The following is a 47,235-nucleotide window of genomic DNA, read 5'->3' as shown; positions in this document are numbered from 1 at the left end:
TCCTGTGGGAGCGAGCTTGCTCGCGATGGGGCCATCAGCCTCACTGAAAAATTCAGGTTTTAAACGGCATCCCGCGGCAGCATCAACCCCAATGGCAACCGCACCCGCGCTTCCAGCCCACCACCCGAGCGGTTACGCAGCTCAACGTTGCCACCATGCATCGAAGCAATCCGCTTCACGATTGCCAATCCCAACCCGGTGCCCTTGCCACCGCGGGCACGATCACCGCGGGTGAACGGGTTGAAGATGGCCTCAAGTTCCGAAGGATCGATCCCGGCGCCACGATCCATGACGCTCAGCACCACGTATGGCGCGGCAGTGTCACCAGAGACATAGGCCGCCACCTCCACACCGCTGCCGGCATGATGCAGCGCATTGCCGATCAGGTTGTTCAGCAGCCGCTTCATCGACACACGACGCAACGGAAACGGCTGGATCGGCTCCAGGCGCAGCCGCACTTTCTCTTCATTCTGGTTGTAGGGCGCAGCGACCTCACGGACCAGATCACTCAGGTCAACCTCTTCCACCGACTCGTCTCGCCCGTCGCGAATGAACGCCAGGAACTGATCGAGAATCGCATCCATGTCTTCGATGTCACGCACCATGTCGTCGGTCAGGTCGGTGCGATCGCCCATCAATTCCAGGGACAGACGCAAGCGGGTCAACGGCGTGCGCAAATCATGGGAAACACCGGCCAGCATCAGTTCGCGCTCGCGACCAGCCTGCTCGACGTCTTCTGCCATCTGGTTGAAGGCTCGGTAAACCTCGGTCATCTCACTCGGCGTATCGCTGATCGGCAGGCGCACGCTGCGACCCTGGCCGAGTTGCCGTGCGGCATACACAAGACGCTTCAAAGGTTGATTGAGCTGGCTGACGAAGATCCACGCAGACGCCGTGGACAGCAGACCGATAGCAAGGAACCAGCCGAGCACATTCCAGATTTTCTGACCACGCAACGGGTGCGGATACAACGGCACTTTCAGCCAACCTTCACCCAGGCTCGGAGCACGAACCCACAATGCCGGGGGAGAATGCATGCGTAGTCGCACTTCGGTGTCCGGCCCCAACTCGGTCTGCATCTGTCGCTGGTAAATCTCACTGTATGGCCAATGTTGCTCGCCTTCCGGGACACCGGCACCCACTACCCGAATCAGGGGTGCACTATCGGCAATCTTTGCTCGGTTCTCTTCATCAGCCGCCCAGTAGGCACGCAGCACCAGGGCGACACCGTGGCTGTATTGGCGGTCCACCAGCACGTCTTCGTTCATCAGCAGATAAACCAGGGTCAGCGCCTTGGAGAAGAGAACGACGATGAGCACCAGCCAAAGGGTGCGAGAGAAGAAGCTCTGGGGAAACCAAACGGGGGTTTTCATGGATAGCCGTTAAACACTTGCAGGAGCGAGCAATGCTCGCATATTGCGGATCGCGAGTCTGCGGACAGGATCGATTGATCCGTTATCCGCATGACCCGCTCCTACAAATCGCCAATCACTTGGTGGCGGTACCATCCGGAACAAACACATAACCCACACCCCAGACGGTCTGGATGTAACGCGGTTTGGAGGGGTCGGGTTCGATCATCCGGCGCAGACGGGAAATCTGCACATCGATGGAACGCTCCAGGGCATCCCACTCGCGGCCACGGGCCAGGTTCATCAATTTGTCGCGGGTCAGCGGTTGACGTGCATTCATCACCAGGGCCTTGAGCACAGCGAATTCACCGGTGGTGAGCATGTGCACTTCTTCGCCGCGCTTGAGCTCGCGGGTGGCCAGGGACAACTCGTAGTCACCGAAGGTCACGCTTTCGTCTTCGCTGCCCGGAGCGCCAGGCACCGGAGCCGACTGGCGACGCAATACCGCCTTGACGCGAGCCATCAGCTCATCGGGGTTGAACGGCTTGGCCAGGTAATCGTCGGCGCCCAGTTCCAGGCCCTTGATGCGGCTCAGCTCGTCGCCCTTGGCGGTGAGCATGATGATCGGAATCTGGTTGTTCGCGTTGCGCAGACGGCGGCAGGCGGTCAAGCCGTCTTCGCCGGGCAACATCAGGTCGAGGACGACCAGGTTGAATACTTCGCGCGCCAGCAGGCGATCCATCTGCTCAGTGTTCGGTACGGCGCGGGCGCGGTAGCCCTTGCTGACGAAAAAACGCTCCAGCAGGCTGCTCAGCCCCGGATCGTCGTCAACGATAAGAATTTTTTCGCCTTCAGCAGTTTGTGCAGTGCTGCTCATTGGATGCTCCCTTTGATCTCGGCGCGCATTATGGCGTAGCTGCCGTTATACGCACCGTGTGCATTGTTAGCAGATTTTTCCTATACCGCCAGAAAACCGGCCATTGCACCGGCAACCCGCGATGCCCCCGAATGCCGTAACGCTGGTTATAATGCCCGGCCTTTTGTGTCAGGCAACATCAGACAGGTACTACAGACGGACGCGATTTATTTTTATCGCGTCAGCAGTAATTGTTCGATTTCACGGGTCAACGCAATGCCTGTTGACCCAGGCAGCGGCGCTGGCCAGGCCGCTCAACCAGACTCGCGAAGGCCCTATTTCCGCGCCTGCGAGCCTGCTTTCACAATTTGTCAGGTGGTTTTATGGACAGCATCAACAGCCGCATCGCCGAGGAACTCGGTGTACGCCCACAACAGGTCGAAGCGGCCGTCGCGCTACTCGATGAAGGTTCTACCGTTCCCTTCATCGCCCGTTACCGGAAAGAAGTGACCGGCAGCCTCGACGATACGCAATTGCGTCATCTGGAAGAGCGCCTGCGCTACCTGCGAGAACTCGACGAACGGCGTATCAGCATCCTCGCCAGCATCCAGGAGCAGGGCAAGCTGACCCCGCAACTGGAACGCGATATCAAGCTCGCCGATACCAAGACCCGTCTCGAAGACTTGTACCTGCCGTACAAGCAGAAGCGCCGCACCAAGGGTCAGATCGCCCTGGAAGCCGGCCTCGGCGACTTGGCGGACGGTCTGTTCAACGATCCGTCCCTGAGCCCGGAAACCGAAGCCGCACGCTTCATCGACGCGGAAAAAGGCGTGGCCGATGTGAAGGCAGCCCTCGAAGGCGCCAAATACATCCTGATGGAGCGCTTCGCCGAAGATGCCAGCCTGCTGGAGAAGCTGCGCAACTACCTCAAGCAGGAAGCCACCCTCAGTGCCCGCGTGATCGCCGGCAAGGAAGAGGAAGGCGCCAAGTTCCGCGATTACTTCGAACACGACGAACCGCTCAAAAGCATGCCGTCGCACCGCGCGCTGGCGATTTTCCGTGGCCGCAACGAAGGCATCCTCAGCTCCGCGCTGAAAGTCGGCGACGAACTGCCGGGCAGCATGCACCCGTGCGAAGGCATGATCGGCCAGCAATTCGGCATCCAGAACCAGAACCGCGCCGCCGACAAATGGCTGGGCGAAGTGGTGCGCTGGACCTGGAAGGTCAAGCTCTACACCCACCTGGAGACCGACCTGCTGGGCGAGCTGCGCGATGGCGCGGAAACCGAAGCGATCAACGTCTTCGCCCACAACCTGCACGACCTGCTGCTGTCGGCCCCGGCCGGCCCGCGCGCCACTCTGGGCCTGGACCCGGGCCTGCGCACCGGTTGCAAGGTCGCCGTGGTTGACTCCACCGGCAAACTGCTGGATCACGCCACGGTTTACCCGCACGTGCCGCACAACAAGTGGGACCAGACCCTCGCCGTGCTCGCCGCCCTGTGCGCCAAGCACTCGGTGGACTTGATCGCCATCGGCAACGGCACCGCCAGCCGCGAGACCGACAAGCTGGCCGCCGAGCTGATCAAAAAATACCCGGCCATGAAGATGACCAAGGTCATGGTTTCCGAGGCCGGCGCATCGGTTTACTCGGCATCGGAACTGGCTTCCAAGGAATTCCCGGATCTGGACGTGTCGATCCGTGGCGCGGTGTCGATTGCCCGTCGCCTGCAAGATCCGCTGGCGGAGCTTGTGAAGATCGATCCGAAATCCATCGGCGTCGGCCAATACCAGCACGACGTGTCGCAGCTGAAACTGGCCCGTGGCCTGGATGCGGTGGTCGAGGACTGCGTTAACGCCGTTGGCGTGGACGTGAACACCGCTTCCGTGGCGCTGCTGGCACGGATCTCCGGCCTCAACGCGACCCTGGCACAGAACATCGTCAGCCACCGCGACGAGCACGGCGCGTTCAAGACCCGCGCCGCGCTGAAGAAAGTCGCTCGCCTGGGTGAAAAAACCTTCGAACAGGCCGCCGGATTCCTGCGCGTCATGAACGGTGAAAACCCACTGGACTCGTCGGCGGTTCACCCGGAAGCCTATCCGCTGGTTCAGCGCATCGCCGCCGAAACCGACCGTGACATCCGCTCGCTGATTGGCGATGCCACGTTCCTCAAGCGTCTCGATCCGAAGAAGTACACCGATGAAACCTTCGGTCTGCCGACCGTGACCGACATCCTCCAGGAGCTTGAAAAACCAGGGCGCGACCCGCGTCCCGAGTTCAAGACTGCCGAGTTCCAGGAAGGCGTCGAAGACCTCAAGGACCTACAACCGGGCATGATCCTCGAAGGCGTGGTGACCAACGTGACCAACTTCGGTGCCTTCGTCGATATCGGCGTGCATCAGGACGGTTTGGTGCATATCTCCGCGCTTTCGGAGAAGTTCATCAAGGATCCACGGGAAGCGGTGAAGGCCGGTGACGTGGTGAAAGTGAAGGTCATGGAAGTGGACATCCCGCGCAAACGCGTAGGCCTGTCGATGCGCATGAGCGACACCCCGGGCGAGAAAATCGACGGCGCTCGCGGCGCACGTCCGGGTTCGGCGCCACGCCAGTCCCAGAACACCGCACCGCGCAAGGAAACCACGGCGGCAGCACCGGGCAACAATGCCATGGCTTCGCTGTTCGCCAATGCCAAGCAGTTGAAGAAACGCTGATGGACATTCCCGCCGGGCTGACCGAAAGCGCGTTTTTCAAGCTGCTGGGCTGCCGCTTGCACAGTCTGGAAACCGGGGTAGCGCAAGTCGCCCTGGCGCTGGAACCCGAGCTGCGCAATCGCGGCGGCAAGCTGCACGGCGGGGCCTTGTTCAGCCTGGTGGACATTGCCATGGGGCTGGCCTGTTCCAGCACCCACGGCTTTGACCAGCAGAGCGCGACCATCGAGTGCAAGATCAACTACATCCGTGCCGTCTCAGACGGCGAGGTGATGTGCACGGCGCGGGTGATCCACCCGGGTCGCCGCACATTGGTGGTCGAGGCCGATGTGATGCAGTGCGACAAACTGGTCGCAAAAGCACAAGGCACGTTCGCTGTCCTGTAGCTACCGGTCATCGATTTGAGTTAATTTCGGCGCAATGAAACTTGTGGGAGCGAGCTTGCTCGCGATGGCGGTGTGTCAGACGACAATAATGTTGACTGATAAACCCTCATCGCGAGCAAGCTCGCTCCCACAGGGATTGTGCAGTTACTGACTGACCGGCACATGGCCTGTGCGGCTCGAAAAACCAGGCGAAAACGCCAGTTTTAACTTCACCCTTGTAGACCGTCTTGCCCACCCCCATATTGGGGCGACTGACGCGTGAAGGAATCCAACTTGAGCGAACTTCTCAACCGCCGCCTGGCTCTGCTCGGCGAGCGCGCTAACCTCTCTCTGCTCGAACAGTGCCTTCACGGCATCGAACGTGAATGCCTGCGCGTGACCGATGAAGGTCGCCTGGCGCAAACGCCGCACCCGGAAAGCCTGGGTTCCGCGCTGACCAATGAACAGATCACCACCGACTATTCCGAGTCGCTGCTGGAGTTCATCACCCCGGCCCTGCCCGATCCTGCCGATACGCTGGCGAGCCTGGACAGCATTCACCGTTTTGCCTACAGCAAGCTCGGCAACGAGTACCTGTGGAGTCCGTCGATGCCTTGCCCGTTGCCGGCCGAGGAAGACATCCCGATCGCCTACTACGGCACGTCCAACATCGGGCAGCTCAAGTACGTGTACCGCAAGGGCCTGGCCCTGCGTTACGGCAAGACCATGCAGTGCATTGCCGGCATCCACTACAACTTTTCCCTGCCGGAAAAGCTCTGGCCGCTGCTCAAGCAGGCCGAAGGTTTTGTCGGCACCGACCGCGATTTCCAGTCGTCGTCCTACATCGCGCTGATCCGCAACTTCCGCCGCTACAGTTGGCTGCTGATGTACCTGTTCGGCGCGTCGCCAGCACTGGACGCCGGTTTCCTGCGCGGTCGTTCGCACCAGTTGGAACAACTGGACCCGCAGACCTTGTACCTGCCGTACGCCACCAGCCTGCGCATGAGCGACCTGGGTTACCAGAGCAACGCCCAGGCCGGCCTGACGCCGTGCTACAACGATCTGAACAGCTACACCGACAGCCTGCGCAAAGCGGTGGCCACGCCGTATGCACCGTACGTCGAAGTCGGCACCCACCAGGATGGCGAGTGGGTACAGCTCAACACCAACATCCTGCAGATCGAAAACGAGTACTACTCCAACATCCGCCCGAAACGCGTGACCTATACCGGTGAACGCCCTATCCAGGCACTGATGGCCCGGGGTATCCAGTACGTTGAAGTGCGCTGCCTGGACATCAACCCGTTCCTGCCGATGGGCATCGACCTCACCGAGTCGCGTTTCCTCGATGCGTTCCTGCTGTACTGCGCATTGAACGACAGCCCGCTGCTGACCAATACCAGCTGCGGCAACGCGACCTCGAACTTCCTCAGCGTGGTCAAGGAAGGTCGTCGTCCGGGCCTGCAACTGCAACGGGATGGCCAACCGGTTGACCTCAAGGAATGGGCCGGCGAGTTGCTGGAGAAAATTGCTCCTCTGGCGGCGATGCTCGACCAGAGCCATGGCGGCGATGCCCACAGCAAGGCGCTGGACGCCCAGATGGCCAAGGTCCAGGACCCGTCCCTGACGCCGTCGGCCCAGGTATTGGTGGCCATGGCCGAGCACAAGGAGAGCTTCGCCCAGTTCTCCCTGCGCCAGAGCCAGGCCCATGCCGAGTTCTTCCGCAGCGAGCCGTTGGCGGCTGAGGAACAGGCGAAGTTTGAAGAGCGGGCGCGTTCGTCGCTGGCTCAACAGGCTGAGCTGGAACAGAACGAAGTCGGTGATTTCGATGTGTTCGTCGGAGCGTACCAGGCGAGCATTCTGGCGATCAGCAACTGAGCGTCGAAGGTCCTGCGGACCTTATCGTCGGAACGCCGCCCGGAGCAAGCTCGCTCCCACAGGAACTGCGCAAATCCTGTGGGAGCGAGCTTGCTCGCGATAGACCGCGCAGCGGTCTCTCTGAGAATTTTCCCCTCATAAGCTAATTCTAAAAAGTTATTTATTTTAGAATTCTTAGATCATTTAGTCTCTTTCTCACGCCGACACTCGGTCGCCTGACAAGGAGCTTTCTGATGAAACTGACTTTCCCTCTACGCTTGCTGGCGGCCGCTTCCTTGGCTACCGCAAGTTTTTTTGCCCAGGCGGCCGACTTCACCGTCGCCTACCAGACCACCGTTGACCCGGCGAAAGTCGCCCAGGCCGACGGCGCCTACGAAAAGGCCACCCAGGCCGATATCAGCTGGCGCAAATTCGACAACGGTGCCGATATCATCGCTGCCATCGCCTCCGGCGACGTGCAGATCGGCTACCTCGGCTCCAGCCCTCTGACCGCCGCCATCACTCGCAAAGTCCCGGTAGAAACCTTCCTCATCGCCACCCAGATCGGCGCCGCCGAAGCCCTGGTCGCCCGCGACGGTTCCGGGATCAAGACCCCGCAAGACCTGATCGGCAAGAAAATCGCCGTGCCATTTGTGTCCACCGGTCACTACAGCCTGCTCGCTGCGCTCAAGCACTGGAACATCGACCCATCGAAAGTCACCGTTCTCAACCTGGCTCCACCCGCGATCATTGCCGCCTGGAAACGCGGTGACATCGATGCCACTTACGTGTGGGACCCGGCCCTCGGTGTCGCCAAGGAAAACGGCAAGGTACTGATCACCTCCGGCGAGCTGGCCAAGTTCGGCGCACCGACCTTCGATGCCTGGATCGTGCGCAAGGATTTCGCCGAGAAGCATCCGGAAATCGTCACTACGTTCGCCAAAGTGACTCTGGACGCCTACGCCGATTACCGCAAAGACCCGCAAGCCTGGCTCGCCAACCAAGGCAACGTCGACAAACTGGTGAAGCTCTCCGGCGCCAAGGCCAGCGACATTCCATTGCTGCTGCAAGGCAACGTCTACCCGCTGGCAGCTGACCAGGTGCTCACCCTCGGCGCACCGACTACCAAAGCCATCACCGACACCGCGGCGTTCCTCAAGGAGCAAGGCAAGGTCGAGGCCGTGCTGCCGGACTACGCGCCCTACGTCAGCGCCAAGTTCATCACCAACTGATCGGGAGTCAACGCGATGGCCTTGCTACAGCTGGAGCGCATCAGCGCACAGTACCCCGGCAACCCGGAACCGGTGTTGGCGGATATCTCCCTGAGCCTGGGCCCCCGGCAATTGCTGGTCGCCCTTGGCCCGTCCGGCAGTGGCAAGACTTCGCTGTTGAACCTGATTGCCGGTTTCGTCGAGCCCAGCGCCGGGCGCATCACCCTCGACGGCGTGCCAGTCCAAGGCCCGAGTGCCGAGCGTGGCGTGGTGTTCCAGGACGACGCGTTGCTGCCGTGGCAAGACGTACTGGCCAATGTCGGGTTCGGTCTTGAACTGGCCGGCATCGCCCGGGACAAACGCGAAGCTCGTGCCAGGGAAATGCTCGCCCTGGTCGACCTTTCCGGTTTTGAATTGCGCCGCATCTGGCAGCTTTCCGGCGGCCAGAAGCAGCGTGTCGGCCTGGCCCGCGCCCTCGCCGCCGACCCGCGTGTGTTACTGATGGACGAACCTTTCGGCGCCCTCGACGCCTTCACCCGCGAGCAGATGCAGGAACTGTTGCTGCAAGTCTGGCAACGCACCGCCAAACCGGTGTTCCTGATTACCCACGACATCGAAGAAGCCGTGTTCCTCGCCACCGACCTGATTCTGTTGGCGCCCAACCCTGGGCAAATCGTCGAGCGCCTGAGCCTCGATTTCGGTCAGCGTTATGCCGCCGGCGAGTCGGCTCGCTCGATCAAGTCCGACCCGCGTTTTATCGAAACCCGCGAACACGTACTCGCCAAAGTGTTCTCCCAACGCAGCGCCGCCCAGCGGCAGGAGCGCGCATGAGCAGCTACGAAATTCCCGTCGCGGCGATAACGCCAGGCACCACCGTGATTCCGGCAAGTCGCCGTTTGAGCACTCGCTGGATCAGTGTGCTGACACTGGTCGCTCTCCTTGTTATTTGGTGGGCCGTAACCGCGACCGGTTTGATCGAACCGCTATTCCTGCCGCCACCTTCCGCCGTACTGCAAAAAGGTTGGCTGCTGGCGACTTCGGGTTACATGGATTCAACCCTGTGGCAGCACCTGGGCGCGAGTCTGGGCCGCATCGGCCTGGGCCTCGGTTTTGCGATTCTCACCGCCGTGCCAGTGGGAATCGCCATCGGCGCCAACCGTATCGCCCGTGGCGTGCTCGACCCGCTGATCGAGTTCTACCGGCCGATTCCGCCGCTGGCTTATCTGCCACTGATCGTGATCTGGTGCGGCATCGGTGAATTGTCGAAAGTGCTGCTGATCTACCTGGCGATCTTCGCCCCGATTGCCATCGCCACCGCCACCGGTGTGCGCACGGTCGACCCGGCCAAATTGCGTGCCGCGCAGTCGCTGGGTGCGACCCGCGCGCAGTTGATTCGCCACGTCATTTTGCCCAGTGCCTTGCCGGATATCTTGACCGGTGTGCGCATTGGCCTCGGCGTGGGTTGGTCGACGCTGGTCGCCGCCGAATTGATCGCCGCCACCAGCGGTCTGGGCTTCATGGTGCAATCGGCTGCGCAGTTTTTGGTCACCGATGTGGTGCTGCTGGGGATTCTGGTGATCGCGCTGATTGCCTTTGCCATGGAGTTGGGCCTGCGTGCCCTGCAACGCAAACTGGTGCCGTGGCACGGCCAAAATCACTGACAGTATTCATGTGGGAGCGAGCTTGCTCGCGATGACGGTTGCACATTCAACACCTGTGTCGCCTGACAATCCGCTATCGCGAGCAAGCTCGCTCCCACAAAAAGCTCGGCACACCGGATTGAAGAGAACCACCATGAGCCAACTGACCATCGTTCCTCTAAGCTCCGCCCTCGGCGCGCAAATCAGTGGCATCGACATCAGCCAGCCGCTGAACCTGGAGCAGCGCGATGCCATCGAGCAGGCCCTGCTCAAGCATCAAGTCCTGTTCTTCCGCGACCAGCCAATCACACCACAGCAACAGGCGCGGTTCGCCGCGAGTTTCGGCGACCTGCACATTCACCCGATCTACCCCAACGTGCCGGAACAACCGCAAGTACTGATCCTCGACACCGCCGTCACCGACGTGCGCGATAATGCGATCTGGCACACCGACGTGACCTTTTTGCCGACCCCGGCCATGGGCGCCGTGCTCAGCGCCAAGTTGCTGCCGGCGTTTGGCGGCGACACGTTGTGGGCCAGCGGGATTGCGGCGTATGAAGCCCTGTCGGCGCCGATGAAAACCTTGCTCGAAGGGCTGACCGCCACCCACGATTTCACCCGTTCATTCCCGCTGGAGCGCTATGGCAACACGCCCGAGGCGCTGGTCCAGTGGGAAGAGGCACGACGCAAGAATCCGCCGCTGTCGCACCCGGTGATCCGCACGCACCCGGTCAGCGGGCGCCGCTCGCTGTTCGTCAACGAAGGCTTCACCTCGAAGATCAACGAACTGTCGGAAACCGAAAGCGGGGCGATTCTGAAGTTCCTGTTTGCCCATTCAACGCGGCCGGAGTTCACCATTCGCTGGCGCTGGCAGCAGGACGACATTGCGTTCTGGGACAACCGCGTGACTCAGCATTACGCGGCGGATGATTACCGCCCGGAGCGGCGGGTGATGCAGCGGGCGACTGTGTTGGGGGATGTGCCTTTCTTTCGCTGACCCCTGAAATCTTTGCTGTCAGGACTGGCCTCATCGCGAGCAAGCTCGCTCCCACAGGTTCGGCGGTATTCACAGGATTTGTGTACGACAAGGACACTGTGGGAGCGAGCTTGCTCCGGGCGGCGTTCCGACGATGGCGATCTGAAAGGCGCCGAATAGTCCGGCACCCACTACTTACTCAGCAGTAGAAGGCTTCTCCCAAAGATTGATCCCACCCTCCTGGGCAAATCGGTCAATCTCCGCCAGTTCCTCTGCACTGAAGCTCAAATTCTTCAACGCCCCGACGTTCTCGATGATCTGCTCCGGCCGGCTCGCACCAATCAATGCCGACGTGACCCGTGGATCGCGCAGGGTCCAGGCCAGCGCCAGTTGCGCCAGACTCTGGCCACGACGCTTGGCGATTTCATTGAGTGCCCGCACCTGGGCGATGTTGGCCTCGGACAAATGCGACGCCTGCAACGAACCACCGCCCGGACGATTGACCCGTGCATCCGCCGGCACACCGTTGAGGTATTTGTCGGTCAACAAGCCCTGAGCCAGCGGGGTGAAGGCAATCACGCCAGTGCCAAGTTCGTCAGTGGTGTCCAGCAGGTCTTTTTCCACCCAGCGGTTGAGCAGGTTGTACGCCGGTTGATGGATCAGCAACGGGACTTTCCATTCCTTGAGCAACTGGGCCATTTCACGGGTTTTCACCCCGGAATAGGACGAGATGCCGATATACAAAGCCTTGCCCTGTTGCACCGCTGCGGCGAGTGCACTGGCGGTTTCTTCCAGCGGYGTATCCGGATCAAAACGGTGGGAGTAGAAGATGTCGACGTAATCCACGCCCAAGCGTTGCAGACTCTGGTCGAGGCTGGCCAGCACGTACTTGCGTGAACCGCCGCCCTGACCGTAAGGGCCGGGCCACATATCCCAACCAGCCTTGCTGGAAATGATCAGTTCGTCGCGGTACTGCTTGAAGTCTTCGCGCAGCAAACGGCCGAAGTTGATCTCGGCGCTGCCGTACGGAGGGCCGTAGTTGTTGGCCAGGTCGAAGTGGTTGATGCCCAGGTCGAATGCCGTGCGCAACAAGGCGCGCTGGGTATCGATCGGCGTGCTGTCGCCGAAGTTGTGCCACAGGCCCAACGACAGCGCCGGCAGCACCAGGCCGCTGCGGCCCACGCGGCGGTAAGGGATGGAGTCGTAGCGGTTTTCGGCAGCGGTGTAAGTCATCGAATCCTCTCTTGTCGGTCTTGAATCTGGTCTCGACTGCTTCGCCAGTCGCCCAGCATACGCCCGCACGGACGCCAAAAAACCTGGGACTCGACTAAATGCTGAAACGTTTCACAGAAATTCAATCTGCCCGGAGACATGAACAAAACAGCGACAGGCTTGCGCGATCTGGGCCGACAGGAACAAAGTCGCCAAAGCAACGAAGACGCGATAGCTATCGCAAGGATGGAAGAAACCATGCACACCACGATCATCATCATCACCTTCGGCCTGGTCCTGCTCGCGATGATGCTGTTCATCGGCGAGAAACTCGGCTTCAGCCGTCAGACACTCACCTACAGTTTCGTGATCCTGTGGCTGGCGTTGACAGTGATCAACGGCGCCATCGGCGTGGTGACCGCCGGCCAGGCATTGAGTACGGAACTGGGGATCGGCACGATGGTGTTCAGCATTCCGGTGGCGGCGCTGGTGTTGTTCATGGTGCTGAGCGCCGAGAGCTGAAAAGCCCCGGCGCCCTGCCCGCGATCAACGCACCAGATGCAGGAACTGCATGTGCCGTTCGTACTGGTCGAGGATGTCGTTGATGATCTGCTCCTTGGTGTAGCCCACCAGATCGTAGTTTTGGCTGCCCTCGCTCAAATGCACTTCGGCGCGGTAGTAACGACGGTTGTTGAGCTCCTTGGAACCCATGCCACCCCGGGCAAACGACGGCGTAAAGTAGCCGCGCATTTGCACCTGGTAGATAAATGGATGTTCGTCACCGTGACCGATTTCCAGGCTGACGCTGTCGTTGACCGGTTCTGGATGCGTGATGACCTTGAGGCCCTTCTCGATGAATACCGCCGAGACCTCTTCAATCGCCGGGCGCACCGTCGTATCGAGGAAGCGATAAACCTCATCCCGCGACGGGAAATGCACGGCCTGGCTCAAACGCTGACGCCACCCGCCCCGCCGTGATCCGGACACCGGTGCCAGTGAATGCATCTGCGCAATCTGCTTCTGCGACTCCAGATAAAACGCCTTGTGCAGCCCCCACATCATCAACAGCAGAATCAATGAGAACGGCAGCGAGGTCAGGACCACCGCCGACTTCAACGCATCGATGCTGCCGGAGAACAGCAATGCACTGGTCACCAGCGCAGTCATCGCGCCCCAGAACACCCGCAGCCATTTCGGCCCGTCTTCATCGGGATTGCCGCCCTTGGCGGACAGCGTCGACAGCACCACGGTGCCGGAGTCGGCGGAGGTGACAAAGAACACGAAGCTGATGAACACCGTGACCGCGATGACGGTTTTGCTCCACGGGTAGGTTTCCAGCAGCAGGTAGAGCGCCATCGACGGATTGTCGATGGCCGACATGCCGAGCGCGCTCATGCCGTGGTTGAGCACTTGATCGATGGCGCTGTTACCGAAAATCGACATCCACGCCAGGGTGAAGCCGAGCGGGATCAGCAGCACGCCGAAAACGAATTCGCGAATCGTCCGGCCACGGGAAATCCGTGCGATGAACAGGCCCACGAACGGCGACCATGCAATCCACCAGGCCCAGTAGAACACCGTCCAGCCGCCGAGCCAGTCGCTGGGTTTGCCGTAGGCGTACAGATCAAAACTCTTCATTGGCAAGGCGCCGAGATAGTCGCCGACGTTCTGGATCAGCGTGTTGAGCAAGTGCTGCGTGGGGCCGGCGAACAACACGAACAGCAACAGCGCACAGGCCAGCAGCATGTTGATATCGGACATGACCCGCACACCCTTGTCGACGCCGGATACGGCAACGATGATCGCCGCGCCCATCATCAAGGTGATCAGGCCGACCTGAATCCATTGGGTATGGGCGATGCCAAACAGGTAGTCGAGACCCGAGTTGAGGTGCAACACGCCGAAGCCCATGTCGGCGCCGAGGCCGAACACCGTGGCGATGATGCCGAAGCCGTCCACCGCGTAACCGATCGGGCCGTTGATGCGCTTGCCGATCAGCGGATACAGCGCCGAACGCAGGGCCAGTGGCAGGTTATGCCGGTAGGCGAAGTAGGCCAGCGCCATGCCGACAAAGGCGAACACACCCCAGCCGTGAAGGCCCCAGTGCAGAAACAGAATCTGCATCGCCTGGCGCGCCGCATCTGCCGTACCAGCCTCACCTTGGGGCGGTTGCAGCATATGGGTCAGCGGCTCGGACACACAGAAGAAAAACAGAGTGATGCTGATCCCCGCGGCGAACAGCATGCCGGCCCAGGACAGGTAACTGAATTCGGGTTCGTCGTGGTCGGCACCGAGCTTGATCTTGCCATAGCCGGACAAGGCGGTGACCACCACGAAGACCAGATAGAGGGTCATCGCCAGCAGGTAATACCAGCCGACCGTGTCGGCCGCCCAGTTTTGCGCCGCCAGCAACCAGGCACCGGCCTGCTCCGGCATGGCGATGACAACGACACCAAACAACAGGATGAAACTCGCCGAGAACCAGAACACCGGCGGATTCATGCGGATCAGACCGTTTGGAGGGATGGACGATGCACTCATGTTCGGTGCACCTCGGAGGGGTAAAACGTGGCTGTAGAAATCGGACTCAGCAAAGGCAAGCCTCCGGTTGTGAGCGGGCAGCGAACCGCCGGTTTAACTTGAATGAACGTTCAAGTTAAACATGGATAGGGGGCTAAGGACTAATCGCAGGGCTCGGCGGTACTGGTTGTACGCTAGCTCAAGGGAGGGTTCGACGCAGGATTAGATCAGGGCCACTGGCTCGATTCGGTTTGAAATCCAATCGCGRGCAAGCYCGCTCCCACAGGGGGTCCGGGTTGAACACAAAAGCTGTGAACACCAGGAAACCCTGTGGGAGCGGGCTTGCCCGCGAAGAGGCCAGAACAGTCAGCGAAGATTCAGGAGACTACTTCTGCGCCCCATCATCATGCTGCAGATTCGCCTGGGTCAGGTTGCTCCCCGCCGGCACGCTACGGGTCAGCCAGACATTGCCACCGATGGTCGAACCCTGACCGATGGTGATCCGGCCAAGAATCGTCGCCCCGGCATAAATCACCACGTCATCCTCGACAATCGGATGCCGTGGCTGGCCCTTCTGCAACTGACCGTCTTCGTCCGCCGGGAAGCGCTTGGCGCCCAAAGTCACCGCCTGATAAATCCGCACGCGCTCGCCGATGATCGCGGTTTCGCCGATCACCACGCCGGTACCGTGGTCGATAAAGAAACTGCGGCCGATCTGCGCGCCGGGGTGAATGTCGATGCCGGTTGCCGAGTGGGCGATTTCCGCACTGATCCGTGCCAGCAGCGGTAAACCGGCGCGGTACAAATGGTGGGCCAGCCGATGGTGAATCACCGCCAGAATCCCCGGGTAGCACAACAGCACTTCATCGACACTGCGCGCCGCCGGGTCACCGTGATAGGCCGCCAGTACGTCTGTGTCCAACAGGCTGCGCAACCCAGGCAAGGCGAGGGCGAAGTCTTGAATGATCTGGATGGTTCTGGCTTCGACTTCGGTATCGGCCTGGGCACTGTGGCGCGCGGCGTAGCGCAATTCGAGTCGCGCCTGGGCCAACAGCGCATTCAGCGCCACATCCAGCGTATGACCGACGTAGAAGTCTTCACTCTCCTCACGCAAGTCCACCGGCCCCAGGCGCATCGGGAACAACGCGCCGCACAGGGCTTCGAGAATGTCCGCCATGGCTGCGCGGGACGGCAATTCGCGACCGCCCTGCTCGCCGCTGGCCCGGCCGTTTTGAGCACGCCACTGTTCACGTGCCGTGCGCAGCTGGCTGACGATGGTCTGCAATTGCCAATGGCTGGAACGCTCACTCACGGTAAAAACTCCTCACGGGCGGCCGGACTGTCTGGCCGCACTGACGGCGATTACTTTACGGCAAGGGTCGCGAGGCAAATTAAGAACCAATAGTGCTGTGCTCAGATCGATTGGCTATAAGCGATTGAAGGTTGCCCAGGCTTTTGGGCGTGCCTATAGTCCTGAAATCCTCCACGGCCAGTACGGACTCATGATCAAACAACAGCTCGCCCGCTTTAACCGCCTCGACCTGCTCGGTCAACCCACCGCCCTGGAAAAACTCGAACGCCTGTCGACATGGTTGGGCCGCGAGGTGTACGTCAAGCGCGATGACCTGACGCCGCTGGCGATGGGCGGCAACAAGCTGCGCAAACTCGAGTATCTGGCCGCCGATGCCTTGGCCCAGGGTGCCGACACCTTGATCACCGCCGGCGCGTTGCAATCGAACCATGTACGCCAGACGGCCGCCATTGCCGCCAAGTTGGGTCTGGGCTGCGTAGCCCTTCTGGAAAACCCTCTCGGCACTGACGACAGCAATTACACCGGCAACGGCAATCGGCTGCTGCTCGACCTGTTCGATACCAAGGTCGAACTGGTGGAAAACCTCGACAACGCCGACGAACAACTGCAAGCCCTGGCTGGCCGACTGCGCAGCAACGGCAAGAAGCCCTATCTGGTACCGATCGGTGGTTCAAATGCCCTGGGTGCTCTGGGCTACGTGCGCGCCGGGCTGGAACTGGCCGAACAGATCAAGGACACGGGCCTGAAGTTCGCCGCCGTGGTCCTGGCCTCGGGCAGCGCCGGCACTCACAGCGGACTGGCGCTGGCCTTGAGTGAAGCACTGCCGGATCTGCCAGTGATCGGCGTGACGGTCTCGCGCAGCGATGAAGATCAGCGGCCAAAGGTTCAAGGCTTGGCCGAACGCACCGCCGAGCTGCTGGGTGTGAACCTGCCGGACGCTTTCAAAGTCGAGTTGTGGGATGAGTATTTCGCCCCCCGTTATGGCGAACCGAACGCCGGGACACTGGCGGCGGTGAAGCTGCTGGCGGGTCAGGAAGGCTTGCTGCTGGACCCGGTCTACACTGGCAAGGCCATGGCGGGCTTGCTGGACGGGATCGGGCGTCAGCGTTTCGACGAAGGCCCGATTATCTTCCTGCACACCGGTGGGGCACCGGCGTTGTTTGCCTACAAAGACTTTCTCTGACTGACCGTTCCCGCGCTCGCGTGGGAACGTATTTGAATTAATATTCAAATAAAGAATAACAAATAGAATATTTATTATTTTCCTATCTAACGGCGTCATCTTATAGTCACGCCGCAGGCGAATTTGTAACGAGACGCATACGCTGCTTTAGGGCAGGATATCGCAGTCGTCAAAATCCCGAATTTGCCAACTTTCCTTAAGCGTCTTCCATAAGAAAACACAGGGGCTTGTCATGAATTTTTCCGCACTACGTCGCAATCTGCTGGTGGGCTCGCTGGGCCTGGCACTGAGCGCCGGCCTGATTGGCCAGGCGGTTGCCGGTGAGCAACTGCAACAAATCAAGGACAAAGGCGTGATCAACGTCGGCCTGGAAGGCACCTACCCACCGTTCAGTTTCGTCGACGCCGACGGCAAACTGGCCGGCTTCGAAGTCGAGTTCTCCGAAGCCCTGGCCAAAGAGCTGGGCGTGAAGGTCAAGCTGCAGCCGACCAAATGGGAAGGCATCCTCGCCGCCCTGGAATCCAAGCGTCTGGACGCAGTGATCAATCAGGTGACCATCACCGAAGAGCGCAAGAAGAAGTATGACTTCTCCGAGCCCTACACCGTTTCCGGGATTCAGGCACTGGTGCTGACGAAGAAGGCCGCCGAGCTGAACATCAAGTCCGCCGCCGACCTGTCTGGCAAGAAAGTCGGCGTAGGCCTGGGCACCAACTACGAAGAGTGGGTCAAAACCAATGTTCCTAAGGCTGACATCCGCACCTACGAAGATGATCCGACCAAGTTCCAGGACCTGCGTGTCGGCCGTATCGACGCCATTCTGATCGACCGCCTGGCCGCGCTGGAATATGCCAAGAAGGCCAAGGACACCACCGCCGCCGGTGATGCGTTCTCCCGACAGGAGGCCGGCATTGCCCTGCGCAAAGGCGAGCCTGAACTGCTGGCCGCGGTGAACAAGGCCATCGATAAGCTGCGTGCCGACGGTACGCTGAAAAAGCTGTCGGAAAAATACTTCAGCGCTGATGTCACTCAATAATGGGAGAAGCTTTCCAACTCGCACTGGACTCCGTGCCCTTTCTGCTCAAGGGCGCGTACTACACGGTGATCCTCAGCCTGGGCGGGATGTTCTTCGGTCTGGTGATGGGGTTCGGCCTGGCGCTGATGCGCCTGTCGCGCTTCAAACTGGTCAGCTGGATCGCCCGCATGTACGTGTCGTTCTTTCGCGGCACGCCGTTGCTGGTGCAACTGTTTGTAATCTATTACGGCTTGCCGCAATTGGGTCTGGAACTCGATCCGCTGCCGGCGGCCCTGATCGGCTTCTCGCTGAACATGGCCGCCTACGCCTGTGAAATCCTGCGTGCCGCGATCAGCTCCATCGAGCGCGGCCAGTGGGAGGCGGCTGCCAGTATCGGCATGACCCGCGCGCAGACCCTGCGCCGGGCCATCCTGCCGCAGGCGATGCGCACCGCATTGCCGCCGCTGGGCAACAGCTTCATTTCGCTGGTCAAGGACACCGCGCTGGCCGCCACCATCCAGGTGCCGGAACTGTTCCGTCAGGCGCAGCTGATCACCGCTCGCACCTTCGAAATCTTCACCATGTATCTTGCCGCCGCACTGATCTACTGGGTCCTGGCCACGGTGCTTTCGCACCTGCAGAACCAGTTGGAAGCGCGGGTCAATCGGCACGACCAGGAGTCCTGACCCAATGATTGTCGTGGAAAAACTGACAAAGCAGTTCAAGGGTCAAGTCGTGCTCAACGGCATCGATCTTGAGGTCAGGGAAGGCGAGGTGGTGGCAATCATCGGCCCGAGTGGTTCGGGCAAGACCACCTTCCTGCGCTGCCTGAATTTTCTGGAAGAACCCACCAGCGGCCGGATCAAGGTCGGCGATATCGAAGTCGATACCAGCCGTCCCCTGAACCAGCAGCAGAGCCTKGTGCGGCGTTTGCGCCAGCACGTAGGTTTCGTGTTCCAGAACTTCAACCTGTTCCCCCATCGCACGGCGCTGGAAAACGTCATCGAAGGCCCGATCGTGGTCAAGAAGACCCCGCACGCCGACGCCGTTGCCCTGGGTAAAAAACTGTTGGCAAAGGTCGGTCTGGCGGGCAAGGAAGACGCTTACCCGCGTCGTCTCTCCGGTGGCCAGCAACAGCGCGTGGCGATCGCCCGGGCACTGGCGATGGAACCGGAAGTGATCCTGTTCGATGAGCCGACCTCGGCTCTCGACCCGGAACTGGTGGGCGAGGTGCTGGCGACCATCCGCGGCCTGGCCGAAGAGAAGCGCACCATGGTGATCGTTACACACGAAATGGGCTTTGCCCGGGACGTGGCCAACCGTGTGGTGTTTTTCGACAAGGGCGTGATCGTCGAGCAAGGCGAAGCCAAGGCGTTGTTTGCCAACCCGAAAGAAGAGCGAACCAAGCAGTTCCTGAGCAAGTTTTTGAATAACGCTCACAACTAACAAACCTGCGCAGCAACGGTAAACTTCCATGGATGGAAGTGACACCCTCTGAAAAAAACACCTCAGCAATATCAAACTAAACTTATATATTCGACACGCCTGCTTTGTAAGCGCGTGCGGTACATATATAAGCTTCGCAATAATTAAATCGCGTTATTTCGTTCGGTCGCCTGTCGCATGGAATGACCGACCATTTGCCACGACACGACCCCATAGCGCGGCTTTAAGCGGATAAAGTCGACTCGGCGACATGGTTTACTTACTTGTCACCGTAGGAACTTTCTGAATAGCATCAAACACCACCCACAACTAACAAATCTCATTGACACTGGTTATAAAGAACTCTTATCTAGTCTCCAATCAGCGACACTCGTCACGCTCAATCATTATTTCAATTCAAAGTAATGAACGGTTTTGCTGTTCGATATTTAGTTTTTGATTTTCCAGAAACGGACATCGTTGCAAGACTTCAAGGAGACTTTATGAAAAGCACCTCGAACAAATCCGGGCTTGTAGCCCCGACCCTGGCGCAATCCAACAAGACCGGCATCAACGTCACTTGCGCGGCTCACCTGCTGATCGAGGTAGCGCCCTACCCCGCCATGGACGAAGGCGACCTGATCGAACTGTTCTGGGACAACTGCTACGTGGCCTCCTGCGTGCTGACGGCCAGCGATGTCGGCCAACCGGTGCAGTTGCGGGTGCCTGAAAGTTTTGTCACCAACGGTACCTCCCGCATTCACTACCGGGTCATGCAAGTTGGCCGTGGTCCGGCGGTATCGGCCAGCCGAAACGTGCAGATCAAACTCGACTGCCCAGGCGGCCAACCCTCCGCGCTGTGCGGCGATGAAAACCAGTGCCTGGCACCAGTGAGCATTCCCGAGGCAATTCGCCGCCAAGGGGTCAACCCGAATCAGATCAAACGCGGTGTGCCGTTGACCATCGAGCCGTACCTGAACATGGCTGTCGACGACGAGATCACCCTGCGCTGGGGCGATGTGCGCATGGACCTGCCACGGCTCAAGTCCGCTGATGTGGGTCAGCCGATTCAGGTCTGGATACCTGCAGCCATCATCCTCGAAGCCGGTGAAGACCTGCGGCTGGAAGTGACTTACTGCATCCTGGACCGGGTAGGCAACAACTCCCGCTGGGCACCGGCACGGACGCTGAAGATCGGTTGCGCCAATCCTTATCTGAAAGTCCCGAAGAAACAGCACCTCAAGGCCGCTGAACCCTGCAGACAGTGACGGCAGTGACTGTGCCCACCATATTTTTGTGGCGTGGGGGCTTGTCGGACCGCCCCCTCGCCACAGGGATTGCGTTCTACCCCGAGAACGCCCTTCTATGCATATTCCTAAAAGTTAGTTCATAAAATATTTATACACGTTTAGGGTATATAAACCGGACCACCGGACATTCTTGTTTTCATGCGCGGCCACAAGCGGCGCTTCCATAAGATGTGAGGTAGGTATGGTCCGGAACACAATCACCCCAGTGCAGACCGCCAGGGCATTGCGTGCAGCCAAGGAGTGGCACTGATGTCCAGTCTGGCAGATGCAATCGTCCAGAGTGATGTGGACGTCGCCCCATTGTTGTTGCCCGCGCAAGTCTTGCGCAACGATGCTCAAGCCCTGAGCGCCGCCCACGAGCTGGCGCAAGTCGCCCGCCTGCAAGCGGCCAGACGCGACCAGCAGCGCAAGTTGCCATGGTCGGAAATCGAATTGTTCACCCGCAGCGGCCTGGGCAGCATTTCCATCCCCCGCGAGTACGGTGGCCCGCAGGTTTCGTTTGTCACCCTGGCCGAGGTCTTCGCGATCATTTCCGCGGCCGACCCGGCACTCGGACAAATCCCGCAAAACCAGTTCGGCATTCTTAATCTGGTGCTCGGCAGCGCCACCGAAGTGCAGAAAAAACAGCTGTTCAAAAGCGTCCTCGAGGGCTGGCGCATCGGTAATGCCGGGCCTGAACGCGGCACCAGAAACACCCTGGAACTGAAGGCGCGCATCACCGCTGACGGCATCCTCAATGGCCAGAAGTTCTATTCCACTGGTGCACTGTTCGCCCATTGGGTCGCGGTCAAAGCGTTGAACGATGACGGCAAGCAAGTGCTGGCGTTCATCCGTCGCGGCACACCGGGATTGCGCATCGTCGATGACTGGTCCGGTTTTGGTCAGCGCACCACCGCCAGCGGCACGATTTTGCTTAACAACGTGCAGGTCGATCCCGAACTGGTGGTGGATAACTGGCGGATCAACGACACGCCGAACATCCAGGGTGCCGTCTCGCAACTGATTCAAGCGGCCATCGACGCCGGTATCGCCCGAGGCGCCATCGACGACGCCATCGACTTCGTGAAAACCCGCGCCCGGCCATGGATCGACGCCAAGGTCGAACGGGCCAGCGATGACCTTTACGTGATCGCCGATATCGGCAGGTTGAAAATCGAATTGCACGCCGCCGAAGCGCTGCTGCGCAAGGCCGGGCAAGTGCTCGATGACGTCAGCGCCGCACCATTCACCGCCGAGTCCGCCGCTCGCGCCTCGATTGCCGTGGCCGAAGCCAAAGTGCTGACCACCGAGATTTCGTTGCTGGCCAGCGAAAAGCTGCTCGAACTGGCCGGCAGCCGCGCGACCCTCGCCGAATTCAACCTCGACCGCCACTGGCGCAACGCCCGGGTGCACACGCTGCACGATCCGGTGCGCTGGAAGTACCACGCCATCGGTGCCTATCGCCTCAACGGCACGCTGCCTAATCGCCATTCCTGGATCTGACGACCAGAACACTTTTTACCAGAGCTCTGGAGAAACACATGACAAGTTCTCACCACATCGCGGTCATCACCAGCGATGAGCAAGCCCTGATCGTCGCCAGCGACCTTGCCGAAGACTTCAAACGCGACAGCGCCACACGCGACCGCGAACGCCGCTTGCCACACCCGGAACTGGAAGTGTTTTCCCGCTCGGGCCTGTGGGGCATCAGCGTGCCGAAGGAATACGGTGGCGCCGGTGTTTCCAACGTCACCCTGGCCAAGGTCATCGCCTTGATTGCCCGGGCCGACGGTTCCCTGGGGCAGATCCCGCAGAATCATTTCTATGCCCTCGAAGTACTGCGGGTGAACGGCAGCCACGAGCAGAAGCAACGCCTGTACGCCGAAGTATTGGCCGGTCAGCGCTTCGGCAATGCGTTGGCCGAACTCGGCACCAAAACCGCACACGATCGCGTCACCAGCCTGACTCGCGACGCCAGCGGCTATCGCATCAATGGTCGCAAGTTCTACGCCACCGGCGCGATCTACGCCCAGCGCATTCCCACCTCGGTGGTGGATGAAAACGGCGTGCAACAACTGGCGTTCGTCCCGCACAACAGCAAGGGCCTCACCGTAATTGACGATTGGAGCGGCTTCGGCCAGCGCACCACCGGCAGCGGCTCAGTAGTGTTCGAAGACGTCTACGTCGCGGCCGAAGATGTAATCCCGTTTCAAAGTGCCTTCGAGCGTCCGACCCCGGTCGGCCCGCTGGCGCAGATTCTCCACGCCGCCATCGACACCGGCATCGCCCGCGCCGCCTATGAAGATGCGCTGCACTTCGTGCGCACCAAAACCCGGCCGTGGATCGACGCCACTCACGAAAAAGCCACGGACGATCCGCTGACCCTCAAGAGCTTCGGCCACTTGAGCATTCGCCTGCACGCTGCCGAGGCACTGCTGGAACGTGCCGGTGAATTCCTCGACAAGGCCCAGGCCGACACGCATGCCGAGACCGTCGCGGCCGCGTCGATTGCCGTCGCCGAAGCCCGTGCCCTCAGCACCGAAATCTCCCTGGCCGCCGGCAGCACACTGTTCGAACTGGCCGGCAGCCAGGCGACCCTGATCGAACACGGCCTCGACCGCCACTGGCGCAACGCCCGGGTGCATACCCTGCACGATCCGGTGCGCTGGAAGTACCACGCCGTCGGCAATTACTACCTCAATGATGAAAACCCGCCGCTGCGGGGGACCATTTGATGACCGCCGCGAAAAAGAAAATCCTGCTCAACGCGTTCAACATGAACTGCATCGGGCACATCAACCATGGCCTGTGGACGCATCCGCGTGACACGTCCACCCGCTACAACACGATCGAATACTGGACCGAACTGGCGCAACTGCTGGAGCGCGGGCTGTTCGACGGCCTGTTCATCGCCGACATCGTCGGGGTCTACGACGTCTATCAGCATTCGGTGGATGTGCCGTTGAAAGAGTCGATCCAGTTGCCGGTCAACGACCCGCTGTTGCTCGTGTCGGCCATGGCCGCGGTGACGAAAAACCTCGGTTTCGGCCTGACCGCCAACCTCACCTACGAAGCGCCGTACCTGTTCGCTCGACGCCTGTCGACGCTGGATCACCTGAGCCGTGGGCGGGTTGGCTGGAACATCGTCACCGGCTATCTCGACAGCGCTGCCAAGGCCATGGGCCTGAGCGAACAGGTCGAGCATGACCGCCGTTATGACCAGGCCGATGAGTACCTGGAGGTGCTCTACAAACTCCTGGAAGGCAGTTGGGAGAACGGCGCGGTGCTCAACGATCCGCAGCAGCGGATCTACGCGCAGCCGGAGAAAGTGCACAAGGTCGAGCACAAGGGCGAGTTCTATCAGGTCGAGGGTTATCACCTCTGTGAACCCTCGCCACAGCGCACACCGGTGCTGTTCCAGGCCGGCAGTTCGGATCGTGGTTTGCTGTTCGCCGGGCGACATGCCGAGTGCGTGTTCATCAGTGGACAGACCAAGGCATCGACCAAGAAGCAGGTGGACAAGGTGCGCGCCAGCGCCGCCTCCGCCGGGCGCAATCCCGAGGACATCAAGGTGTTCATGGGCCTGAACGTGATCGTCGGTGCCACCGAGGAGCTGGCCTGGGCCAAGCACGCCGAATACCTGAGCTACGCCAGTGCCGAGGCCGGTGTGGCGCACTTTTCGGCGTCCACCGGGATCGATTTTTCCCAATATGAAATCGACGAGCCGATCCAGTACGTGAAAAGCAACGCGATCCAGTCCGCCACCAAACACTTGCAAAACAACGACTGGACCCGACGCAAACTGCTGGAGCAACACGCCCTCGGCGGTCGCTACATCACCGTGGTCGGCTCACCGCAGCAAGTGGCGGATGAGCTCGAATCCTGGATCGCCGAAACCGGGCTGGATGGCTTCAACCTGACCCGCATCGTCACGCCGGAAAGCTATGAGGATTTCATCGAACTGGTGATTCCCGAGTTGCAACGGCGAGGCTCGTACAAGACGGCTTATGACAATGGCACCTTGCGCGAAAAGCTGTTTAAGCGGGAGGCGCATCTGCCTCAGCAGCACACCGGCTCGGCTTTCCGACGCTAAAAGCATCGCGAGCAAGCTCGCTCCCACAGGGGGTTTGTGAACACCCGAGATCCACTGTGGGAGCGAGCTTGCTCGCGATGAGGCCCGACCAGACACTAAAAAATCAATGCACTGACTGGATAACTCATCATGAAAAAGCACTACCTCTCCCACCCAGTCAAAGCACTGGCCCTGGCCCTCGGCCTGTTCAGCTCGGTGACCTTCGCCGCCGACGCGCCGCTGAAAATCGGCACCACCGCTGCATTCGCCATTCCCCTTGAAGCCGCCGTCGAAGAAGCCGGCAAACAAGGCCTGAAAGTCGAGCTGGTGGAGTTCAGCGACTGGATCGCGCCGAACGTCAGCCTCGCCGCTGGCGACATCGACGTGAACTACTTCCAGCACATCCCGTTCCTGGAAAACGCCAAGGCCGCCTCGGGTTTCGACCTGGTGCCGTTCGCGCCGGGCATCATCAACAACGTCGGCCTCTACTCGAAGAAATACAAAAGCTTCGACGAACTGCCCCAAGGCGCCAGCGTGGCAATCGCCAATGACCCGATCAACAGTGGTCGTGGCTTGCAGCTGCTGGCCAAGGCAGGTCTGATCACCCTCAAGCCCGGCGTCGGCTACAAGGCCACCGAAGAAGACATCATCGCCAACCCGAAGCACATCAAGATTCTCCAGGTCGAAGCCGTGCAACTGGTACGCGCCTATGACGATGCCGATCTGGTACAGGGCTACCCGGCCTACATTCGCTTGTCGAAAACCTTCGATGCGGGCTCCGCGCTGCTGTTCGACGGCCTTGATCACAAGGAGTACGTGATTCAGTTCGTGATCCAGCCCAAGAGCAAAACCGACCCGCGCCTGATCAAGTTCGTCGACATCTACCAACACTCACCCGCTGTGCGCGCCGCGCTGGATAAAGCTCACGGCAAGCTCTATCAAGCCGGTTGGGAAAGCTGAACATGACCGCCGCCATCCAACGGCGACTGGAGATTCCAGAGCCGCAAAGCGCCGAGCGCACTGAGCTGCATCCCGAACTCAACCATGCCCACGTCCGCTTCATCGGCCTGGGTAAAACCTACAACGGCCAGCAAGGCCCGGTGGCCGCCCTGCACGGCATCGACCTGGCAATCCAGCGTGGCGAAGTGTTCGGCATCATCGGTCGCAGCGGCGCCGGCAAGTCGTCATTGATCCGCACCATCAATCGCCTGGAACAGCCGAGCAGCGGCCGGGTGCTGATCGATCAAGTGGACATCGGCGAGTTCGACGAAGACCGCCTGGTGACGCTACGTCGGCGCATCGGCATGATCTTCCAGCACTTCAATCTGATGTCGGCCAAGACCGTTTGGCAAAACGTCGAACTGCCATTGAAAGTCGCTGGTGTGCCGAAGGAAAAACGCGAACAGAAAGTCCGTGAACTGCTGGAACTGGTGGGCTTGCAGGCCAAATACAAGGCTTACCCGGCGCAGTTGTCCGGCGGGCAGAAACAGCGTGTAGGCATTGCCCGGGCGCTGGTGCATGACCCGGAAATTCTGCTGTGCGACGAAGCCACCTCGGCACTGGATCCGGAGACCACGCAATCGATTCTCGGCCTGCTGCGCGAGATCAATCAACGCCTGGGCCTGACCATTGTGCTGATCACCCACGAGATGGCGGTGATCCGTGAGATCTGTGATCGGGTCGTGGTGCTGGAACACGGGCGCATCGTCGAACAAGGGCCGGTGTGGGAAGTCTTCGGCAATCCACAGCATGAGGTCAGCAAGACGCTGCTGGCGCCGTTGCAATACGCATTGCCGGAAGAGCTGCAAAGCCGTTTGCAGGCGCAGCCAAACTCTTCGGACGCCGCCGTGGTCCTGCGCTTGCAGTTCACCGGCAGCCAACGCGACGAACCGGACCTGGCGGCACTGTTCAGCGCCCTCGGAGGCCGTGTGCGATTGCTGCAGGGTGGCGTGGAACGGATTCAGGGTCATGCGCTTGGGCAACTGCTGTTGGCAGTGACAGGCTCATCTCTCGGTGCCGAGCAATTGCGTCAACGCGCCGGCCATTGGGCGCAACAGGTGGAGGTACTGGGCTATGTGGTTTGATCGCTTGCTGCAGGGTTTCATCGACACGTTTTTGATGGTCGGCGTGTCGTCGCTGATCGCACTGTTGGCGGGTATTCCGCTGGCCGTGATATTGGTCACCAGCTCCAGGGGCGGCATCTACGAAGCCCCGGCGCTGAACCGTGCACTGGGTGCGTTCGTGAACCTGTTCCGCTCGGTTCCTTTCTTGATTTTGATGGTGGCATTGATTCCGTTCACGCGCTTGATCGTCGGCACCACTTACGGCGTCTGGGCTGCCGTGGTGCCACTGACCATCGCGGCTACGCCGTTCTTTGCGCGCATTGCCGAGGTCAGCTTGCGCGAGGTCGACCACGGTTTGATCGAAGCAGCGCAAGCCATGGGCTGCCGGCGCTGGCACATCGTCTGGCATGTGTTGTTGCCGGAAGCACTGCCGGGGATTGTCGGCGGGTTCACCATTACCCTGGTGACGATGATCAACTCGTCGGCCATGGCCGGGGCGATTGGCGCGGGTGGGTTGGGGGACATTGCCTATCGGTATGGGTATCAGCGGTTTGATAGCCAGATCATGTTGACAGTGATTGTGTTGCTGGTGGCGCTGGTGGCGGTGATTCAGTTGGGCGGGGATCGGTTGGCGCGGGGGTTGAACAAGCGGTAAGTGAAGATCCTGTCGATATTTCGCACAGGAAAATCAGCGATTCCGAAGGCCTGTTCCCTTTCCTTTGCAGGACGTTTCCTAGATCATTTCGCTCGCTTGCGCCTGCCAAATCCGGTGGCTAGTCTCGGTCCGTCACTGCTCATCAGTGATCGGGTTTAGTCGCCCGGATCCGCGTCGGGCGCACAGCGTCACCTTTTGTCAGGTGTTTTTTATTGCCTGAATTTTATGGTGGCTGTGCGCAGGGCACCCTCGTGGTGCGCCGGTTTTGCCTGGCGGCCGGTCGACTAACCTGTGTGCAGCCGCCACCCCCTGTTCGTTTAGTCGCGATATCGGTTGGCTCCAATTTATGCTCAGGAGTTTTACCAATGAAGAAATCCGTTCCCGATCCACCTTCCGAAAATCCCACCAACGAAACTGCCACTGAAGACCCTCTCAAAGATCGTTCAGCGCTCTACCGTGCAATCGATTTCTACCTCACCGGCAAGCAACCCGCACCAACCGATGAAATGCGCTTCTACAACGTCAGCAAAGACGTGAGCTTTGAAGACACCCAGCTCTATGTCGCCGACCTGCTGCGCTGCGCTTCGGTCACGGCGTATCAGTGTGGCGATCAACTCAAGGGCGCCGACCGGGCGATGGTGTACTCGATCTGGCATTTGCTGGAGATTGCCAAGGCGATGGTGGATCACTCCATTGAATGTCTGGGGATGAAAAAGGGCTAAGCCATCTGTTGTCAGTGCCACCGCCATCGCGAGCAAGCTCGCTCCCACAGTTGACCGCGGATACCTGTAGGAGCGAGCCTGCTCGCGATGGGCTGCGCAGCAGCCCCCGGCGCCATGGCGTATATTCGGTGAATCCAAATTGCCTGCGCAGCCGACCATGAAGCAAACACCCGACGACCTTGAACAGATCACCTCCACGACCCTCGGCCATTACAACGCGGTCGCCGAGGACTTTCGTGAAGGCACGCGCGATCACGACGTCAGCCAGAACATCGATGCCCTGCTGCGGCACATTCAGGGCGAGGCGCCTTTCGACATTCTCGATTTTGGCTGCGGGCCTGGTCGGGATTTGCAAACCTTCACCCGCATGGGCCACAAGGCGATCGGCCTGGACGGTTCGGAAAAACTCGCGCAGATGGCCCGTGAGGACAGCGGGTGCGAGGTGTGGCAGCAGGATTTCCTGAAGCTTGATCTGCCGGCCGAGCGTTTCGACGGGATCTTTGCCAACGCAGTGCTGTTTCATGTCCCGCGTCAGGAATTACCACGGGTGTTGAAACAATTGTGGGGAGCGCTGAAACCGGGTGGGGTGTTGTTCAGTTCCAATCCCCGTGGCGAGAATCAGGAAGGCTGGAACGGGGCGCGTTATGGGTCGTATCACGACCTGGCGGCCTGGCAGCATTTGTTGATCGAGGCGGGGTTTGTCGAGCTGGAGCATTACTACCGGCCGGCCGGACTGCCGCGGGAGCAGCAGCCTTGGTTGGCGAGTGTCTGGCGTAAGGCGTAAAGCCCGCAAATGTGCGGTGGTTGTACTGACGTCTTCGCGGGCAAGCCCGCTCCCACAGGGTTCAGCGCAATCCCTGTGGGAGCGAGCTTGCTCGCGATGAGCGCGAAGCGCTCGCCTTTTAAACAGCCTCCTTCTTCGGCTCGCGAATCTTGTACCAAGCCACATACAGCGCCGGCAAAAACAGCAGCGTCAGCAAGGTGGCGATGACAATCCCGCCGATCATCGCGTAAGCCATCGGCCCCCAGAACACTTCCCGCGCAATCGGAATCATCCCCAGGCTCGCGGCGGCTGCCGTCAGCAGGATCGGCCGGCGTCGGTGTTCAGTGGCCTCGACCACCGCGTCCCACGGCTCATAGCCTTTATTCTCGTACTCATCGATCTGGGTCACCAGAATCACCGTGTTACGGATGATGATACCGATCAGCGCCAGAATCCCCAGGATCGCCACGAAGCCCATTGGCGTTCCGGTTGGCACCAACGCCAGCACCACGCCGATCAAGCCCAGTGGCGCGACGCTGGCGACCAGGAACATCTTCTGCACGCTGTGCAACTGGATCATCAGGAATGTGGCCATCAAGAACAGCATCAACGGCACAACCTTGGCAATCGGCCCTTGGGCCTTGCCGCTCTCCTCCACTGTACCGCCGGTGGCGACCTTGTACCCGGGCGGCAGCTTGGCGGCAAAGGCATCGATGGACGGCTTGAGGATTTTCACCAGGTCCGTCGGCTGGATCTCGTCGCGTATCGCCGCCTTGATGGTGATAGTCGGCAGGCGATCGCGACGCCACACCAGCGGCTGCTCCAGTTCGTAGCGCACGGTGGCGAACGCCAGCAGCGGAATCGAGGTGCCGCTCGGCGTGACGATCTGCAAGTTCTGCAGGGTTTCCGGCGTACCACGTTCGGAGTCCACTGCACGACCGACTACGTTGATCAGATAGATGTCGTCGTCGACCTGGGTCACCGCCTGGCCACTGACGATGCCGTTCATCAGGTTAGCCACATCCTCGGAAGACAACCCCAACTGCCGCGCCTTGTCCTGGGCGATGTCGATGCGCAGGACTTTGCCCGGTTCATTCCAGTCGTAGATGATCTCACCAACGTGCGGGTTCTTGTCCAGCTCCGTGGCCAGGTCGATGGCATGCCGGCGCACCTGGTCGACGTCTTTGCCGCTGACCCGGTACTGGATCGGACGCCCCACCGGTGGGCCCATTTCCAGTGCCTGGACATAACTGCCGATGCCGACGAAGTCGTTGCGCAAGCGCTCGCGAAGCTTCTGCATCATGGCCTCGCGGGTATGGCCTTTGCTGACGATCACCAACTGCGCGTAGAACGGGTTTTGCAGTTGCTGGTCCAGTGGCAGATAGAAGCGGATGGCACCCTGACCGACGTAGGTGCTCCAGCGCACGATGTCCGGATCGTCCTTGAGCGTGGCCTCGAGTCTATCGACCGCCCGGCGGGTTTCGTCGAGCGAGGCGTTTTGCGGCAGGTTCAGGTCCACCAGGATTTCTGGTCGATCCGAAGACGGGAAGAACTGGTTCTGCACATAGCGCATGCTGAACACCGCCAGTACAAAGCACAGCACGGTGATGCCAATGGCCCACCAGCGATTGCGCATGCACCATAGCAGCCCGCCGTTGAACGCCTTGCCGATGCGCCCGGGTTCGCCTTCGTGGGGTTTCACGTTGGTGCTGAGGATGTGCACGCCAATCACCGGCGCAAACAGCACCGCCACCACCCATGACACCAGCATCGCACAGGCAATCACCGCAAACAGGGTGTAGGTGTATTCACCGGCGGAGCTGGCGTTCAAGCCGATCGGCACGAAGCCCGCCACCGTCACCAGTGTACCGGTAAGCATCGGGAACGCCGTGGAGGTGTAGGCGAAGGTCGCCGCCTGCTCCTTGGTCTCGCCCAACTCCAGACGGGTAACCATCATTTCCACGGTGATCATCGCGTCGTCCACCATCAGGCCGAGGGAAATGATCAGTGCGCCAAGGGAGATCCGCTGCATGGTAATGCCGCTGAACTCCATGAACACGAAGACCAACGCCAGCACCAACGGGATCGAGCACGCCACCACCAGCCCGGCACGCACACCGAGGCTGATGAAGCTAACCACCAGCACGATGATCACCGCTTCGAACAGCGCACGGGTAAAGCCGCCGACGGCCTCTTCCACCACCACGGCCTGATCCGAGACGTTGTAGATGCCAACACCCACCGGCAGGTCGGCGGTCAGTTGTTCGATACGCTCGTGCAAAGCCTTGCCGAACGCCTGGACGTTGCCACCCTTCTGCATGGCAATCGCCAGGCCGATGGCCTGTTTACCGTTGTAGCGAAATTCCGGCGAGGCCGGATCGACATAGCCGCGACTGATTTCGGCAATGTCGGCCAGACGATAGTAGCGGTCGTTGAGCTTGAGGTTGACCTCGGCCAGGTCTTTCTCCGAAGCGAACTTCCCTGAAGTGCGCACCGAAATCCGCTCCGGCCCGGCCTCGATGACACCTGCCGGGGTCACGGCGTTCTGGGTTTGCAGGCTCTGCACCACCTGACGCTGATCGATGCCCAGCGCTGCGAGTTTGCGCGTGGAGAAGTTCAGGTACAGCACCTCGTCCTGCTGGCCGACCATCTCGATCTTGCCCAGCCCCGGCACGCCGCGAATTTCCATGCGCGCCTGTTCCACGTAGTCGCGCAACTGACGCAAGGTCAGGCCGTCGGCGGTAAAGGCGTAGATCGACCCGAAGACGTCACCGAACTCGTCGTTGAACGACGGCCCCTGTATACCCTGCGGGAACTGGTATTTGATGTCGTTGATCTTCTTGCGCACCTGGTACCAGATTTCCGGAATGTCCTTGGCACTGGTGGTGTCGCGCAGGTACACGTACACCGTCGACTCACCGGGGCGCGTGTAGCTTTTCACGTAGTCGAGGGAGTCGAGCTCTTCGAGCTTTTTCTCGATCCGGTCAGTGATCTGCTTGAGGGTTTCCTCCTGGGTCGCCCCCGGCCATTTGCTCTGGATCACCATGGTTTTGATGGTGAACGAAGGGTCTTCTTCGCGCCCCAGGTTGAAGTACGAGAACACACCCATCAGCAACGCAACGAACATCAGATACCAGATGAACGACTGATGCTTGAGGGCCCATTCCGAGAGGTTGAAAGGCCCTTTCATTGACTGTCCTCGTCGAATTTCACTTGTTGCCCCGGTTTGAGGCTGTTCACACCGGCACTGACCACCCGCTCGCCGTTCTTCACGCCGTCGGCCAGCACCACGGTGCTTTCGGTGCGGCTGATCACGGTGACGTCACGGGGGGAGACGGTTTTACTCTGTGCATCGATCACCCAGATGCGTGGTTTGCCATCGACCTCCTGCAGCGCGGTGACAGGCAACTCGATGCGCGGCTTGATCGCCGAGCTCAGGGTGACGCTGATGGCCGTACCCAAGCGGAAGCCCTGTGGCGTTTCGGCCAGGGTCAGGCGGGCGCGACGGGTGCGCGTGGCGCTTTGGGCCTGAGGTTCGATTTCACGGATGATGGCGGTGGTGTTGATGCTCGGATTAAGTTGCGCGGCGACCAGGAACACCACATCGCTGGGCAGTTGATCGACCAGGGTATCCGGCAGGTCGATCACCGCTTCCTTGATGTCCGGTTGCGCCAGGGTCACCACTTGCTGACCGGCCGTCACCACTTGCCCGGCCTCGGCGCTCCACGCGGTGACTACGGCTTTATGGTCGACGCGCAACTCGGTGTAGCCCAGTTGGTCCTTGCTCTGGTTGACGGCTGCCCGGGCCTGATCGAGGGAGGCCTGGGTGGTTTTCAGGTCCGTGTTGGCCTCGTCGAGTTGCGCTTGCGCGCCGACCCCGCGGTCAAACAACGCTTGCTGACGCTGGGCAGTGGCCTTGGCGTTGATCAGTTGCGCCTGGATTTTCGCCAGATCGCCCTGGGCCGAGCGCAATTGGTTCTGTTGATCTGAAGGATCGAGGGTGGCGAGCAATGTGCCCTTCTCGACCTCGGTGCCGACATCGACGTTACGACTGGCGATTCGCCCGCCCACGCGAAACCCGGTATTGCTTTCAAAGCGTGCCTGGATACTGCCGGCGAAGCGGCCCAGGTCCTCTTCGCTCAAGGCCTGGACCTTGATCGACAGCACTGGCCGTACCGGCGCCGGCGGTGGTTCGCTCTTGGAACAGGCGCTCAGCACCAGCCCGATGGACAACGCCCATAAAGGCTTCATGGCTTTGCTCCCCACGTCAGATCCTTGTAAGTGTTTTCGGCAATCTCGACTTCCATGTCCGGGTGCAAGAGTTGTCCGCCCGCGATGATGACTTTGTCCCCGTCCTTCAACCCGTCGCTGATGATGACCTTGCCGGTCAGGTAGCGGCTGACCGTCACCGAATGCAATTGCGCCTTGCCCTTGTCGTCGACAATCCAGACAGCAGGACTGCTGATGTTTTTGGTCAGCGCCGACCACGGCAACTCGATGACCGATTTGCCCGATCCCCTGGCCGTGGCACTCACCACCGAACCCAACTGCATGCCGTCGGGCAGTTTGTCGAGGCCGACCTTGACCTGCACGGTTCCGGATTGCGCCGACACCGACGGGGTGATTTCGCGTACGGTGCCGGTGGTTTTGATCGCAGGGTTGTCGAGCAAGCTGAGGACAATGGTGTGATCTCGCGGCTTCTCGGCCAGCAGCGATTCATAGACATTGAACACCGCATCCCGGTCGCCGTCCCGGGCCAGGCTGAAGATCGGCATCGTCGCCTGCACCACCTGGCCGACTTCCGCCTGACGCTCGGTAATGATCCCCGGCGCATCGGCAATCAGCGCCGTATAGCTCAACTGATCCCTGGCATTGGCCAACTGCGCCTGAGCAGCGCTCAGGGCGCTCTGGCTGCTGTGCAAGGCGGCCTCGGCCGAGTCATATTCGCTCTGGCTGGTGTAGCCCTTGGGCAAGAGTTTTTGCTGACGTACGAACGCCAGCGCGCTCTGCTTCACCCGCGCCTGTTCGGCGACCACTTGTGCCTGGGCCGAGTCGACATTGGTCTGCAGATCCTTGGGGTCGAGCCGGGCGAGCACTTGCTTGGCGGTCACGCGATCACCGACGTCAACCGAGCGCTGGATGATCTTGCCACCGACGCGGAAAGACAGCTCCGTCTGTACCCGCGCCTGGATATCACCGGTGAGGGTGACCGAGGCCGCGTAATCCGCTGGCTTGACGACCTGCACGAACACCCGTGGCAGGTATTCCTGCACGGGTTTTTTCTCCTCGCAGGCCGTTAGCAGGGTGACGACACTCAAGGCCATGACTACTTTCAATCCGGGAACCGCCATGCAATCTCCTTGGCCTTTTTTATGGACAACTCGACAGAGAGCTTAGAACAGGATTTCAACTGCGCACGCTCCCTTTATGAAGAAACAATTCATAACGTTTTCCCCCAAAAACACGTGTCATAGACGCCTGCACGTACCTGAAAATGAGCCCGCTCGATCTCGCCCCAGGAACCCATATGCTCAAGACCCTTGCGGTGGCCAATTACCGCTCGATCAACAAATTGGTGATCCCGCTGGGCCGGCTGAATCTGATTACCGGCCCTAATGGCAGCGGTAAATCCAACCTTTACCGTGCACTGCGCCTGCTGGCGGAAACCGCTCAGGGCGGCGTGGTCAATGCGCTGGCCCGTGAAGGTGGGCTGAATTCGACCTTCTGGGCGGGCCCGGAAACCATCACCCGGCGTATGCGCAACGGCGAAGTGCCCGTCGAGGCCACGGTGCGCCAGGGCGTCAAACGCCTGCGGCTGGGGTTTGCCGGGGAAGATTTTGGCTACTCGATCAGCCTGGGGTTACCCGACTCCAACGGTCATTTCATGTTACCCGAGCACTCGTTACCCATACCTTCACGCTTCGGCCTCGACCCGCAGATCAAACGGGAATGCCTCTGGGCTGGAGCGTTCTATCGTCCGGCCAGTCTGCTGGTCGATCGTGACGGCCCAATGATCCGTGCCCGCGCCGATCGCAAGTGGGATGTGCTGGCGCAGCACACGCCGATGTTCGACAGTCTGTTCGATCAGGTCGGCAGCCTGCGCGGTTCGCCAGAAGTGCTGGAGATGCGCGAGTTCATCCGCCGCTGGCGCTTTTACGATCACTTTCGCAGCGATGCCGACGCCCCGGTACGCCAGCCGCAACTGGGCACCCGCACGCCGGTGCTGCACCACGACGGACGCGACCTGGCGGCGGCCTTGCAGACGATCATCGAAATCGGCGATCCCGAGGCATTGCGAGCCGCGATCAGCGACGCGTTTCCCGGCGCCAGGCTGGCCATCGAACCGCTGCCGGGCGGGCGCTTCACCATCGAATTCTTTCAGGAGGGTTTGTTGCGGCCGTTGTCCGCCGCCGAGTTGTCGGACGGAACACTGCGCTATTTGCTGCTGGTCGCCGCGCTGCTGACGCCACGGCCGCCGACGCTGATGGTGCTGAACGAACCGGAAACCAGTCTGCATCCGGATCTGCTGCCGGCGTTGGCGCGCTTGATTATCCGCGCTTCAGAACATTGCCAGGTGTGGGTGGTGTCCCATGCCCGGCGGTTGATTTCGGCGTTGCAGCAGGACCCGGATTGCAATTGCATCGTTCTGGAGAAAAACCTTGGGCAAACCGGGATTGTCGGGCAGCGGATGCTGGATGAGCCGGCGTGGTATTGGCCGGATTGAGGTCAGGTAAACTGTGACGCATGTTCATGGCGCTAAAGGATTACGAATAATGCTCATGGAGTTACGAGGCGACGTACCTCCCAGTCTGTTCAATGCAGCATCGATTTCTGGTGTCATCCAGTCAAAAGGTGTTTCATCAATGGCCCTAAGTGGCGGTGCAGAAGGCACTTGGGCCAGCGTCGAACCGCTCAAAGACGCGATGGAAGGCCGGGGTGTAGCAGGTGGTGTCGCAACGACTGGTTGCCCCTTGTTCTTCACAAAACGCATCAAGGCAGCTTCAGTTCCAGGCTTGCTCGCGGCCCAGTAAGTACCCCCTCTCGATGCAATCGCCAACCCCGTCAGTCCTAAAGCGACGTACCCCAGTATTTTGGCTGTCTCAGGTTCATCGACAAGCGTTGCAACGGCACTGGCAACCCCAACCAGACCTGTGGTGAGTATCGTACCGCTGGCAACTACTGTGCTGACTGCCGTAGCGGACTGTCTGAACGGCAACTTCGTCACAGCCCCCAACCTCAAGGCGTCCTTGGCCAAATTATAGGAGGGGATGACACGGGACATGCCCAGTCCTGTGTTCGTCACGCTCAACAGACTTGTGATTAACCGGGCAATGTCGGCAAACCGCCCCGTCGGATCACTGAAATTCACAGGGTCCCCCAGGCAATACGCATACGCATTCAACCCACCCCGCCCAAACGGGCTCAACCTGTCAGGACTGTTGAAGCGCATCAGTACCGGATTGAACGCCCGATGCCCGTTACCCAGCAGATAATGACCGGTGGCCGGATCGACTGCTTCACCGGTGAATCCCAGCAAACTGCCGGGACCACTTTCGACCCGCCGATGACCGTAGGGCGCGTAGACCTGCCGCACAACTCCGCCAGGACCGTCCATGCGCAACACCGAACGTTGCTGATTGGTGACCAGCAACTGGCTGTTGCACTCGGCGCCGTCAAACGATTGCACTGCCAGCAGTTGCCTGTCGTGTTGAAGCACGCAGTGCCCCCCCTGACCTTTCAGTTGCGTCACCAGATGTTCGCCGCAGTAGAACCGGGTCAGTTTTTCCAGCTCCGACAGCTCCAGCTCTACCAGCCGGTCCAGGGCATCATAGCGGTAGCGATTGAGGTGACGAGTCAATGCGCTCATGAGGGTCGACTCCCGGCGAAGGAAGCAGTTTGCACCTGCTTGAATGCGTCGGCACCTAGCAGAACTGTTAGTGCCGGGAAAAAACTGACGCCCAGGTTTGCCCAGACAAGAGAGGACAGCTACTTCCCATTGCGCCGTAGGAAAAATCTTTTTTTCGAAACGCTGCTCCAGGGACGAACCACTTTTGGCCAGACTTCCGGCCAAACCTCACAAGGACGAGAAAATGGCAGACGTACAACCGCCGCAACGGCTGGATCCGCAGGACATTCTGAAACTCTTGATGGCGTTGCGCAGGGCCCTGGAGTCCAGGCCGGCCTGAGCAATCCATTGTCCAATAAAAAACGCCGACGCTAAATCAGCCGTCGGCGTTTGAAACCTCTAAGGGGCTTGCTTCGCGAATCAGAACGCCGGCAGTACCGCGCCGCTGTACTTCTTCTCGATGAATGCTTTCACTTCCGGGCTGGTCAGGGCTTTGGCCAGTTTCTGGATGGCAACGCTGTCCTTGTTGTCCGGACGGGCCACCAGGTAGTTCACGTAAGGCGAATCAGCACCTTCAATGATCAGCGCGTCTTTCGCCGGGTTCAGGCCCGCTTCCAGCGCGTAGTTGGTGTTGATCATATCCAGGTCGACCTGATCCAGCACACGCGGCAACATCGCGGACTCAAGCTCTTTGAACTTGAAGTTGTGCGGGTTACTGGCAATGTCTTTCGGGGTCGACACGGCGTTTTTCGGGTCTTTCAACTCGATCAGGCCAGCCTTCTGCAGCAGGATCAGGGCACGGCCGCTGTTGCTGCCTTCGTTCGGGATGGCGATGGTCGCGCCATCCTTGAGCTCAGCCAGGGTTTTGACTTTCTTCGAGTAACCGCCGAAAGGTTCAACGTGCACGCCAATCACGGTTTCCAGGTGAGTGCCTTTACCTTCGTTGAAGCTCTTCAGGTACGGCAGGGTCTGGAAGTAGTTGGCGTCCAGACGCTTCTGGTCGACCTGCACGTTCGGCTGAACATAGTCGGTGAAGACTTTGATTTCCAGGTCCACGCCTTCTTTGGCGAGGGTTGGCTTGATCAGCTCGAGAATCTCGGCGTGTGGGACCGGGGTCGCGGCAACCACCAGTTTCTCGCCAGCCTGGGCCAGGCCCGCGGTCAGGGCAGCCGCCAGTGCGGTGAACAACAGAACCTTTTTCATGCAGTGTCCTTATCGAAAATCACAGTCGCTTGTGGCGACGGCTTGAAAACGCGAGTGCCAGTGAAGTGCTATCGCTGGCGTGATGCGGACAATACCGGGATTTTTTATTCCCGAACAATAACTTTTATTCAAGTTGATATTCCATTTTGAAAGCATCCAAATCTCTGGTCATCATTGCTCAAATGCCACGCAGCGTGTCGATCTGCTCGCCAATCTCATGGGTGAATGACTCCAGAGCGTCCACCACATCGCTTCGAAACTTCTGAGCACTGAAATCCTCGACCAGTGATGGCCAGTAATCTTGAAGAAACGCGTCGGCTTTGGCCGCGTACTTTTCCGAATTCGCGACCACGAATGCTGTTTTGGCAGCGATACCCGCCCCACTGATTACCGATTTCGCCGTCAACACGTTGTTGAGCCGGCTCTGCAATTTGACTGTACTTCTCAATGCCTCATTTGCCGTGGAAACAGCGCCGTATAGACGCCGCCCCACCGTCACGCGCGCGACTCCCGCCTGTGCAGTCACCACGTCCGCCAGGGAGTTCACACTTTTCGTCAACGCAAAGCCAATGCCTTTACTGGCAATTTTTGCAACCGCGGTGGCTCCGAGCGACACCACTCCCAGCGCTATCGACGAGTAGGTCAATACCTGAGCGCCAAAGGTATCCGGGGCCAGTTCATCGACAACCGCCGAGGCAACTGAAACTGTCGCGGAAATGGCCTCCAGTGTTAACAAGGCGACGGCGTTAGCCGAGATCGATACGAGTGGTGCGGTTGCGCCCAAGGTAACGGCTGTCAGGGCAACCGCAGCGGCGGCCAGGGCGGTGGTCACACCGATTTTCACCCACCCCAAGGTCGAGATATGCCCGGTGGGATCCTTGAGATTGACCGGATCTCCCAGACAATAGGCATAGGCATTGATGCCGCCATCCTCAAAGGGGCTCCAACTGTCGGGGCTGTGAAATCGCATCAATCGGGGGTTGTAGGCCCGATAACCCCTGCCGAGCAGATAGCACCCGGTTGACGGGTCCAGTCGCTCGCCCTGAAACCCCAGCAGGGCACCAAGTCCGCTCGATGCGGGGCGATCACCATAGGGAAGACAAGACAAAACAGATTCGTCTTGAGATCCAAGGCGCGCAAGGGCCGTGCCCTGACCATCCGTGACAAACAAGACAACGTCGTCACCTTGCTGCTCGGCCAAGGACATGCCGTCGCCTGACAACAGACTGCGTCGGTGGTTACCCGCCACTTCGCTGCACAGCGCATGCTCGCTATAGAAAAACCTGATCAGCTCTCCGGATTCGGCAGCCACCGCATGCAATTGATCTTCGCCGTCGAATTGATAATGCGCACGACCGCCAGCGCTGGCCACACTTTCGAGCCGGCTCAGAGTGTCATACCTGAACGTGCGCCCTTGGTTATCGTTGAGCAGATTACCGTTGGCATCGTATTCGAAGCTCACTTGCCCGGGCTGATAGTGCGCGTGACTGTGAGTCAGTGAACTCAACTGGGTTTTGTCAGGACGATCGTAAAAAAACCTGCACAGGTTCTCCTCCCCATCGAAACCCGTACGCACCGTCAACAGGTTATCGAGGTAGTCGTAGGTAAATTCCTGAAAATCAATGCGTTTTCCCCAGGCATCGATCGGTGCCTGCGTGCCCTCACAGTCATAGCGCTTCAGGCGCCCGCGCCTGTCGTAGGCGAAGGTTTCTGTACGTGACTGCGCACCGGACACCAGCGATCGTTGCTGAAGTTTGTCATCGGCCCCAAACTCTTGAAGGACCTCCAGGCGAGATCCGTCGCCGAACTGTGAAATACGCTGAATCTCACGACCGAACTCATCGTGAACCAAGGTGGTCGTCAGCGAACGTTTCGAGGCGGTGTCCTCGACACTCAATGTCAGCAACTGGCCCTGGGCACCGTAGGCGTACTTCGCCAGAACCGGTCTCTGCTGAATTTCTATGGGTCGCGCCGCAGCGTCATGGATATAAGTAGTTTCTACACCATTAACATCGGTAAAGCTGATGGGCAGCCCATTCAATGAACGGGTAGTGGCAGTACCGAAGCGGCCTTCGCTGGAGATCCACTCCCGGGACTTCTCTTTGCCCGACCCGGAGTACTCAAACCGGCGCTGAATGGCAGGGCTGGAGGTTTCGACGAGTTGCCCGGTCAATGGATCAAATCGATATCTGGCTGATTGAGCATGACTGCCCATCCGCTCGGTCACTGCCCCGTTGAGCATGGGATCAAGGGTGAACCTGAAAATATCGCCCGCCGCCGTCACTTGCTGCAAAGGTTGAGCACCACCGCCCTCATAGGTCCTTGTTTCGGTTCTGCCGCCGACGGTCGTACGGGTGACACGTAACAAACCGTCATAAGTCCGGGTGCCCAACACGTAGTCATCGGCACTGATTTCGATCGGATGATCACCCGTGCTCAGAGGGTCATACTTTTTTTTTATCGAAGTACCATCCGGCAGAGTCGTCTCGATCAGACGACCGAAAAGGTCATATCGGAAGCTCGTTTCGAATCCTGCCTCGTTGGTTTGCGTCAGGCAACGCCCAAGTCCGTCATAGGAAAAAGTCGCGGTAATAGTGACCACACCTTCGGAATCGATGCGTTCTTCCCGATCTGGCTTACCGAACACGTTCAATACAGAACGGGTTTTTCCAGCGCCGTCGCACCAGCATGTTCGAGTCAATGAAACCGGGTCAAACACATCGTTCACCGCGACACCATCAGGACCTACCGTTCTGCATACGCGCCCCCAGCCGTCGTGGCTGTAGGTCGTGGTTGACGCAGTGGCCTTGTCATCGAACCAGTCCTGGCTGACTTCGCTCACCAGTCGACCAAAATTGTCGTAGTGGGCCTCATAGGTCAGACGTAATGGTCTGTCGGGTGAATCGACATCCTGAACTTTGACTTTGGTCGTGCGCCCGACCCCGTCGAGCCAAATCTTGCTCAGCACACCCCGTATGCTGGTGATGCCGACGGTTGCGCCGTCCTCTGGCTGGCTTTCACCGTAGAATTCGGTGATGCGTGACGCGATGTCCGTTCCATCGAATGCCGCTGTCTCGCGAACAACACGGTTCAGATTGTCGTACTTCTTCAACAACTCATTACCGGCCCCATCCCGAGCCTTGACTTCCTGTCCGATAAATCGGTCATGCCAGACTTTGCGATCATGCCTTTCGCTACCCACGTACAATTGTTGAAGGGTTTCTACCCGATCTCCATCAATTGAATATTTGAATTCGAGACGGCGGTTGCCGTTGTGCCCGGCTTGCGAGCGACTCTTGAGGCGTCCGTAAAACGCATCACTGGCATCATCGATGTACTCGAATCGAGTATCCACGCATGGCTTTTCATTCCCTCCTTCAAACAGCCTTTCGCTTTGAGGCAACAAAAACCGATGACCGTCTTCGCGCATGGAGGGCAAGTCAATGTAGGAAAAACGGACAATGACCGTCGGCGCCGGGGCAAAATCAGGGGAAGGCGTGACCGATCGCTCCTTCAATGCCGTAATGAAACCCAGTGGGTTGGGGGGGCAACCCTCGGCACCTTCTGCCGGGTAATAGACGTAATCCTCCCGGGCTCCGCTCGGATTTATCTGCGTTAGCAGATTGCCGGATTCATCATAGGTCGTATGCGTGGTTTCGGTTCGGGGCGCGGCGTTCGTAGAAGTATCGACATAACTGACGACAGAAGTTTTCTGCAGTTGAAAATGGGCGGGCTGATCGGAGAAGTCCAGACCGTCAACATCGTGATAGGTAATCGTTCTTTGCTGCACCTTCCCGTTGGAAGCGCACTTTTCCGAGATCATCAGGTGGAAGCGGTTGTAGGTTCTTTCGATGCGACTCAGTTCAACTGTCTTGTCGCCCACACCCGTAACCAGGCGTTCGGTACAGGAGTAGGTGTAAGGCCCTTTGTGCCCATGCAGATGGTCCCCGTCCTGCTCCCAACGAAGTCCCGATTGATAGCCGAGGAAATTTTTGTCGGAGTATTCATAGACACGGGTGATCGTCGGCAACCCTGAACCCGGCACCAGAACACTGCGCCGCACCGCCGGCAAAGCATTGATGGGTGCCCCGAGCGGTAACCGATGCTTCTGAGGAGCGTACTCAATACTCTCGACACTGCCACCCGGTGCGCGGATATCCGTCATGACCAGAAAGCCATTGAGTAATTGGTAATCGAATGACCATGCAAGGTGCTCGGCGGGACCGTGATCAAGGGTAATCTGCCGGAGCCATCCATCGCGAACCTGCAAAACAAACTTCAAGCGTCTTTGCGGATGATCAGGCCATACGGTAATGCTGGCGGGTTGATCTTTCGTTTCATAACTCAGGGCCACGACGCGGTGTTGCTGATCGTGAATTTCGTGCAGGACACGGCGGCCCCGTACCAACATGTATTTCAGACTGATCGAGCGCCCTTCGTTGGAGTAAACATGTTCAGGCAGCCATTCGTCATACGTTTCATCTGGCCTGACCAACCTCTCGATCAGACCGTTTTTATGGCTGACAACCAGATTGTCGCCGTCGAGCGTGACCCGGGTGTCTTGAAGCTTTTTATCCTTGACGACGAGCCGCCCTCGGCTGATGTAGACACGATAAGAAACTCCGCTTGCAAGGGTCAGTTTACGGGTCTTCCGATTGTAGGAGCTCAAACCCAATGACCAGCCGCGTCCCCAACCGAGATCTGTTGTGCGGAAACTATCGAATGAAATACTAAAGGATATCTGTGGACCGTTGATATTGTTAGCTACCCACCCCGCGAGATTAAGGCTGGTACTATAAGATCCGGTACGGACATCAACTCCAGACTGGATAAATTCAGAAAAATTGAATGCGTTGGATTCCACTTCTGGCACTGCTGTACTCATCATCATTCCTTGACTTTGCAGACACAGTAAAATTAAACAACTTCGATCATCGAAGGGTTTCGGGTGTTCATTGCGACGTCGACTTCATGCCTGTTCCCATACATATCCCGAACCAACATCTTCACCGATAAACGATCATGTCGAACCTGGGACGTTCCGCCCTTTCTGGCAAAGTGCATCAAAAAAGTGACTTTGCCTTTTTCTTCGTGGTGGGCCGCAAGTTGATCGGCTGTTTCCCACAACACCTCCGTGCCATGATTAGCCTTGAGCCCTTTAAAATAGCCAACGGCGTAATACCCGAGATAGTCGGGATGCTCACTGCATGCCTGCAACACGCCGGTAATCGAACAATTGACGAGTTTTATATGGTGCTGATCCACTAACAGGTCCAGAACATATCGATCGACCTTGGCAACGTTCTCTGTCGGTTCCCAGTGGCCGGATAGGTGTTTGACCCTGAACTGTTCTTTTCGATAGATCGGCGGTGGAACGGTCCTCAGGTTTATTACACCGAATTCCGAGGCTTCTTCCGAATAGAACGCCTCCCCGTCCGAACGGGTAATGGCTGCAATCAGCTTGATGGGCTCGGGAGAGTTGCTGCTGACGTAGAACTCCTTGAGAAAGATGGCTTTCCCCCGCACAACCGGGCCATGCAGTTCACCCGTGTGAGGAAACGGCTCGTAGGGTAAGCGTCGTTCCAGCGTGCACTTCCATGCCGGTTCCTCGCCGTCTCGAATGCTGTCTATCGGCAGGGCTTTGTTGGAATAGGCATCCAGCAGTTGAATGCTGTCGAACTCGCGTTGGGATATTCCTACTACCTTTTGCCCATCGTCTACAGCTTGCACAACTACCATCAATTTCAACTGCTGATACCCATTGGCGTAAATTGTATTTCCGCCCGAAGTCGAGAAGACTTGAAATCGTTTGAGGCCTATCCACTCAGGAGAATCAGCCTCTTGAAAAGACAGGGGTGCCATTCCCGGATCAGCAGGCATATAACCCTCGACAATGGGATTGATATCTTCCAACTCACCGTCGGCACCCGGGGCTATCGCAGCATTATTTTCAACAAGACTCACAGAAAAATCCTTTTTCATATGATATTTAACAATGACGGATATCAATGTATCCAAGAGAAATTAAAAGATATATCAACCCCCATCGACCTGCAAAACGCAAAATTGTCACAACCACACTGCAAATATTACAAAATATAAAACAAGGATCAGCGCCCACAAAAAAACCAGACAACAATCAATTGCCTGGTTTAGTTATAAAAATAATCAATGGGATTATACAATGATGCTTGTGAAATATTTTTTCAGCGCCCGGACTTCAGCGACATCTCCTTGTTGAACAAGTTGATCTATCCATCCTTGTATAAGAACCGCAGATGGCCGGACAGCCGACAGATTCAAATGCTCCGGCAAGATTTCGTCACCCGTACTGACCAGCAATGCAAAGTGAATGACGTTCTCCAGCTCCCTGGTATTGCCCGGCCAACTGTGCCGTTCCAACACTTGTTGCGCCTCCTCGCTGATCAGCGGTACCGGCAGGTCCAGGCGTTGGCTGTAGATGCCGAGGAAGTACTCCGCCAGCGAGAGGATATCCCCCACCCTCTCACGCAACGCCGGCAGTTCGAGCGGGCCTTCACAGAGGTAGTGATAGAGCCGCTCATGGAATTTTCCGGCGGCAACCGCCTGGGCCAGATCGATGCTGGTGGCCGCCACCAGCCGCACATCCACCGGGCTCGGCTGCTGGGCACCGACGCGGGTGACTTCGTGGTTTTCCAGCGCGGCGAGCAGTTTGGTCTGGATCGGCAGCGGCAGGTCGCCGATTTCGTCCAGGTACAGCGTGCCGCCGTTGGCCGAACCGAACCACCCGGCACGACTGCTCGCCGAGCCGCTGTAGCTGCCCGCCGCATAGCCGAACAACTCGGCGTCGGCGTAGGTCGGGCTGATGGCACCGCAGTTGACCGATACGAACAACCCGCCGCGATCACTGGCGCGGTGGATATGGCGGGCCAGCAATTCCTTGCCGGTGCCGGTTTCGCCACGGATCAGCACTGACACTGAACGCGTGGCCAGTTGCTCCAGGTCTTCACGTAATTGCCGCGAACGCGGATCGACAAACACCAGCGCCTTGGCGCGAATGCTCAGGGGACTTTTTTCGGCATCGGGAAAGGTCAGCAGCGGCTGACCGAAGGCTTCAAAGCTCATGACAGACTCCCGCCCAAAACCGCCGGGAGACGGGGGCGTTAAATAAAGAAAGTGTTCAAGCGCGACGCAGGGCGTGGTGTTCCATGCGGTTCTGCAAGCGATAGAGATAGGCAAAACCCTGCTCCCAGCGCTGGTGACCGGACTTGACGTTGATATGCCCCGCCCCCGCCAGAATCCCCGCCTCGGCCCCCCAATGGCGCGCCAGTTCCAGGGCACGCGGTGCACTGACGGCGCTGTCGTTGTCGGAACTGACGACCTGGCTCGGGAATGGCAGCAGGTCCGTCGGAATCGGCGCGAAGTTACGCAAGGCCGGCACGCAGGCCGGGCGTTCGACGTCTGCTGGCGCGACGAGCAAGGCGCCGCGCACTTGACGCAAAAACTGCACGGGGGCGCTCGCCGCCCAATGGGCGACGGTGATGCAACCCAGGCTGTGGGCAATGATAATCACCGGCGTGCTGTCGGCGGCAATCGCCTCGGCCAGCGCCGCGACCCAGTCCTCGCGACGTGGCGTCAGCCAGTCAGCCTGTTCCACCCGTGCGCTGTTCGGCAGGCTGTTCTGCCAGTGGCTTTGCCAATGATCTTCTGGCGATCCTTGCCAGCCCGGCACAATCAGGTAGCGAATTGATTCGTTGCGCATGGGGGAGCTCTCCTGCTGCGTGTCTGTTCCCGGTCGAGTATAGGCAGGTGAGATATATTCGTTAAGGAATAAGAAGCTATTTATTAAGACCCATATCGAATATTAAACGCAAAACCTGTGGGAGCGAGCTTGCTCCGGGCGGCGTTCCGACGATAGGGCCCGGAAATTCAACATCGATGTCGATTGATCCACCGCCATCGCGAGCAAGCTCGCTCCCACAGGGAACAGTGTGTTCGCGAAAGTCGAGGCAAAAAAAGGGCCGCACCCTGCCAAGGAGACGGCCCCGGAAAACGAAAATCCGTTAACGCGCAGTAATCACCGACAGTTTGGTAATCCCTGCCCGCTCAATCGACGCCATGGCCCGCGCCACCTCGCCGTAATTCACACCATTGTCGGCCTGCAACTGCACGCGCACCTCGGGGTCCTTGGCCTTCGCCGACTTGAGGTTGAACTCCAGCAAGTCCGGTTGTATCTCGTCCTTGTTGATAAACAGTTTGCCCGCACCGTCGATGCTCACCACCAACGGGTCTTTCTGCTCCACCGGCGCCACCGCTTCGGTCTTGGGCAGGTTGATCGGAATCGCGTTGGTCAGCAGTGGCGCGGTGACGATGAACACCACCAGCAGCACCAGCATCACATCCACCAGCGGCGTCACATTGATCTCGCTGAGCACCTCATCGGTGTCTTGCGTGGAGAAGGCCATATCAGGACGCCTCCTTCACTTTCTGCGCGCTGCCCTGGGCCGCCACCTTGTGCGCCGTCGGGTGGATCAACACGCGGAACGAACTCTTCTGCGCCAGGCTGTAGAAGTCGTGGGCGAAGTCATCCAGGTCCGCCGCCGTCAGTTTCAGACGACGCAAAAAATAGTTGTAAACCAGCACTGCCGGCACCGCGACGGCGATCCCTACGCCGGTGGCGACCAGTGCCGCGCCAATCGGCCCGGCCACCGTTTCCAGGCTTGCCGAGCCCGCCGCGCTGATGCCTTTCAACGCTTCCATGATTCCCCACACCGTGCCGAACAAACCAATGAATGGCGAGGTGCTGCCGATGCTTGCGAGTACCGCCAAACCGGTTTCCAGCGACCGGCGCTCGCGGACGATCTGCTGGCGCAAGGCACGCTCCAGGCGATCCTGATGATTGATCGCCTGGCTCAAGTCCAACGCCTGCGGCGCCTCGCCCACCTGGATGGCTGCATATCCGGCCTGCGCGACACGGGCCGCGGCTCCGGGCCGGGTTTCGCTCAGTTCAGCCGCCG

Annotated in this window: 38 protein-coding genes (1 of these 38 running past the window's edge); 22 read left to right on the top strand and 16 right to left on the bottom strand. The window is 59.4% G+C overall.

The window, feature by feature from the left end; all coding sequences use genetic code 11:
• Positions 1–59 precede the first annotated feature (59 nt).
• Positions 60–1,373 carry an ATP-binding protein gene (locus tag AC1DRN_RS11935; RefSeq protein ID WP_223462725.1) on the bottom strand — a complete coding sequence of 438 codons (1,314 nt, stop codon included), beginning with the start codon at positions 1,371–1,373 and terminating at the stop codon, positions 60–62.
• Positions 1,374–1,488: 115 nt separating this feature from the next.
• On the bottom strand, positions 1,489–2,229 hold the full coding sequence (gene ompR / locus AC1DRN_RS11930) for an osmolarity response regulator transcription factor OmpR (protein ID WP_007972873.1): 741 nt from the start codon (positions 2,227–2,229) through the stop codon (positions 1,489–1,491).
• A gap of 362 nt (positions 2,230–2,591) precedes the next feature.
• Between ompR and AC1DRN_RS11925 the strand changes: the two genes are divergently transcribed.
• The 7 genes from AC1DRN_RS11925 to tauD all read left to right on the top strand — a co-directional run bounded on the left by AC1DRN_RS11925 (position 2,592) and on the right by tauD (position 10,983).
• Entirely contained in the window at positions 2,592–4,916 is a 2,325-nt protein-coding gene (locus AC1DRN_RS11925; RefSeq protein WP_457265708.1) for a Tex family protein, read from the top strand.
• On the top strand, positions 4,916–5,299 hold the full coding sequence (locus AC1DRN_RS11920; protein ID WP_223462723.1) for a PaaI family thioesterase: 384 nt from the start codon (positions 4,916–4,918) through the stop codon (positions 5,297–5,299). The genes AC1DRN_RS11925 and AC1DRN_RS11920 overlap by 1 nt, the downstream gene beginning before the upstream one ends.
• A gap of 273 nt (positions 5,300–5,572) precedes the next feature.
• Positions 5,573–7,156 carry a glutamate--cysteine ligase gene (gene gshA / locus AC1DRN_RS11915; RefSeq protein ID WP_223462722.1) on the top strand — a complete coding sequence of 528 codons (1,584 nt, stop codon included), beginning with the start codon at positions 5,573–5,575 and terminating at the stop codon, positions 7,154–7,156.
• Positions 7,157–7,389: 233 nt separating this feature from the next.
• Positions 7,390–8,367: a taurine ABC transporter substrate-binding protein gene (gene tauA, locus AC1DRN_RS11910; protein WP_457265709.1), complete on the top strand. Its 978-nt coding sequence runs from the start codon at positions 7,390–7,392 to the stop codon at positions 8,365–8,367.
• 15 nt (positions 8,368–8,382) lie between these two features.
• Complete coding sequence (gene tauB / locus AC1DRN_RS11905; protein WP_457265710.1) at positions 8,383–9,177, top strand: taurine ABC transporter ATP-binding subunit; 795 nt, start codon at positions 8,383–8,385, stop codon at positions 9,175–9,177.
• Entirely contained in the window at positions 9,174–10,007 is an 834-nt protein-coding gene (gene tauC, locus AC1DRN_RS11900) for a taurine ABC transporter permease TauC (RefSeq protein WP_223462720.1), read from the top strand. Before tauB ends, tauC begins: the two co-directional genes overlap by 4 nt.
• Positions 10,008–10,140: 133 nt before the next feature.
• Complete coding sequence (gene tauD / locus AC1DRN_RS11895) at positions 10,141–10,983, top strand: taurine dioxygenase (RefSeq protein ID WP_223462719.1); 843 nt, start codon at positions 10,141–10,143, stop codon at positions 10,981–10,983.
• A gap of 174 nt (positions 10,984–11,157) precedes the next feature.
• On the opposite strand, the gene mgrA is transcribed toward tauD, so the two are convergent.
• The gene (gene mgrA / locus AC1DRN_RS11890) at positions 11,158–12,195 is read right to left on the bottom strand and encodes an L-glyceraldehyde 3-phosphate reductase (RefSeq protein WP_223462718.1); all 1,038 of its coding nucleotides are present in this window, start codon (positions 12,193–12,195) and stop codon (positions 11,158–11,160) included.
• 237 nt (positions 12,196–12,432) lie between these two features.
• Between mgrA and AC1DRN_RS11885 the strand changes: the two genes are divergently transcribed.
• Complete coding sequence (locus AC1DRN_RS11885) at positions 12,433–12,696, top strand: hypothetical protein (protein ID WP_223462717.1); 264 nt, start codon at positions 12,433–12,435, stop codon at positions 12,694–12,696.
• A 24-nt stretch (positions 12,697–12,720) separates the two neighbouring features.
• On the opposite strand, the gene betT is transcribed toward AC1DRN_RS11885, so the two are convergent.
• Together betT and epsC are read right to left on the bottom strand one after the other, a co-directional pair.
• Positions 12,721–14,676 carry a choline transporter BetT gene (gene betT / locus AC1DRN_RS11880; protein ID WP_223462750.1) on the bottom strand — a complete coding sequence of 652 codons (1,956 nt, stop codon included), beginning with the start codon at positions 14,674–14,676 and terminating at the stop codon, positions 12,721–12,723.
• A 403-nt stretch (positions 14,677–15,079) separates the two neighbouring features.
• Positions 15,080–16,006, bottom strand: a complete 927-nt coding sequence (epsC, locus tag AC1DRN_RS11875; protein WP_223462716.1) for a serine O-acetyltransferase EpsC — start codon at positions 16,004–16,006, stop codon at positions 15,080–15,082.
• A 190-nt stretch (positions 16,007–16,196) separates the two neighbouring features.
• Between epsC and AC1DRN_RS11870 the strand changes: the two genes are divergently transcribed.
• From AC1DRN_RS11870 to AC1DRN_RS11810, 13 genes are all read left to right on the top strand, one after another.
• Complete coding sequence (locus AC1DRN_RS11870) at positions 16,197–17,189, top strand: D-cysteine desulfhydrase (RefSeq protein ID WP_223462715.1); 993 nt, start codon at positions 16,197–16,199, stop codon at positions 17,187–17,189.
• 232 nt (positions 17,190–17,421) lie between these two features.
• Positions 17,422–18,222, top strand: a complete 801-nt coding sequence (tcyJ, locus tag AC1DRN_RS11865; RefSeq protein WP_223462714.1) for a cystine ABC transporter substrate-binding protein — start codon at positions 17,422–17,424, stop codon at positions 18,220–18,222.
• Positions 18,222–18,887 carry a cystine ABC transporter permease gene (gene tcyL / locus AC1DRN_RS11860; protein ID WP_223462713.1) on the top strand — a complete coding sequence of 222 codons (666 nt, stop codon included), beginning with the start codon at positions 18,222–18,224 and terminating at the stop codon, positions 18,885–18,887. Before tcyJ ends, tcyL begins: the two co-directional genes overlap by 1 nt.
• Before the next feature lie 4 nt (positions 18,888–18,891).
• On the top strand, positions 18,892–19,647 hold the full coding sequence (gene tcyN, locus AC1DRN_RS11855; protein ID WP_223462712.1) for an L-cystine ABC transporter ATP-binding protein TcyN: 756 nt from the start codon (positions 18,892–18,894) through the stop codon (positions 19,645–19,647).
• Positions 19,648–20,129: 482 nt separating this feature from the next.
• A complete protein-coding gene (locus AC1DRN_RS11850; protein ID WP_223462711.1) occupies positions 20,130–20,894 on the top strand; it encodes a hypothetical protein in 765 nt (254 codons plus the stop codon).
• Between the two features lie 291 nt (positions 20,895–21,185).
• A complete protein-coding gene (locus AC1DRN_RS11845) occupies positions 21,186–22,418 on the top strand; it encodes an SfnB family sulfur acquisition oxidoreductase (protein ID WP_223462710.1) in 1,233 nt (410 codons plus the stop codon).
• Positions 22,419–22,456: 38 nt separating this feature from the next.
• The gene (locus AC1DRN_RS11840) at positions 22,457–23,650 is read left to right on the top strand and encodes an SfnB family sulfur acquisition oxidoreductase (RefSeq protein WP_223462709.1); all 1,194 of its coding nucleotides are present in this window, start codon (positions 22,457–22,459) and stop codon (positions 23,648–23,650) included.
• Positions 23,650–25,008: an LLM class flavin-dependent oxidoreductase gene (locus tag AC1DRN_RS11835; protein WP_223462708.1), complete on the top strand. Its 1,359-nt coding sequence runs from the start codon at positions 23,650–23,652 to the stop codon at positions 25,006–25,008. The genes AC1DRN_RS11840 and AC1DRN_RS11835 overlap by 1 nt, the downstream gene beginning before the upstream one ends.
• A gap of 129 nt (positions 25,009–25,137) precedes the next feature.
• A complete protein-coding gene (locus AC1DRN_RS11830) occupies positions 25,138–25,947 on the top strand; it encodes a MetQ/NlpA family ABC transporter substrate-binding protein (protein ID WP_223462707.1) in 810 nt (269 codons plus the stop codon).
• 2 nt (positions 25,948–25,949) lie between these two features.
• Positions 25,950–27,071, top strand: a complete 1,122-nt coding sequence (locus AC1DRN_RS11825) for a methionine ABC transporter ATP-binding protein (RefSeq protein WP_223462706.1) — start codon at positions 25,950–25,952, stop codon at positions 27,069–27,071.
• Positions 27,061–27,705: a methionine ABC transporter permease gene (locus tag AC1DRN_RS11820; RefSeq protein WP_108216106.1), complete on the top strand. Its 645-nt coding sequence runs from the start codon at positions 27,061–27,063 to the stop codon at positions 27,703–27,705. The genes AC1DRN_RS11825 and AC1DRN_RS11820 overlap by 11 nt, the downstream gene beginning before the upstream one ends.
• 365 nt (positions 27,706–28,070) lie before the next feature.
• On the top strand, positions 28,071–28,427 hold the full coding sequence (locus AC1DRN_RS11815) for a DUF6124 family protein (protein WP_223462705.1): 357 nt from the start codon (positions 28,071–28,073) through the stop codon (positions 28,425–28,427).
• A 157-nt stretch (positions 28,428–28,584) separates the two neighbouring features.
• The gene (locus AC1DRN_RS11810) at positions 28,585–29,211 is read left to right on the top strand and encodes a class I SAM-dependent methyltransferase (protein WP_223462704.1); all 627 of its coding nucleotides are present in this window, start codon (positions 28,585–28,587) and stop codon (positions 29,209–29,211) included.
• Positions 29,212–29,329: 118 nt separating this feature from the next.
• On the opposite strand, the gene AC1DRN_RS11805 is transcribed toward AC1DRN_RS11810, so the two are convergent.
• The 3 genes from AC1DRN_RS11805 to AC1DRN_RS11795 are packed head-to-tail and all read right to left on the bottom strand — an operon-like array spanning position 29,330 to position 34,541.
• Positions 29,330–32,380 (bottom strand): efflux RND transporter permease subunit, encoded by a 3,051-nt coding sequence (locus AC1DRN_RS11805; RefSeq protein ID WP_223462703.1) that lies wholly within the window; start codon positions 32,378–32,380, stop codon positions 29,330–29,332.
• The gene (locus tag AC1DRN_RS11800) at positions 32,377–33,441 is read right to left on the bottom strand and encodes an efflux RND transporter periplasmic adaptor subunit (protein ID WP_223462702.1); all 1,065 of its coding nucleotides are present in this window, start codon (positions 33,439–33,441) and stop codon (positions 32,377–32,379) included. Before AC1DRN_RS11800 ends, AC1DRN_RS11805 begins: the two co-directional genes overlap by 4 nt.
• Positions 33,438–34,541 (bottom strand): efflux RND transporter periplasmic adaptor subunit, encoded by a 1,104-nt coding sequence (locus AC1DRN_RS11795; RefSeq protein WP_223462701.1) that lies wholly within the window; start codon positions 34,539–34,541, stop codon positions 33,438–33,440. The genes AC1DRN_RS11800 and AC1DRN_RS11795 overlap by 4 nt, the downstream gene beginning before the upstream one ends.
• Positions 34,542–34,717: 176 nt before the next feature.
• Between AC1DRN_RS11795 and AC1DRN_RS11790 the strand changes: the two genes are divergently transcribed.
• Positions 34,718–35,914 (top strand): AAA family ATPase, encoded by a 1,197-nt coding sequence (locus AC1DRN_RS11790; RefSeq protein ID WP_223462700.1) that lies wholly within the window; start codon positions 34,718–34,720, stop codon positions 35,912–35,914.
• A 24-nt stretch (positions 35,915–35,938) separates the two neighbouring features.
• Here AC1DRN_RS11790 and AC1DRN_RS11785 read toward each other — a convergent pair whose 3' ends face one another.
• The 8 genes from AC1DRN_RS11785 to AC1DRN_RS11750 form a co-directional block, all read right to left on the bottom strand.
• Positions 35,939–37,057: an RHS repeat-associated core domain-containing protein gene (locus AC1DRN_RS11785; RefSeq protein ID WP_223462699.1), complete on the bottom strand. Its 1,119-nt coding sequence runs from the start codon at positions 37,055–37,057 to the stop codon at positions 35,939–35,941.
• 399 nt (positions 37,058–37,456) lie between these two features.
• Positions 37,457–38,239, bottom strand: coding sequence for a MetQ/NlpA family ABC transporter substrate-binding protein (locus tag AC1DRN_RS11780; protein WP_223462698.1), 783 nt, complete (start codon positions 38,237–38,239; stop codon positions 37,457–37,459).
• Positions 38,240–38,417: 178 nt separating this feature from the next.
• Positions 38,418–43,124, bottom strand: a complete 4,707-nt coding sequence (locus tag AC1DRN_RS11775; RefSeq protein ID WP_223462697.1) for an RHS repeat domain-containing protein — start codon at positions 43,122–43,124, stop codon at positions 38,418–38,420.
• A gap of 32 nt (positions 43,125–43,156) precedes the next feature.
• A complete protein-coding gene (locus AC1DRN_RS11770) occupies positions 43,157–44,203 on the bottom strand; it encodes a hypothetical protein (protein ID WP_223462696.1) in 1,047 nt (348 codons plus the stop codon).
• A 213-nt stretch (positions 44,204–44,416) separates the two neighbouring features.
• The gene (locus AC1DRN_RS11765; protein WP_223462695.1) at positions 44,417–45,343 is read right to left on the bottom strand and encodes a sigma 54-interacting transcriptional regulator; all 927 of its coding nucleotides are present in this window, start codon (positions 45,341–45,343) and stop codon (positions 44,417–44,419) included.
• 55 nt (positions 45,344–45,398) lie between these two features.
• Positions 45,399–45,980: an alpha/beta hydrolase gene (locus tag AC1DRN_RS11760; protein ID WP_457265711.1), complete on the bottom strand. Its 582-nt coding sequence runs from the start codon at positions 45,978–45,980 to the stop codon at positions 45,399–45,401.
• 301 nt (positions 45,981–46,281) lie between these two features.
• Positions 46,282–46,683 (bottom strand): ExbD/TolR family protein, encoded by a 402-nt coding sequence (locus AC1DRN_RS11755; RefSeq protein WP_223463273.1) that lies wholly within the window; start codon positions 46,681–46,683, stop codon positions 46,282–46,284.
• Position 46,684: 1 nt separating this feature from the next.
• Positions 46,685–47,235 carry the 3' portion of a MotA/TolQ/ExbB proton channel family protein gene (locus AC1DRN_RS11750; protein ID WP_223463272.1) on the bottom strand. Its footprint extends 175 nt past the window's final position, so 551 of the gene's 726 nt are visible here — the last part of the coding sequence; its start codon lies beyond the right edge, outside the window; it ends in the stop codon at positions 46,685–46,687.

Source organism: Pseudomonas sp. P5_B3 (assembly GCF_056400405.1).
Note: the sequence above shows the minus strand (reverse complement) of the source record. Positions and strands in the feature narration are given on the sequence as shown.

Coding starts and splice junctions, on each gene's coding strand:
- AC1DRN_RS11935 (WP_223462725.1), bottom strand. CDS start 1,373: ATGAAAACCCCCGTTTGGTTTCCCCAGAGCTTCTTCTCTCGCACCCTT.
- ompR (WP_007972873.1), bottom strand. CDS start 2,229: ATGAGCAGCACTGCACAAACTGCTGAAGGCGAAAAAATTCTTATCGTT.
- AC1DRN_RS11925 (WP_457265708.1), top strand. CDS start 2,592: ATGGACAGCATCAACAGCCGCATCGCCGAGGAACTCGGTGTACGCCCA.
- AC1DRN_RS11920 (WP_223462723.1), top strand. CDS start 4,916: ATGGACATTCCCGCCGGGCTGACCGAAAGCGCGTTTTTCAAGCTGCTG.
- tauA (WP_457265709.1), top strand. CDS start 7,390: ATGAAACTGACTTTCCCTCTACGCTTGCTGGCGGCCGCTTCCTTGGCT.
- tauB (WP_457265710.1), top strand. CDS start 8,383: ATGGCCTTGCTACAGCTGGAGCGCATCAGCGCACAGTACCCCGGCAAC.
- tauC (WP_223462720.1), top strand. CDS start 9,174: ATGAGCAGCTACGAAATTCCCGTCGCGGCGATAACGCCAGGCACCACC.
- tauD (WP_223462719.1), top strand. CDS start 10,141: ATGAGCCAACTGACCATCGTTCCTCTAAGCTCCGCCCTCGGCGCGCAA.
- AC1DRN_RS11885 (WP_223462717.1), top strand. CDS start 12,433: ATGCACACCACGATCATCATCATCACCTTCGGCCTGGTCCTGCTCGCG.
- betT (WP_223462750.1), bottom strand. CDS start 14,676: ATGAATCCGCCGGTGTTCTGGTTCTCGGCGAGTTTCATCCTGTTGTTT.
- AC1DRN_RS11870 (WP_223462715.1), top strand. CDS start 16,197: ATGATCAAACAACAGCTCGCCCGCTTTAACCGCCTCGACCTGCTCGGT.
- tcyJ (WP_223462714.1), top strand. CDS start 17,422: ATGAATTTTTCCGCACTACGTCGCAATCTGCTGGTGGGCTCGCTGGGC.
- tcyL (WP_223462713.1), top strand. CDS start 18,222: ATGGGAGAAGCTTTCCAACTCGCACTGGACTCCGTGCCCTTTCTGCTC.
- AC1DRN_RS11850 (WP_223462711.1), top strand. CDS start 20,130: ATGAAAAGCACCTCGAACAAATCCGGGCTTGTAGCCCCGACCCTGGCG.
- AC1DRN_RS11845 (WP_223462710.1), top strand. CDS start 21,186: ATGTCCAGTCTGGCAGATGCAATCGTCCAGAGTGATGTGGACGTCGCC.
- AC1DRN_RS11840 (WP_223462709.1), top strand. CDS start 22,457: ATGACAAGTTCTCACCACATCGCGGTCATCACCAGCGATGAGCAAGCC.
- AC1DRN_RS11835 (WP_223462708.1), top strand. CDS start 23,650: ATGACCGCCGCGAAAAAGAAAATCCTGCTCAACGCGTTCAACATGAAC.
- AC1DRN_RS11830 (WP_223462707.1), top strand. CDS start 25,138: ATGAAAAAGCACTACCTCTCCCACCCAGTCAAAGCACTGGCCCTGGCC.
- AC1DRN_RS11825 (WP_223462706.1), top strand. CDS start 25,950: ATGACCGCCGCCATCCAACGGCGACTGGAGATTCCAGAGCCGCAAAGC.
- AC1DRN_RS11820 (WP_108216106.1), top strand. CDS start 27,061: ATGTGGTTTGATCGCTTGCTGCAGGGTTTCATCGACACGTTTTTGATG.
- AC1DRN_RS11815 (WP_223462705.1), top strand. CDS start 28,071: ATGAAGAAATCCGTTCCCGATCCACCTTCCGAAAATCCCACCAACGAA.
- AC1DRN_RS11810 (WP_223462704.1), top strand. CDS start 28,585: ATGAAGCAAACACCCGACGACCTTGAACAGATCACCTCCACGACCCTC.
- AC1DRN_RS11805 (WP_223462703.1), bottom strand. CDS start 32,380: ATGAAAGGGCCTTTCAACCTCTCGGAATGGGCCCTCAAGCATCAGTCG.
- AC1DRN_RS11800 (WP_223462702.1), bottom strand. CDS start 33,441: ATGAAGCCTTTATGGGCGTTGTCCATCGGGCTGGTGCTGAGCGCCTGT.
- AC1DRN_RS11795 (WP_223462701.1), bottom strand. CDS start 34,541: ATGGCGGTTCCCGGATTGAAAGTAGTCATGGCCTTGAGTGTCGTCACC.
- AC1DRN_RS11790 (WP_223462700.1), top strand. CDS start 34,718: ATGCTCAAGACCCTTGCGGTGGCCAATTACCGCTCGATCAACAAATTG.
- AC1DRN_RS11785 (WP_223462699.1), bottom strand. CDS start 37,057: ATGAGCGCATTGACTCGTCACCTCAATCGCTACCGCTATGATGCCCTG.
- AC1DRN_RS11780 (WP_223462698.1), bottom strand. CDS start 38,239: ATGAAAAAGGTTCTGTTGTTCACCGCACTGGCGGCTGCCCTGACCGCG.
- AC1DRN_RS11775 (WP_223462697.1), bottom strand. CDS start 43,124: ATGAGTACAGCAGTGCCAGAAGTGGAATCCAACGCATTCAATTTTTCT.
- AC1DRN_RS11765 (WP_223462695.1), bottom strand. CDS start 45,343: ATGAGCTTTGAAGCCTTCGGTCAGCCGCTGCTGACCTTTCCCGATGCC.
- AC1DRN_RS11760 (WP_457265711.1), bottom strand. CDS start 45,980: ATGCGCAACGAATCAATTCGCTACCTGATTGTGCCGGGCTGGCAAGGA.
- AC1DRN_RS11755 (WP_223463273.1), bottom strand. CDS start 46,683: ATGGCCTTCTCCACGCAAGACACCGATGAGGTGCTCAGCGAGATCAAT.